General features: G+C 44.5%; 67 protein-coding genes, 1 pseudogene and 1 riboswitch (1 of these 69 only partly in view). Of the genes and pseudogenes, 17 read left to right on the top strand and 51 right to left on the bottom strand.

Features of this window, described 5'->3' with window-relative positions:
- From N667_RS18140 to N667_RS0100015, 3 genes and pseudogenes are all read right to left on the bottom strand, one after another.
- Positions 1-381: pseudogene (locus tag N667_RS18140) on the bottom strand (RNA-guided endonuclease TnpB family protein); the annotation flags it as partial.
- 91 nt (positions 382-472) lie between these two features.
- Positions 473-1,708, bottom strand: a complete 1,236-nt coding sequence (locus tag N667_RS18145) for a superoxide dismutase (RefSeq protein ID WP_232223866.1) — start codon at positions 1,706-1,708, stop codon at positions 473-475.
- Between the two features lie 294 nt (positions 1,709-2,002).
- Positions 2,003-3,511, bottom strand: a complete 1,509-nt coding sequence (locus tag N667_RS0100015) for a helix-turn-helix domain-containing protein (protein WP_027407643.1) — start codon at positions 3,509-3,511, stop codon at positions 2,003-2,005.
- A gap of 248 nt (positions 3,512-3,759) precedes the next feature.
- Between N667_RS0100015 and N667_RS0100020 the strand changes: the two genes are divergently transcribed.
- The 3 genes from N667_RS0100020 (at position 3,760) to N667_RS0100030 (ending at position 5,824) form a co-directional block, all read left to right on the top strand.
- Positions 3,760-4,341: a DUF6230 family protein gene (locus N667_RS0100020; RefSeq protein ID WP_027407644.1), complete on the top strand. Its 582-nt coding sequence runs from the start codon at positions 3,760-3,762 to the stop codon at positions 4,339-4,341.
- Positions 4,342-4,366: 25 nt separating this feature from the next.
- Positions 4,367-4,774, top strand: coding sequence for a DUF6114 domain-containing protein (locus N667_RS0100025; protein WP_027407645.1), 408 nt, complete (start codon positions 4,367-4,369; stop codon positions 4,772-4,774).
- Positions 4,775-4,891: 117 nt separating this feature from the next.
- Complete coding sequence (locus N667_RS0100030) at positions 4,892-5,824, top strand: hypothetical protein (protein ID WP_027407646.1); 933 nt, start codon at positions 4,892-4,894, stop codon at positions 5,822-5,824.
- Between the two features lie 211 nt (positions 5,825-6,035).
- Here N667_RS0100030 and N667_RS0100035 read toward each other — a convergent pair whose 3' ends face one another.
- The 4 genes from N667_RS0100035 to N667_RS0100050 form a co-directional block, all read right to left on the bottom strand.
- Entirely contained in the window at positions 6,036-6,527 is a 492-nt protein-coding gene (locus tag N667_RS0100035; protein WP_027407647.1) for a YpuI family protein, read from the bottom strand.
- A gap of 18 nt (positions 6,528-6,545) precedes the next feature.
- Positions 6,546-6,965 carry a hypothetical protein gene (locus N667_RS0100040; RefSeq protein ID WP_027407648.1) on the bottom strand — a complete coding sequence of 140 codons (420 nt, stop codon included), beginning with the start codon at positions 6,963-6,965 and terminating at the stop codon, positions 6,546-6,548.
- 63 nt (positions 6,966-7,028) lie between these two features.
- Positions 7,029-7,610: an SMC-Scp complex subunit ScpB gene (scpB, locus tag N667_RS0100045; protein WP_027407649.1), complete on the bottom strand. Its 582-nt coding sequence runs from the start codon at positions 7,608-7,610 to the stop codon at positions 7,029-7,031.
- On the bottom strand, positions 7,591-8,367 hold the full coding sequence (locus N667_RS0100050; protein ID WP_027407650.1) for a segregation/condensation protein A: 777 nt from the start codon (positions 8,365-8,367) through the stop codon (positions 7,591-7,593). The genes scpB and N667_RS0100050 overlap by 20 nt, the downstream gene beginning before the upstream one ends.
- Positions 8,368-8,486: 119 nt before the next feature.
- On the opposite strand from N667_RS0100050, the gene N667_RS0100055 reads away from it, so the two are divergent.
- A complete protein-coding gene (locus N667_RS0100055; protein WP_027407651.1) occupies positions 8,487-9,002 on the top strand; it encodes a DUF309 domain-containing protein in 516 nt (171 codons plus the stop codon).
- A gap of 9 nt (positions 9,003-9,011) precedes the next feature.
- Here the strand turns inward: N667_RS0100055 and N667_RS0100060 are convergent, their stop codons facing one another.
- From N667_RS0100060 to N667_RS0100090, 6 genes are all read right to left on the bottom strand, one after another.
- Positions 9,012-9,359 (bottom strand): GNAT family N-acetyltransferase, encoded by a 348-nt coding sequence (locus N667_RS0100060; protein ID WP_027407652.1) that lies wholly within the window; start codon positions 9,357-9,359, stop codon positions 9,012-9,014.
- Between the two features lie 104 nt (positions 9,360-9,463).
- Positions 9,464-9,928 carry a 6,7-dimethyl-8-ribityllumazine synthase gene (gene ribE / locus N667_RS0100065; protein ID WP_027407653.1) on the bottom strand — a complete coding sequence of 155 codons (465 nt, stop codon included), beginning with the start codon at positions 9,926-9,928 and terminating at the stop codon, positions 9,464-9,466.
- Positions 9,929-9,978: 50 nt separating this feature from the next.
- Positions 9,979-11,172, bottom strand: a complete 1,194-nt coding sequence (locus N667_RS0100070) for a bifunctional 3,4-dihydroxy-2-butanone-4-phosphate synthase/GTP cyclohydrolase II (protein ID WP_027407654.1) — start codon at positions 11,170-11,172, stop codon at positions 9,979-9,981.
- An 18-nt stretch (positions 11,173-11,190) separates the two neighbouring features.
- Positions 11,191-11,841, bottom strand: coding sequence for a riboflavin synthase (gene ribE, locus N667_RS0100075; RefSeq protein WP_027407655.1), 651 nt, complete (start codon positions 11,839-11,841; stop codon positions 11,191-11,193).
- A complete protein-coding gene (ribD, locus tag N667_RS0100080) occupies positions 11,841-12,941 on the bottom strand; it encodes a bifunctional diaminohydroxyphosphoribosylaminopyrimidine deaminase/5-amino-6-(5-phosphoribosylamino)uracil reductase RibD (protein ID WP_027407656.1) in 1,101 nt (366 codons plus the stop codon). The genes ribE (N667_RS0100075) and ribD overlap by 1 nt, the downstream gene beginning before the upstream one ends.
- A gap of 308 nt (positions 12,942-13,249) precedes the next feature.
- A riboswitch (FMN riboswitch) is annotated at positions 13,250-13,385 on the bottom strand.
- 206 nt (positions 13,386-13,591) lie between these two features.
- The gene (locus N667_RS0100090) at positions 13,592-14,029 is read right to left on the bottom strand and encodes a peptidylprolyl isomerase (protein ID WP_027407657.1); all 438 of its coding nucleotides are present in this window, start codon (positions 14,027-14,029) and stop codon (positions 13,592-13,594) included.
- Positions 14,030-14,196: 167 nt separating this feature from the next.
- On the opposite strand from N667_RS0100090, the gene N667_RS0100095 reads away from it, so the two are divergent.
- Positions 14,197-15,066 carry a DUF1002 domain-containing protein gene (locus tag N667_RS0100095; protein WP_409978164.1) on the top strand — a complete coding sequence of 290 codons (870 nt, stop codon included), beginning with the start codon at positions 14,197-14,199 and terminating at the stop codon, positions 15,064-15,066.
- Positions 15,067-15,234: 168 nt separating this feature from the next.
- On the opposite strand, the gene N667_RS0100100 is transcribed toward N667_RS0100095, so the two are convergent.
- From N667_RS0100100 to N667_RS0100205, 22 genes are all read right to left on the bottom strand, one after another.
- Complete coding sequence (locus N667_RS0100100; protein ID WP_027407659.1) at positions 15,235-16,176, bottom strand: helix-turn-helix domain-containing GNAT family N-acetyltransferase; 942 nt, start codon at positions 16,174-16,176, stop codon at positions 15,235-15,237.
- Positions 16,177-16,477: 301 nt separating this feature from the next.
- Positions 16,478-17,797 (bottom strand): diaminopimelate decarboxylase, encoded by a 1,320-nt coding sequence (lysA, locus tag N667_RS0100105; protein ID WP_027407660.1) that lies wholly within the window; start codon positions 17,795-17,797, stop codon positions 16,478-16,480.
- A 200-nt stretch (positions 17,798-17,997) separates the two neighbouring features.
- A complete protein-coding gene (locus tag N667_RS0100110; protein ID WP_409978165.1) occupies positions 17,998-19,452 on the bottom strand; it encodes a spore germination protein in 1,455 nt (484 codons plus the stop codon).
- Positions 19,436-20,029 (bottom strand): stage V sporulation protein AE, encoded by a 594-nt coding sequence (locus tag N667_RS0100115; protein WP_027407662.1) that lies wholly within the window; start codon positions 20,027-20,029, stop codon positions 19,436-19,438. The genes N667_RS0100110 and N667_RS0100115 overlap by 17 nt, the downstream gene beginning before the upstream one ends.
- Before the next feature lie 5 nt (positions 20,030-20,034).
- Positions 20,035-20,385, bottom strand: a complete 351-nt coding sequence (locus tag N667_RS0100120) for a SpoVA/SpoVAEb family sporulation membrane protein (protein WP_027407663.1) — start codon at positions 20,383-20,385, stop codon at positions 20,035-20,037.
- Positions 20,370-21,398, bottom strand: coding sequence for a stage V sporulation protein AD (spoVAD, locus tag N667_RS0100125; RefSeq protein ID WP_027407664.1), 1,029 nt, complete (start codon positions 21,396-21,398; stop codon positions 20,370-20,372). Before spoVAD ends, N667_RS0100120 begins: the two co-directional genes overlap by 16 nt.
- A gap of 18 nt (positions 21,399-21,416) precedes the next feature.
- A complete protein-coding gene (locus N667_RS0100130) occupies positions 21,417-21,851 on the bottom strand; it encodes a SpoVA/SpoVAEb family sporulation membrane protein (protein ID WP_027407665.1) in 435 nt (144 codons plus the stop codon).
- On the bottom strand, positions 21,848-22,279 hold the full coding sequence (locus tag N667_RS0100135) for a stage V sporulation protein AB (RefSeq protein ID WP_027407666.1): 432 nt from the start codon (positions 22,277-22,279) through the stop codon (positions 21,848-21,850). Before N667_RS0100135 ends, N667_RS0100130 begins: the two co-directional genes overlap by 4 nt.
- On the bottom strand, positions 22,269-22,895 hold the full coding sequence (locus N667_RS0100140; RefSeq protein WP_027407667.1) for a stage V sporulation protein AA: 627 nt from the start codon (positions 22,893-22,895) through the stop codon (positions 22,269-22,271). The genes N667_RS0100135 and N667_RS0100140 overlap by 11 nt, the downstream gene beginning before the upstream one ends.
- A gap of 117 nt (positions 22,896-23,012) precedes the next feature.
- Positions 23,013-23,765, bottom strand: coding sequence for an RNA polymerase sporulation sigma factor SigF (gene sigF / locus N667_RS0100145; RefSeq protein WP_027407668.1), 753 nt, complete (start codon positions 23,763-23,765; stop codon positions 23,013-23,015).
- Positions 23,766-23,778: 13 nt separating this feature from the next.
- The gene (gene spoIIAB, locus N667_RS0100150) at positions 23,779-24,219 is read right to left on the bottom strand and encodes an anti-sigma F factor (RefSeq protein ID WP_027407669.1); all 441 of its coding nucleotides are present in this window, start codon (positions 24,217-24,219) and stop codon (positions 23,779-23,781) included.
- Complete coding sequence (gene spoIIAA / locus N667_RS0100155) at positions 24,220-24,558, bottom strand: anti-sigma F factor antagonist (RefSeq protein ID WP_409978166.1); 339 nt, start codon at positions 24,556-24,558, stop codon at positions 24,220-24,222. It abuts the gene before it with no gap.
- 146 nt (positions 24,559-24,704) lie between these two features.
- Positions 24,705-25,880, bottom strand: a complete 1,176-nt coding sequence (locus tag N667_RS0100160; RefSeq protein ID WP_027407671.1) for a D-alanyl-D-alanine carboxypeptidase family protein — start codon at positions 25,878-25,880, stop codon at positions 24,705-24,707.
- 214 nt (positions 25,881-26,094) lie between these two features.
- Positions 26,095-27,396, bottom strand: a complete 1,302-nt coding sequence (locus N667_RS0100165; RefSeq protein WP_027407672.1) for a pyrimidine-nucleoside phosphorylase — start codon at positions 27,394-27,396, stop codon at positions 26,095-26,097.
- A 15-nt stretch (positions 27,397-27,411) separates the two neighbouring features.
- Entirely contained in the window at positions 27,412-28,236 is an 825-nt protein-coding gene (locus tag N667_RS0100170; RefSeq protein WP_027407673.1) for a purine-nucleoside phosphorylase, read from the bottom strand.
- 14 nt (positions 28,237-28,250) lie between these two features.
- Complete coding sequence (deoB, locus tag N667_RS0100175) at positions 28,251-29,432, bottom strand: phosphopentomutase (RefSeq protein ID WP_027407674.1); 1,182 nt, start codon at positions 29,430-29,432, stop codon at positions 28,251-28,253.
- A 176-nt stretch (positions 29,433-29,608) separates the two neighbouring features.
- Positions 29,609-30,505 carry a site-specific tyrosine recombinase XerD gene (gene xerD / locus N667_RS0100180; RefSeq protein WP_027407675.1) on the bottom strand — a complete coding sequence of 299 codons (897 nt, stop codon included), beginning with the start codon at positions 30,503-30,505 and terminating at the stop codon, positions 29,609-29,611.
- A 6-nt stretch (positions 30,506-30,511) separates the two neighbouring features.
- On the bottom strand, positions 30,512-30,724 hold the full coding sequence (locus tag N667_RS0100185; protein WP_027407676.1) for a YqzK family protein: 213 nt from the start codon (positions 30,722-30,724) through the stop codon (positions 30,512-30,514).
- 95 nt (positions 30,725-30,819) lie between these two features.
- Complete coding sequence (locus N667_RS0100190; protein WP_027407677.1) at positions 30,820-31,275, bottom strand: Fur family transcriptional regulator; 456 nt, start codon at positions 31,273-31,275, stop codon at positions 30,820-30,822.
- 112 nt (positions 31,276-31,387) lie between these two features.
- Positions 31,388-32,032, bottom strand: coding sequence for a stage II sporulation protein M (gene spoIIM / locus N667_RS0100195; protein WP_027407678.1), 645 nt, complete (start codon positions 32,030-32,032; stop codon positions 31,388-31,390).
- Positions 32,033-32,123: 91 nt separating this feature from the next.
- On the bottom strand, positions 32,124-33,287 hold the full coding sequence (locus N667_RS0100200; RefSeq protein ID WP_027407679.1) for an endonuclease Q family protein: 1,164 nt from the start codon (positions 33,285-33,287) through the stop codon (positions 32,124-32,126).
- On the bottom strand, positions 33,284-33,835 hold the full coding sequence (locus N667_RS0100205) for an NUDIX hydrolase (RefSeq protein WP_027407680.1): 552 nt from the start codon (positions 33,833-33,835) through the stop codon (positions 33,284-33,286). The genes N667_RS0100200 and N667_RS0100205 overlap by 4 nt, the downstream gene beginning before the upstream one ends.
- Positions 33,836-33,921: 86 nt before the next feature.
- Here N667_RS0100205 and N667_RS0100210 point away from each other — a divergent pair, with 86 nt between their 5' ends.
- On the top strand, positions 33,922-34,842 hold the full coding sequence (locus N667_RS0100210; RefSeq protein ID WP_027407681.1) for an aldo/keto reductase: 921 nt from the start codon (positions 33,922-33,924) through the stop codon (positions 34,840-34,842).
- A 34-nt stretch (positions 34,843-34,876) separates the two neighbouring features.
- Here the strand turns inward: N667_RS0100210 and N667_RS0100215 are convergent, their stop codons facing one another.
- The 3 genes from N667_RS0100215 to N667_RS0100230 all read right to left on the bottom strand — a co-directional run bounded on the left by N667_RS0100215 (position 34,877) and on the right by N667_RS0100230 (position 35,931).
- Positions 34,877-35,119, bottom strand: coding sequence for a YqkE family protein (locus N667_RS0100215; RefSeq protein WP_027407682.1), 243 nt, complete (start codon positions 35,117-35,119; stop codon positions 34,877-34,879).
- Between the two features lie 244 nt (positions 35,120-35,363).
- On the bottom strand, positions 35,364-35,603 hold the full coding sequence (locus N667_RS0100225; RefSeq protein WP_027407683.1) for a YqkC family protein: 240 nt from the start codon (positions 35,601-35,603) through the stop codon (positions 35,364-35,366).
- On the bottom strand, positions 35,596-35,931 hold the full coding sequence (locus N667_RS0100230) for an iron-sulfur cluster biosynthesis family protein (RefSeq protein ID WP_035097684.1): 336 nt from the start codon (positions 35,929-35,931) through the stop codon (positions 35,596-35,598). The genes N667_RS0100225 and N667_RS0100230 overlap by 8 nt, the downstream gene beginning before the upstream one ends.
- 81 nt (positions 35,932-36,012) lie before the next feature.
- Between N667_RS0100230 and N667_RS0100240 the strand changes: the two genes are divergently transcribed.
- A complete protein-coding gene (locus tag N667_RS0100240; protein ID WP_027407685.1) occupies positions 36,013-36,222 on the top strand; it encodes a CDGSH iron-sulfur domain-containing protein in 210 nt (69 codons plus the stop codon).
- Positions 36,223-36,234: 12 nt separating this feature from the next.
- Complete coding sequence (locus N667_RS0100245) at positions 36,235-36,429, top strand: YqzH family protein (protein ID WP_027407686.1); 195 nt, start codon at positions 36,235-36,237, stop codon at positions 36,427-36,429.
- A 24-nt stretch (positions 36,430-36,453) separates the two neighbouring features.
- Here N667_RS0100245 and N667_RS0100250 read toward each other — a convergent pair whose 3' ends face one another.
- From N667_RS0100250 to N667_RS0100260, 3 genes are all read right to left on the bottom strand, one after another.
- Positions 36,454-37,245 carry an SDR family NAD(P)-dependent oxidoreductase gene (locus N667_RS0100250; RefSeq protein WP_198020506.1) on the bottom strand — a complete coding sequence of 264 codons (792 nt, stop codon included), beginning with the start codon at positions 37,243-37,245 and terminating at the stop codon, positions 36,454-36,456.
- Positions 37,236-38,201: an MBL fold metallo-hydrolase gene (locus N667_RS0100255; RefSeq protein ID WP_027407688.1), complete on the bottom strand. Its 966-nt coding sequence runs from the start codon at positions 38,199-38,201 to the stop codon at positions 37,236-37,238. Before N667_RS0100255 ends, N667_RS0100250 begins: the two co-directional genes overlap by 10 nt.
- Before the next feature lie 90 nt (positions 38,202-38,291).
- Positions 38,292-38,546, bottom strand: a complete 255-nt coding sequence (locus N667_RS0100260) for a hypothetical protein (RefSeq protein ID WP_156936071.1) — start codon at positions 38,544-38,546, stop codon at positions 38,292-38,294.
- A 181-nt stretch (positions 38,547-38,727) separates the two neighbouring features.
- Here N667_RS0100260 and proI point away from each other — a divergent pair, with 181 nt between their 5' ends.
- A complete protein-coding gene (gene proI / locus N667_RS0100265) occupies positions 38,728-39,567 on the top strand; it encodes a pyrroline-5-carboxylate reductase ProI (protein WP_027407690.1) in 840 nt (279 codons plus the stop codon).
- A gap of 259 nt (positions 39,568-39,826) precedes the next feature.
- Positions 39,827-40,873, top strand: coding sequence for an NADPH dehydrogenase NamA (namA, locus tag N667_RS0100270; RefSeq protein ID WP_232223867.1), 1,047 nt, complete (start codon positions 39,827-39,829; stop codon positions 40,871-40,873).
- A gap of 183 nt (positions 40,874-41,056) precedes the next feature.
- Here namA and rnz read toward each other — a convergent pair whose 3' ends face one another.
- A complete protein-coding gene (gene rnz / locus N667_RS0100275; protein WP_027407692.1) occupies positions 41,057-41,983 on the bottom strand; it encodes a ribonuclease Z in 927 nt (308 codons plus the stop codon).
- 163 nt (positions 41,984-42,146) lie between these two features.
- Here rnz and zwf point away from each other — a divergent pair, with 163 nt between their 5' ends.
- Both zwf and N667_RS0100285 read left to right on the top strand, forming a co-directional pair.
- On the top strand, positions 42,147-43,637 hold the full coding sequence (gene zwf / locus N667_RS0100280; protein ID WP_027407693.1) for a glucose-6-phosphate dehydrogenase: 1,491 nt from the start codon (positions 42,147-42,149) through the stop codon (positions 43,635-43,637).
- A 24-nt stretch (positions 43,638-43,661) separates the two neighbouring features.
- Positions 43,662-44,279: a cyclase family protein gene (locus tag N667_RS0100285; protein ID WP_027407694.1), complete on the top strand. Its 618-nt coding sequence runs from the start codon at positions 43,662-43,664 to the stop codon at positions 44,277-44,279.
- A gap of 44 nt (positions 44,280-44,323) precedes the next feature.
- On the opposite strand, the gene gndA is transcribed toward N667_RS0100285, so the two are convergent.
- Positions 44,324-45,733, bottom strand: a complete 1,410-nt coding sequence (gene gndA / locus N667_RS0100290; RefSeq protein ID WP_027407695.1) for an NADP-dependent phosphogluconate dehydrogenase — start codon at positions 45,731-45,733, stop codon at positions 44,324-44,326.
- Positions 45,734-46,005: 272 nt separating this feature from the next.
- Positions 46,006-46,182: a hypothetical protein gene (locus tag N667_RS19910; protein ID WP_198020498.1), complete on the bottom strand. Its 177-nt coding sequence runs from the start codon at positions 46,180-46,182 to the stop codon at positions 46,006-46,008.
- Between the two features lie 329 nt (positions 46,183-46,511).
- Between N667_RS19910 and N667_RS0100305 the strand changes: the two genes are divergently transcribed.
- The gene (locus tag N667_RS0100305; RefSeq protein WP_027407697.1) at positions 46,512-47,852 is read left to right on the top strand and encodes an amino acid permease; all 1,341 of its coding nucleotides are present in this window, start codon (positions 46,512-46,514) and stop codon (positions 47,850-47,852) included.
- Between the two features lie 47 nt (positions 47,853-47,899).
- Here N667_RS0100305 and N667_RS0100310 read toward each other — a convergent pair whose 3' ends face one another.
- Complete coding sequence (locus N667_RS0100310) at positions 47,900-48,526, bottom strand: LysE family transporter (RefSeq protein WP_027407698.1); 627 nt, start codon at positions 48,524-48,526, stop codon at positions 47,900-47,902.
- Between the two features lie 192 nt (positions 48,527-48,718).
- Between N667_RS0100310 and N667_RS0100315 the strand changes: the two genes are divergently transcribed.
- The 4 genes from N667_RS0100315 to N667_RS0100330 all read left to right on the top strand — a co-directional run bounded on the left by N667_RS0100315 (position 48,719) and on the right by N667_RS0100330 (position 50,469).
- Complete coding sequence (locus tag N667_RS0100315) at positions 48,719-48,973, top strand: hypothetical protein (protein ID WP_027407699.1); 255 nt, start codon at positions 48,719-48,721, stop codon at positions 48,971-48,973.
- Positions 48,974-49,112: 139 nt separating this feature from the next.
- A complete protein-coding gene (gene tsaA, locus N667_RS0100320; protein ID WP_027407700.1) occupies positions 49,113-49,571 on the top strand; it encodes a tRNA (N6-threonylcarbamoyladenosine(37)-N6)-methyltransferase TrmO in 459 nt (152 codons plus the stop codon).
- A gap of 100 nt (positions 49,572-49,671) precedes the next feature.
- Positions 49,672-50,004: a hypothetical protein gene (locus N667_RS0100325; protein WP_027407701.1), complete on the top strand. Its 333-nt coding sequence runs from the start codon at positions 49,672-49,674 to the stop codon at positions 50,002-50,004.
- 78 nt (positions 50,005-50,082) lie between these two features.
- Positions 50,083-50,469, top strand: coding sequence for a hypothetical protein (locus N667_RS0100330; RefSeq protein WP_027407702.1), 387 nt, complete (start codon positions 50,083-50,085; stop codon positions 50,467-50,469).
- Between the two features lie 230 nt (positions 50,470-50,699).
- On the opposite strand, the gene dltD is transcribed toward N667_RS0100330, so the two are convergent.
- The 6 genes from dltD to N667_RS0100360 all read right to left on the bottom strand — a co-directional run.
- The gene (dltD, locus tag N667_RS0100335; RefSeq protein ID WP_027407703.1) at positions 50,700-51,878 is read right to left on the bottom strand and encodes a D-alanyl-lipoteichoic acid biosynthesis protein DltD; all 1,179 of its coding nucleotides are present in this window, start codon (positions 51,876-51,878) and stop codon (positions 50,700-50,702) included.
- Entirely contained in the window at positions 51,875-52,111 is a 237-nt protein-coding gene (gene dltC, locus N667_RS0100340) for a D-alanine--poly(phosphoribitol) ligase subunit 2 (protein WP_027407704.1), read from the bottom strand. Before dltC ends, dltD begins: the two co-directional genes overlap by 4 nt.
- A gap of 25 nt (positions 52,112-52,136) precedes the next feature.
- Complete coding sequence (dltB, locus tag N667_RS0100345) at positions 52,137-53,285, bottom strand: D-alanyl-lipoteichoic acid biosynthesis protein DltB (RefSeq protein WP_027407705.1); 1,149 nt, start codon at positions 53,283-53,285, stop codon at positions 52,137-52,139.
- Complete coding sequence (gene dltA, locus N667_RS0100350; RefSeq protein WP_027407706.1) at positions 53,282-54,805, bottom strand: D-alanine--poly(phosphoribitol) ligase subunit DltA; 1,524 nt, start codon at positions 54,803-54,805, stop codon at positions 53,282-53,284. Before dltA ends, dltB begins: the two co-directional genes overlap by 4 nt.
- A gap of 16 nt (positions 54,806-54,821) precedes the next feature.
- Positions 54,822-55,019, bottom strand: a complete 198-nt coding sequence (gene dltX / locus N667_RS20300) for a teichoic acid D-Ala incorporation-associated protein DltX (protein WP_332248952.1) — start codon at positions 55,017-55,019, stop codon at positions 54,822-54,824.
- A 340-nt stretch (positions 55,020-55,359) separates the two neighbouring features.
- Positions 55,360-55,746 carry the 3' portion of a chemotaxis protein CheW gene (locus N667_RS0100360; RefSeq protein ID WP_027407707.1) on the bottom strand. It continues 66 nt past the right edge of the window, so only the last 387 of its 453 coding nucleotides appear in the window; the start codon falls outside the window, past its right edge — the gene reads right to left on this strand; its stop codon occupies positions 55,360-55,362.

Raw genomic sequence — 55,746 nt, forward strand, 5'->3', positions numbered from 1 at the left:
ATGGATGCCCATCGATAAGGCAATGGTTCCATTTTCGTACACTTTGAACCCATCTTTCGCCCATTTCGTGTTGAAGAATTTCTTTTGTTTGTATGGGTAGCGAGCATGATGAAGTCCTTTTTGAATGGCGGCTTGTGCCGATTGTCGCGCGAAGAGATACTGGTGGCAGACGGCTTGAATCGACTGGCTGTGGAGATGAAAGCGGCCTTTCGTTCGCTTTTGCAGCTCGCTTTTCGAGATGCGGCGGCCGTGTTGAAGGAAGTATTCTTTCGCGAGCCGGAGGCACTCATTCCAGACGCGTGCCGACTCCCGATTGCAGGCCACCAGCCGTTTGAGATCCCTTTTCGATGCACGAAAGGCGATTTTTTGACCGCGGAGCATCGAGATTCCTTCCTTTCCCTACAGCTTGGTTAAGATGATTATAGCACATACGTTCTGTTTTAGAAAGAAAAACATCCGATTCATCCCCCACCTACACTTCGCTTAGAGGTGGGAGACTTCTCGGTGAATGTGTTAAAAAGACTTCCAGCGAAGTCTGCTTGCTTGCTTGCTCAAAGCGCCGTTCAACATCGCGCCAGTTGACGACATTCCAAAAACTGCGGATATAGGCCGTTCGATCGTTTTTATACTGCAAATAGTATGCGTGTTCCCAAACATCTAACACAAGCAAAGGAATCGTATCCCATTGCGTCATCAACTGATGTTTTTCTGTTTGCAAAATTTCTAATCGATTGGCGCGCGGCGACCAGACAAGAAGCGCCCAGCCGACCCCTTCAACGCTTTTCGCCGCTTCCGTGAAATGTTGTTGAAACTGCTCTACGCTGCCAAAATCGGTTCTTATTTGTTCCAACAATGCTCCTTGCGGCCGGCCGCCTCCATTGGGCGTCATGTTATTCCAAAAAATAGTATGCAAATAATGACCGGAACCATGAAACGCAGCCTCGCGTTCCCAATGCTTTAATAAACTGTAATCATTCGTTTGCCGCGCCCTTTGCATCATTTTTTCTGCCTGGTTCAACCCATCAACATAGCTTTTATGATGTTTTGTATGGTGCAAACGCATAATTTCTTCGGAAATATGCGGTTCAAGGGCATCATAGCGATACGGAAGCGGTGGAAGTGTATGACCGCCGACCGGAACACGGTTTTGTCTCTGTTCTTCCACTATCTCCTCTTGTTCCTGCTTTAATTGACGGTCAGCGGTTTGTACTGCTTTTTCGTAAATCGCTTCTACCATCGTTTGAATGTTCGTAATCTCTTCTTCAAGCCATTCTCCTTCGTGTTCTTCAAGACGCGCGAGCAGCATTTCAATATCATTTGCATCCTCTTCTAACCAACTCTCCTCTAATTGTTTCCCCCACTCGCGTACTTCCTGCACATATTGTTGAAATTGAGCTTGTTGTTCCGGATGATCGCCGACTGGAACACGATTTTGCTCTACCTCTTGTTCTTCCTGCACTTGTTCCTCGTTCGCTTCTTCCTGCTTCAATTGGCGATCAGCCGCCTGCACCGCTTTTTCGTAAATCGCTTCTACCATCATTTGAATGTTCGCAATCTCTTCTTCAAGCCATTCTCCTTCATGTTCTTCAAGACGCGCGAGCAGCATTTCAATATCGTTTGCATCCTCTTCCAACCAACTCTCCTCTAATTGTTTCCCCCACTCGCGTACTTCCTGTACATATTGTTGAAATTGGGCTTGCTGTTCCATAAGAAACCTCCTCATTTTTTATCCGTCATTATCGTATGATGTGCGCGGAAAAAGCGTTCTTATCACTGATGAACCTCTCCTGCCTGCACATCGCTTGGATGTAGGAGATTTCTCGGTCAATATGTTAAAGCATACGTTGATTCGAAGGCTATTCTAACTCGCTCCTTTAAGCGTTAATATATAAACCGAAATGTCCCGGGAGTATGTTCTCCCTTATGAACCTCCCCCACCTACACTCCGTTTAGAGGTGGGAGACTTCTCGGCGGATTATGTTAAACGGCAAAGTAGGTTATTTTATTGAATGATTCCCAAGCGGATCGCTTTCACAGCTACTTCCGTCCGATTTCTGGCGTTCAGTTTTTTCATAATGTTAGAAATGTAATCCCGCACTGTAAACTCACTAAGATATAACTGTACAGCCGCCTCAGATGTTGACGCACCATCTGCTAGAAGCTTTATAATTTCGATTTCTCGGGAAGAAAGAGAGATGTTATTTGGAAGCAAATCAGTTGGCTGAATATTAGCTTCAATAAATCTTAATAACAACTCCCCGGAGCTTTGTCCGAACTTCATCAGCGCCGGAAATAAGGTCCTATCGACTGTGAAATATTGCCCTGGTCCTTTATCAAGCACCACTCCTCCGATAATTTTTCCTTCCGTCGGCACATAAATGGGGACGATCATAAGGGAGGCAAGCTGAAATGTTTCTACATATTTCTTAGGAAACTCTTTATGAGCGAATGGCACATAAATAGGTTGGAAGTTTTTCATTTCATGATTTTGGGATTTAAGCTTAACAAGACTTTCATTCAAAATCGGGATGTTATCCATTTTCTCAGCAATGGCCTGAATTTCTTCCTTGTTCAAATGATACCCATACAAACCGACGCCGATGCTTTCCATGTTCGAAAACTTGAATAAAGCGCAGCGTTCGAAGGGAAGAAAATGGCCAAAGCCGAAACAAATGTTTTCAATTGCCTCTTGAAAGTTTTGCGATCGGATAATCCATTCGTTAAATAATATGACGGCGTCTTTCCAAAGATTTTCTTGGAGACAGCACAGTTGCCTCTCTTCCTCTAACTGAAACTTACGCAATATATGAAAAACAACATCTAAATCAATGTGATGATGAGTTGTTGTCCCAAATAACAGCAGCTCGTTTTTCCAAGGAATCGGAAGACGTGAACTTGATAACACGTTAGCAACTTCATTCCAAGTAGCAAAAAAGTTTTCCCCGTTAAGAGATGCCGCGTTCGGATGCGGTCCAATTATTTTTTTGATATAAAATCCTTCCTTTTTTTCTTCAATTCTCGCAATCCATTTCACCCGTATCCCCGGTGCTTCCAATATTTGCTCACATATCGCATCAATCCCTACTAATTCTTGATCGAATGAATATAGAATTCGTTCGCCTATTTTCGAAAATAAATAGTGGACAGAAGGGTGTAATTTAGAGGAGAAGGCAATTCGCGACTTCAAAATTTTATGAGATGCATTTTCCAACAAATTCAGGCTAAAAATAATAGCTTCCGGATCAGGCCGTTGTGAAAATCTTTCTACCCACTGCTGCTGCATATTCCATAGCATGCTGCCTGCTTCCACATTTCCTCTCCTCGCCGTTGCTAAACATTCGAGTAAAAAATCACTGATAAATGCGAATATAGCTTCCGATCTTTTATTCGCATGTCGCAACGAATCGAGAATTCGATTCCTCTCTTGCAGAAGCTCTTCTTTATAAACGCTTAGCAATTGGATAGCGCTGTTTAAAAGGCCATGTAAATGATGGTTTAATGCTTGTGACAACGCTTCCATCCTCCTTGTCCTTTATTGGATAGATTTGTATTCACTTAGATGGCACCACACTCCCCGATCGTTAAATATTTTTCGGTTTATTTCTACAAATATTTCTTATTCTCAAATAAAATTCCTACAAATGTAGGTATTAAAACTTCTGCAAACTTGACATAAAATTTTCACAAAATTAAGAAAGCGTTTACTTTATAGTGAACGCCTCCATTTTTTACCCTAAAAAGAATAAAGGAGGAGGATTTATGTCAGAAATTTTAATTGCGGGAGGGCATACCGTTCGGAAAAGATTTTGGATTGCGCTTTTAAGCGGATTTTTGTTTTTAGGTTCTCTTCTTGCCGTATTCGGAATGACAGGCGTAGCCTATGCGGTGCCGCTTAGCGGATTTGGCGAATTTACAGTTAAGTTTGAGAAGTTGGTGGGATCTGGCTTTAAACTATATGGAGGACTTGCTGATGGAGCCGAAACAAAAAATATCCCTGTTGCTGTTAACGAAATTAACCATGCAACGATTACTGGATTAGAGATTTCCAAAACTATTCCAGCGCTTGGAATCAGAGTCGTCATCACATCCGAAAATCCTGTTGAGATTGATGGGCTTATCCAAAAAGCTACTTTAATTAATGGCAACGCCCAGTTTAGTAACTTAGCAATGTCGGAAAATTATGTTGGCAATATTAATGATCCGGTGCAAAAAGTAGCCCGTGAATTTACACAAGGTGCTGACAATATCATGATTGAAAACGGAGACTTAAAAACGTTATATCTCTTTCAGCAAAAAGTCTCTCTTCCTGGGATGAAAGTTTCTTTTGAAAAAGTAAACTAATCATTTTGCACAAGGATGGTAGCAAATGAGCACAATTTCTTCTGGATGGAAAAAATTTAAAAATTGGAAAACGAAGCGACCTTTCTGGGGAGCCACTTTAACGCTTATATCAGGAGCAATGATTTTATGGGTTCCTATGCAGCTTTATGAAATGGCTCTGACCCCGGGAAGTATGGTATTTGTCGGCTTCTTTTTAGGAGGGCTCGTATTCCTTCTAGGATTCATGTCTTATATAATGCCTAGATTCTCTACTTTATTTGGGGTCATATCCATCTTTGCGTCTGTACTGTCGATTATGGGGGCGCTTGGCGGGCTTTTAATCGGCACTATTTTGGGGATTGTTGGCGGATCTTTATGCGTTGCCTGGAAGCCGCAATTTGCAACGGCAGAGCTGCAAAGCGGTTTTTCTGGTCAGAACCATTTCGACGCATAAAAATATTCCACGCAGCATGAATTTATCATCCATTCCTCTCTATTCGCAGCACGATGCCCCCTGCAGCGGGTGTTTTTGCAACTCGAGCCATCTCCCGGTTGAAATGGGAGAGGCTCTGTGCAAAAACGCGATTCGTGCACTATTGAATTTTGTTCAGAAAAGGTGATCGCATTGGCCCATCCATTCAATCGGCCCAAATTCGCAATCGCTATATTGTTTCTAATCATCGGACTGTCGTTTCCGGTCGCACATAGTTCGGCGGATTCTCCGTCTCCTGTCGGATTTGTCATTGAAGCGAGACAACTGGAAGGCACCATGTCCGCGCTTTCGATCGCGACAGGCGATACGGCGGAAAAGAAAAACATTCCTATGCTTTTATTCCGGTTTGACAATGCGACCGCAGAAGGGTTAACGATTCGAAAAATTATAGAAACCCCGGCTGGAATGGTCACCGTCCACATGTCGTCTTCCGATCCAGCCGTCTTTCGCGATCTTGTCTTGAAAGCTTCCAACGCCCAAATTGGCGAAATATATAAACCGAAAAACGGAAATATCGGCTTCAAAAATTTAAAAGTGCTTGCCCATTATGTCGCCGCAAACAACGCGTCACTCCCACAGCTTCAGGCTTATTTCGAAAATGGCGGCAAAACAGAGATGCAGCCGTCTACTGAAGGCGAACTCAAGCAAATGATCGACGCCATAACAAAAAACACGCTTGTTAACAGCATCATTAAAACACCTAAAGCTGATCCTTCCGGAAACGGCAACGATGAAACGAAACCATCTGGAAATCTCATAAACACCCCAGCTAGCGATATCATAAATAATCCGTTTAACAATCAAGCCCCCATTGACGATATAATAAAGCATCTGCCTAACAGCAACGACAAATCTGAACCTGTTGGCAATGTTGTAAACAGCTTGCCTGCTACGGATGACCATGCTGAAAACAGCAACCTAAACACAACGTCGCCTTCTAACGATAAAACGAATCTTCCGTTTCCTGTCCAGGAAATATTGCAAAAAATTGATCGGCTGAAAACGGAGTAACAATCCCTTTAACATATCTACCGAGAAGTCTCCCACCTCTTAACGGAGTGTAGGTGGGAGAGATTCATAAAGCGGCACATCAACAGCTTGACTGTCCTCTTTTTTATTTTTGTTCGTCCTCTCATCTGTCCTCTTGAGTTGAGAGCATAGAGACTTTTAGGCAAATATGCACAAACCGCCTCCCCAATTCAGGGAGGCGGCTGCAGCCGTATTATTTCGATTGCATCATTTTTGTCCGATAGTCAGTTTCGTAAAATTCCAGCTCTTCACGCATCGCCTGAAAGCTGCCCTCAACAGAAGCGATGAGCGCTTGGAGCGACGGAGGAGGCGTCTGCCGAAATTTGATCGAATTGCGTCCGGTATAAGCGGAACGGCTGTCTTCGTACCATGCGTCATTTTTCGGTGCAAAAAACTCCGCAATGCACGAGTGATAGACGCGATACAAAGCTTTTTCCGCAGCAGCTTTACGGAACGGCTCATCCCCGAGCACAATGCGGCACGCCTCTAGTCCTTCCTCGCAATACACAACAAGGCGGCGCAAGTTCGAAAGCAACTGTTCAGCATACGTTTGGTCGACGTCGTCTTGCTCGGCAAGCAGGCCCATAATCGTTGTTTCGTTTAAATATCCGGCAATCGCTTGTACCGTTTTTTGTAAAAATGCTTCAACCTGCTTTGTTTGATTCATGACGATGGAATTTCCCATATTACAGACCCCCGTATATTATAATGGTTGTTTAATGAACCGAAGCGGTGAAGTTAGTTCATATTCCCGCTTTATTTCTAAAGCCGAAAAAATTTCCGGAAGCTTCGCGTATTCAATTTGTTCAAAATAACTGCGAAACTCCTTCTCCTCACTAATATATATGCGCTTCCGATGGCGAAAGCTTGGGTTAGAGAGCAGGCAAACGAGCGCCACGATATCTTTGAAATAGACGTCGCGTCCCTGCACTTGAAAAATGGGATCTTGCTCATATGGGGTAAATGACGGAAATAATTGATCGAAATAACGCACATATAAAACGTGCAGCGTTTTTTCGTCGCCGTCGTCAACAAACGTGACCTCGGAACGGTTAAAAAAGTCTTCTGATGTGTTTGGTTGCGCCTTTTCTAGCTCATATCCGCGGCATTGGCGAATACGCATCCTAAAGCCTCCTTTACGTGCAATAACGGAAAATTCGTTACCTTTATCTTATCACAATTATCTTTATTGTTTAAAAGTTTCTTCAAATTTTTCAAAAAATAAGTCGGCTTCCCGTTCCGTTTCTTCTTCCTTCAATTCTGGAAGCGGCGGCAACTCCTCGATCGTTTTTAAACCAAAATAATCTAAAAACTCTTTTGTCGTCCCGTATAAAATAGGCCGTCCTGTCCCTTCCGCTCTCCCTACTTCCTTTATGAGCGCCCTCGCAATGAGCGTTTGCAGCGGTTTGTCGCTTTTAACGCCGCGAATCTCCTCAATTTCCGCCCGCGTAATCGGCTGGCGGTAAGCTACAATGGCTAACGTCTCAAGCGCAGCTTGCGATAAAGAGGAGGAGGAAGGCGATTCGACAAGCTTTTTTAAATATGGCGCGTGCTCTTTTTTCGTTGCCAGCTGATACACACCAGCAAGCTCGATCAGTTGAATGCCGCGGTCTTGCCCGCTGAAATCCGCTTTCAGTTCGGCAATAATGCTAAGTGCTTGTTCCTCCTCGATTTCAAGCACAGAAGCGATTTGTTTGAGCGACAATCCCTCGTCCCCCGCAGCAAACAATAATCCCTCAACAATCGCTTTATAGTGGTTCATCTCCATTACGTTCCATCCTTTCATTGCTCGCAATGAAAATATCAGCAAAATTTCGCTCTTGCTCAATCACAATTAAATTTTTTTTCAGCAGTTCTAAAATGGCCAAAAACGTAACCACAATATGTTCGCGGTCATAATACGGGAACAGATCGAAAAAGTTTTTCCGTATTTTCGCTTTCCGCAATTCATCTAAAATTTCTTCCATCCGCTGTTCAATCGGAATTTCCTGGCGCGCCACTTTTGTATGGAGCGGCTTTTGCAGTTTTTTGCGGCGCAAGAGCTTGGAAAGAGCGCCAAGCATATCATAGACAGTCACATCGAGCGGGCGTCTTTCTGTTTCAATTTTAGATGCATAAATGCTCATATCGCTCGGCGGCTTTGTAAATAAAAGGGCTCGCTCCTCTTCGCGTTTTTTCAGCTCATGTGCCGCTTCCTTATATTTCTTGTATTCAAGAAGGCGCTGCATTAATTCGTCGCGCGGATCTTCTTCTAAATGGCCGATTTCTTCATCGATCAATTCCTCTTCATGCTTCGGCAGCAGCATTTTGCTTTTAATCGCCAAGAGTGTCGCCGCCATGACTAAATACTCGCTTGCAATATCGAGCTCGAGCTCTTGCATCGCATGGATGTACGCCATATATTGCTCGGTAATCTCGGCAACCGGAATATTATAAATATCGATTTCATATCGGTTAATTAAATGCAATAACAGGTCGAGCGGACCTTCAAACGCTTCAATTTTCACATTGTACTGCACATTCATCCCACCATTTATAATGACACTACCGTTAAGTATAGATGATAATTGAACGTTGTCCAAGCAAATTTTTCCCAAGCGTATGATACAATGGAAATGAAATAGAGAAAGAAGGTGATGGAATATTGTATCCGAGCGCTTACATCGATTATTTGCTTCATTTCCATACAGACCGCGATTATTTTGAGTGCCATGAATTATTGGAAGAATATTGGAAAAAAGACGAAAAAAGACGTGTTTGGGTAGGGTTGATTCAAATAGCGGTCGCGCTTTATCATCATCGGCGTGGAAACCGAAACGGAGCGAAACGCATGATGCAAAAAGCGGCTTGGCTTCTCGCACAGGAGAGAGCAAGCCTTCAGCAACTCGGCCTCGATGACTCAAAGCTTTTGGAGCTATTGAAAAAATACATGGAACGAATTGAACAAGGAAAACCATATAGAAGCATCGAGTTGCCCATCAGCGATAAAGCGCTGCTTCAAACATGTCTTGAGCTTTGTGAAAAAAAGGGGCTTTTTTGGGGGAAGGAAAGCGATCTCCATAATGAATTTTTGCTTCATAAGCATGCGCGGCGCGACCGTTCCGATGTCATCGCAGCGCGCGAGCAAAGCAAGCAAAAAAAGCGGCTGCCTAATGACTAGGCAGCCTTTTTACAGTTCACATTTGTCAAGAAATGAAGCTGTAAACTCATTAGCCTTTAATTCGTAATTCGGGTACAGTTCCTTGAGCTCTTTCACCATTTGTTTTCCGATGCCTTGATGACGGTGCGAAGGATTGACGCTGATATGCTGGATTTCCGCTGTTTGCCCGTCGCCCAACAAAATGCCAATAATACCGATAATATCGTCCTCTTCTTTCCATAAAAACAGCTGCCAGTTTTCGTTCGTTTCATAGTGTTTGATCGTCTGCTGCAACTTTTTCAAATCTTTTTCTGTCGGCATAAACGACAGAAGGCCCATGGCAATTTTTTCATAGTTTTTCCGATAACGAATTAACATAAAAAACCCCTCATTACTGGCTATACTTTTCTTCGACAGAAAAGCACAAAAGTCGTTTTCTCATTACGTATTATAAACGCTATTGCTCCACTTGTGAACTCTTTCTACGAAAAAGAGCGAAGCAAGTTCGCCATTTCAATGGCACTAACAGCCGCCTCCCAGCCTTTGTTGCCCGCTTTCGTGCCTGCTCGTTCGATCGCTTGTTCAATCGTGTCGGTCGTTAAAACACCAAAGATGACGGGCGTTCCCGTTGATAATGCTGCATGCGAAACGCCTTTGGCTACCTCATTGCACACGTAGTCGTAATGGCTTGTGGCCCCGCGGATCACCGTTCCAAGGGCGATGACTGCATCGTACTCTTTTGATTCTGCCATTTTTTTCGCCACCAGCGGAATTTCAAACGCTCCCGGCACCCATGCCACAGCTACATCATTTTCGTCAACGCCATGGCGTTTGAGGCCATCCAAAGCCCCCGACAGCAATTTGCTTGTAATGAATTCGTTAAACCGCGAAATAACAATTCCCACTTTTAATCCTGTACCAACTAAATTTCCTTCCATCATTCGCATATGAATACCTCCTATTATTCCAAAAAAAGTAAAAAATATACTTCTTTTTATTAAAAACGAAGCATATGGCCTAGCTTTTCGTATTTTGTTTTTAAATACTTTTCGTTTTCTTTTTTGGCAGGCATTTGCAGCGGCACGCGCTCTACTACCTCCAAGTCATATCCTTTCAAGCCGGCAATTTTGCGCGGATTATTGGTAAGAAGACGCATTTTCGTTACGCCTAAATCTTTTAAAATTTGCGCGCCGATGCCATAGTCGCGCAAGTCAGCCGGAAAGCCGAGCTTTTCATTCGCTTCCACTGTATCGTATCCTTGTTCTTGCAGCTTGTAAGCGCGCAGTTTATTCAGCAAACCGATACCGCGGCCTTCTTGACGCATATACAGCAAAATCCCTCGCCCTTCTTCCTCAATTTGCGCTAAAGCCGCGTGCAGCTGCGGACCACAGTCGCAGCGGTACGAACCAAATACATCGCCTGTTAAGCATTCAGAATGGACGCGGACGAGAATCGGTTCGTCCGGAATCACTTCTCCTTTCACAAGCGCGATGTGCTCTTTTCCATCCACCGAGTTCGTATAGCCGATCGCCCTAAACTCGCCAAATTCTGTCGGCAGCGTAATTTCAACTTCCCGCTTCACCAATTTTTCTTTGCGATTGCGGTACTGAATTAAATCTTTAATCGTGATCATTTTCAAATCAAATTCATCGGCGATTTGCCGCAAATCCGGCACGCGCGCCATCGTTCCATCCTCTTTAATGATTTCACAAATGACGCCAGCCGGCTTTGCACCGCACAAACGGGCCAAATCAACAGCCGCTTCCGTATGACCAGCGCGGCGCAATACGCCTCCCTTTTTCGCCACAAGCGGAAACACATGACCGGGGCGCTTAAAATCGCTCGCTTTGGCGTTCGGGTTGAGGAGCTCTTGAATCGTTCGAGAACGCTCGTATGCGCTAATGCCCGTCGTCGTTGATTTATGATCGATGCTGACGGTAAAGGCAGTTCCGTGCGGATCGGTATTGTGATTGACCATCGGTGCCAATTCCAATTTATCCGCCAGCTCTTCCGTCACTGGCACACAAACGAGTCCGCGCCCATATTTAATCATAAAATTAATCACTTCTGGCGTCGCCTTTTCCGCTAGAGCGACGAAATCCCCTTCATTTTCTCGATCCTCGTCATCGCAAACGATAATGACATTTCCTTGCATCAGCTCATAAATTGCTTCTTCAATTGTGTTGAACATACTCCCACCACCTTTTCCTTATTTGTAGCCATGCCTTTCTAGAAACTCGAGCGTAATCGCCGATTTCACCTTTTCTTCCGTTTTCCCACGCGCGAATTGTTCTACATATTTTCCGATCATATCACACTCAATATTCACGATATCCCCCGCTTGCTTGTCGCCTAAAATCGTTTCCGAGCGCGTATGCGGAATTAAGGAGATCGTAAACGTGTCTTCCGTCAAACCGAAAATTGTGAGGCTCGTCCCGTCGACGGCGACCGATCCTTTCAAAATCATATACTTCCTAAGCGGTTTTGGCATTTTAATTTCATAATAGACGGCATTGGCAACTGGCTCTTTGCGAATGATTTCGCCGATGCCGTCGACGTGCCCAGACACAAAATGCCCGCCAAACCGACCGCCTGCGGCCATTGCCCGCTCTAAATTGACTTTTGAACCTCCTGTTAATGTGCTTAGTGATGTCGCGCGGACGGTCTCCGGCATCACATCCACAGTAAATGAACGGTTTGTAAATGACGTAACCGTCAAGCACACGCCATTAACGGCAATGCTGTCGCCAAGCTTCACATCCTCAAGCACTTTTTTCGCGCCGATCGTAATAACAATCGCTTCTCCCGATTGCCGCATTTGTTCAATTGTGCCGATTTCCTCAATAATCCCTGTAAACATTATGCCTCACCCTTTAGTTTTGGTACTGCAACCACTTTTATATCCGGTCCGATCGTTTCGACGCGCGTAATGATCAATTCCGCGACGTCTTTCATATGGGTAAACCCAATGCCGCCGACAGGGCTCGGCGCCTCGCTCCCTCCGATGAGCTTAGGTGCAAAATATGCAACGATTTCTTGGAAAGCATGCGCCCGCACAAAACTATCGTGCACGCGCGAACCGCCTTCAACAAAAAGAGAGGTAATGCCCCTTTCGCCCAATGAACGTAACAGTTCATGAATGTTGATCGTCGGTTCATTCATTTGTATCATGTGCACATGCGGTTTTTCATACAAAGCAATGCGCTCATCTGGCACTTGGCTGCCAACAATCAGCCACGTCTCGGCTTCCGCATCGTTTATGACATTAGCATCAAGCGGCGTACGTAAATGCGTGTCTAAAATAATGCGAATCGGGTTTTTCCCTCCTTCGGGGAGCCTCGTTGTCAATCGCGGATCATCGGCAATGACGGTGTTCACCCCGACTAAAATCGCATCGTTCATGGACCGGTACCGATGCACATCTTGTCGCGCTTCTTCTGATGTAATCCATTTGCTGTCACCTGTTGTCGTCGCAATTTTTCCGTCTAAACTGCTCGCATATTTCAATGTGACAAACGGCGTTTTCGTCTTTATATAGTGAAAAAAGACACGGTTCAGTTCATCAGCTTCCTCTTTTAAAATGCCGACAACTACCTCAATGCCCGCCCGCTTCAGCTTTTCAATCCCTTTTCCAGCCACAAGCGGATTCGGGTCGGTCGTTGCCACTACCACCCGCGCTACGCCTGTTTCCACTAATAAATCAGCACATGGCGGTGTTTTTCCGAAATGGCTGCACGGCTCAAGCGTAACGTAAACGGTCGCCCCTCTCGCTTTGTCGCCTGCCATGCGAACCGCATGAACTTCCGCATGCGGCTCTCCCGCTTTTAAATGCGCGCCGAAACCAACGATCTCTCCATTTTTCACAACGACCGCGCCGACAACCGGATTCGGCGATGTTTGACCGCTTGCTGTCTTGGCAAGCTCCAACGCCAATCGCATATACCGTTCATCATGCCGCATCATGTTTCCTCCTCTCTTCCGACATATAAAGAAAACCCTAGGTAAAAAGTCCTAGGGCAGAGATATGTAAGAACCACAATTGACATGTTTCGTTTTTCGCACGTCAAATAAGCGGCACATTCCACGCACGATCTCGTTTTTACGGGAAAAACGGCACGCCATCCCAAAACATTCGTTCCCGTACACAACTAAACTTCAGCCTACCATGCTCCTCCATCTGTTCGAACATACGACCAACGCTCAGTCATATGGACGGCATAGGCTAGCAGCTTTTCTTGCGCACCATTCATGGTCATGCGCCGCCTCATGTGATCCTTCTCCCATCCAGACTGTAACTGTCGGCTCCGGAATCGCACCGGATCGTGCCTGTTCGGCTCGCGGGCTGAGAAACGCATCAGTTTCAATACCGCCGGTCGGGAATTACACCCTGCCCCGAAGGATACAAACGACTATGTAATTTTTTATCATTATATCATAACAAAAGCGTTTGTCCATGCACGCGCATTTATTTGGCGATAAACAGCCAGTACATCGCTCCCCAGACGAAGCTTACGCCAAGTAATATAAAAAACAGCACCCAATTTTTCTTCATGATGCCCATCCTTTCAAAAAAGCTTAACAGAACGCGTCTGTTAAGCTCTCCTTTCGGTTTATTCTTCCCATACTTTAACTTCTTTCATAACGTCGCCGTTTTTCATCGCTTTAACAGCGTCCATTCCGGATGTCACTTGGCCGAAAACGGTATGTACGCCATCTAAATGCGGCTGCGGCTCATGCACGATAAAAAATTGGCAGCTTCCTGTATCGCGGCCGCGGTGCGCCATCGAAATCGCTCCTTCGACATGCTTATGCGGGTTGTTATCCGTTTCACACGGAATCGTGTATCCAGCATCGCCCGTCCCATTTCCGCGCGGACATCCACCTTGACTTACGAACCCCGGAATCACACGATGGAACGTTAAGCCATTATAAAATCCTTCGTTTGCTAGCTTTTCGAAATTTGCCACCGTCTTTGGCGCTTCATTCGGAAATAGTTCAAATTCAATCGTTGCTCCGTTTTCTAACAAAATATGCCCTTTTTTTGCCATGCTCTCGATCTCCTTTCTTTCATTCCCCCCTATCATACCATTGTTTGCAATGTAAAAAAAGTAGACGTCCATATCGTTTTGCTTCTATCTTGTCTCGTTTGTATGTAGAATAAGAATGGTGGCAATAAAGAAGTAATAAGGAGGTTGAACTAGTGAAACGCATATTGATGGGATGGATGATGGCCTCTTTGCTGCTTGCATATCCGATAATGGCGGCAGCCGATGCAGCGGAAGGCGATGTCATTATTACACTAGGCGAGAACTTAACTGAAGCACAAAAACAGCAAGTGTTGAATGAAATGAACGCGCCGCAAAATGCGCAAACGATCACCGTTTCTAACGCGGAAGAGCATAAATATCTCGACAATTTGATTCCAAAAGCGCAAATTGGCACACGGGCGATTTCGTCATCGATGATTACGATCGGTGCCGAAGGTTCTGGGCTTGATGTGGAAACACACAATATTACATGGGTGACAAAAGAAATGTATACGAATGCGCTCATTACTGCGGGCGTTAAAGATGCAAAAATTTATATTACCGCCCCGTTTCCTGTCTCCGGCACTGCGGCGTTAACGGGATTGATGAAAGCGTATGAAGTTTCCTCAGACAAGGTAATTCCAGAAGACGTCAAAAAAGTAGCCAACGAAGAGATGGTGAAAACGGCGCAGCTCGGCAAATCGATCGGCAACGATCAAGCAGTCGCTCTTTTAGCAAAAATTAAAGAAGAAATCGCTAAAAACCCGCCGAAAACGGATGCCGACTTGCGCGCGCTCATCGAAAAAGTCGCTAAAGATTTAGGCATTACTCTCACTCAAGATGAAATAAACAGCCTAGTTTCCTTATTCAACAAAATGAAAAACTTAAATATTGACTGGAATCAAGTCAATGACCAATTAAGCAAAGCCAAAAACAAGCTTTCGACCTTTTTGCAATCGGAAGAAGGAAAGACGTTTATTCAAAACATCGTCGACATTTTAAAAGAAATTTGGAATGCGATTAAATCAGTGTTTACTTCATCGGAAACGCAAAAATAATAAAAGGTGCCACAATGATATGATCCCCTACAAGTAGACAGCGAAAAAGAGGACATTTGATATGATGTTCTTAGGAGTTTGCTTGATAGGGGATTTTTTATGGCAAAGAAAAGACAAGCTTTAATGAAAGCTGAAAAATATTCCTAAACCTTTCTCAATATTTATATTTTATGAGATTGTTTTTTCGTCGGTCAGAGTTAAGTCCCAGCGTTCTTCAATCAATCTAGTTCCAGTCCATGTCTTGTTCGGTTTCTCCTCTGTTAATTTAAAATTGTACTTTTGATAAAGATGTCGAGCTGTGTCTAATATACTCACAGTCCACAAGAAAACATGCTGATAACCTCGTTTTCTACAGAAAGCAATCGCTGTGTCCATTAGTTTTTTCCCTAGACCTAAACCTTGGTAATTTTCATCAACGACAAACCATCGAAGTTGGGCGATTTGTTCACTAGATTGAGTAATCCCAATAGAACCTACGATTTCACCATTGACCTCCGCGACCCATAAATCCCCTCCTTCAGAATCCCCCAAAAATTCCGTTAACCCCTTCATAACATAATATTCAAAAGCTCGACCAAACCCATATGTTTTGTGATAGAGCTTTCCGTGAAGATAGGCAACATAGCCCACATCTCCGGGTTGAAACGATCGAATAGACACGTCTGAGTGTGATTGATGTTCTCCAGAAAGAATAGATTCGATGGTTTCCATGGATGTGACAAGCTTTAATTGATCACGTTTTGGCATTGCTTGAATCATTTTAGCTACTTCACGATTCGCATTTTCAACCAAGCCATTTAAAACTTCTCTACCATAATCAGTTAGATAGAGTAAGTATTGACGTTTATCGTCTGATGAACGTTTTTTAATAATAATTTTTTCTTCCTCAAATCGTTGGATAATCCGGCTCATATAACCTCGGTCAATTCCAAGGGTTTCTCTAATTTCAGTCGCCGTGCAACCATTTCTTGAATTAATTTCAGTTAATACACGGGCTTCTGTTAGTGTATATGGCCGATTATAAATTTCTTGATCGATTTTACCTAGAACGTTTGCATAAAATCTATTGAATTTCCGGATTTTTTCTACATTATTTCGAATTGAATCCATATAGGTACCTCCATAAAGTTCAGAAAATTTAAACTAAACATATTATAAGAAATATAGTTGTCTTGGTCAACTATATTTCTTAACTGAGGATCGTTTTAACATAGCTACCGAGAAGTCTCTCACCTCTTAACGGAGTGCAGGTGGGAGAGGCTCATGAAAAGTATTCCTAAATGCATTTGCCTTTGTCTTTTTTCGCCATAAAAAACCCCCTCCAAGTATCGTGTAACATTCCACATCTGAAATGTGGGCTTTTTACACTGTCTACTCAAAGGGGATAATATCAGTTAGAGTCTTTTTTGTTTTATTGGTTCACCTTCGCCCTTAGCGGCACGTCTAGACGCACTAAGTCTTCGTACGTTTCCCGACGAACGACGAGCTGCGCTTCGCCATTTTCGACAAAGACAACAGCCGGGCGAGGCAAGCGATTGTAATTGTTCGCCATCGAATAGCCGTATGCACCGGTGCAAAATACAGCCAAATAATCGCCTGCTTCTGCTTTCGGAAGCGGCAAGTCCCAGATGAGCATATCGCCTGATTCGCAGCATTTGCCCGCAATCGCCACTACTTCTTCTTTTTCATCGAGCACGCGGTTGGCGAGCACCGCCTCATATCTCGCCTCGTATAAAGCGGGACGAATGTTGTCGCTCATTCCTCCATCTACCGCCACATAATGCCGGACATTTGGCACTTCTTTACGTGAACCAATTGAGTAAATCGTCGTTCCAGCATCGCCGACAAGCGAACGGCCAGGCTCAATCCAAATTTCCGGCATCGCGATCCCCAGCTCGGCAGCTTGTTGTTTCACTTCTTCAATAATGTTTTCAACATATTTTGAAGCAGAAAGCGGAGTATCTTCACTCGTATAACGAATCCCGAATCCGCCGCCGAGATTGACAACTTCAGGCACAAACCCGTACGCTTCCTTCCAGTAAGCAATCTTTTGGAAAATTTTCTTCGCGGCTAGTATAAACCCAGTCGTCTCAAAAATTTGCGAACCGATATGACAATGAACTCCGAGCAAATGAAGCGAAGGAGAGTTTAGCGCCAATGTTAGTGCCTCGTCAGCCTGTCCGTTATTTAAATCAAAACCAAACTTAGAGTCTTCTTGGCCCGTTAAAATATAGTCATGCGTATGTGCCTCAATTCCAGGAGTCACTCGAATTAAAATCGCTGTCGTTCTCTCTTGCTTTCGGCTGATTTCTTCTAACAGCCGCAGCTCGTAAAAATTATCGACAACAATGCAGCCGATTCCGCATTCAAGCGCCATTTCCAGTTCTTCACGGCTTTTGTTATTGCCGTGGAAATGAATGCGTTCTGGAGGAAACCCCGCCTTTAGCGCTGTATACAATTCTCCTCCTGATACAACATCGAGCGACAGCCCTTCTTCCTCCGCTAATTGAACCATCGCAACCGTCGAAAACGCCTTGCTAGCATAAGCGACTTGCGCTTTGATCCCATGCTTTTCAAACGTTTCTTTAAACGCGCGGGCGCGGGCGCGAATTAACGCTACATCATAAATATACAGTGGTGTCCCATATTCTTTTGCAAGATCTACAACATCGACTCCGCCGATTTCTAAATGTCCTTTTTCGTTGACACGACTCGTTCCGTGAAAAAACATGCCGATCCCTCATTCCGAAAGATTAAATATTCAAAGAAGCTAATTTTTATGCGTTTCAAAAGCAAAAAAGACAGTTAACGAACGGAAATTAACTGCCTTTTTTGCGAAAAAAGATTACGTATAACTTACCACAATTTTATGAAAGTTGCAATACTAATCTTTTGATTCCATCATTTTCTATTATCCGTTGTAGCAATCGATCACGTTGGCTGTTTTCGCCGATTTTGCGGATGGACGATGCTCGGCCGCACTTTGCCGCCGGCGACGGAACGGCGAACGATAATTTGCATAAACGCCCCCGGATCAAAAGGAATAAAAGGCCATAAATACGGTGTATTAAGCGAACGAATGCGAGCTAATAAAATTAAATAAACCGTGGTTCCGATCACCAGCCCCGGCACTTTGAACAACGCAACGGCTAAAGCAAGCAATAGACGAGCAATTTTGTTAGCGATGCTTAACTCATAGCTTGGCGTTGCAAATGATCCAATCGCAGCGACTGATACATATAAAATGACCTCTGGAACGAATAACCCAACATTAATGGCAATTTCGCCGATTAAGACCGCCGCAATTAAGCCCATCGCCGTCGACAATGGCGTCGGCGTATGAATGGCGGCCATGCGCAAAAACTCAATCCCAAAATCGGCGAGGAAAATTTGGACAATGGTCGGAATGTGCGTATGCTTATTCGGCCCAATAAATGCAAGTTTTTCCGGCAGCAAGGACGGTTCAATTACAAATAAAATCCAAAGCGGCAGCAAAAATATCGACGCTAAAATTCCTAAAAATCGCACCCAGCGCACAAATGTTCCGACCGCAGGATTTTGCCGATACTCTTCCGCATGCTGCACATGGTGAAACAAGGTCGTCGGCGTAATGATCACACTTGGCGATGTATCGACTATAATAATCACATGCCCTTCAAGCAAATGGGTAGCCGCTACATCGGGACGTTCCGTATAGCGGACGAGCGGATATGGATTGTATCCTTGTTTTACTAAAAACTCTTCGATCGTTTTGTCCGCCATCGTCAGCCCGTCAATTTTAATTTGCTTAATTTCTTTTTTCACAAGCTCCACAAGCCCCGGGTCGGCCACGTCCTTAATGTATGCAATGCATACATCCGTTTTTGATCGCTCGCCAACTTGAATAATTTCGAATCGCAGCCGTTCGTCGCGAATGCGCCGCCGCGTGAGCGCGGTGTTGACAATAATGTTTTCTACATAACCGTCGCGGGCGCCGCGCACCACTTTTTCTGTGTCCGGCTCTTGCGGCTGCCGACCAGGATAACTGCGAACATCGACAATAAATCCGCTCGTTTCCCCTTCCATTAAAATGACAATAAGCCCTGATAGCAGCTTATCAATCGCTTCATTTAAATCTCTAACAGGACTTACCTGCTGATGTACAAGCCTGTTTTCAAGAATTTGTTTGGCCTGTACACTTTGTCGTTCGTCATCGTTAATTTGGACAATTTGCTTTAACAATTGAATTAAGTACTGTGTATCACAAAGACCGTTGCAGTAATAAAGGTGCACTTCCCTTTTTAGCACAAATATTTTCCGAATGCCTAAGTCAAAACTCGCTCCAATTCCGATTTTCTCTTTTAAATATGTTTCATTATCAACGAGCTTTTCAAATATCGGAACGATATCTGTTTTCGTCGCCACGATGCCCACTCCTTTCTAAAATCACTTCCACCGCTTTTTTCGTAATCGGCGAACCGTATTTGACGTGATCGCGGTATCCCATTTTTCCGATGTCGCCAATACCAACAATAATCGGAATATTTAACTGTTCCAAACAATAAACCGTATCGCCATTAATCCGCCCGATCTCCATTTCCGGTATGCCTTCCTTGTCAACGCCCCGTTCTGTTAAATTTCCGTCACGATCTACGCTAACATCGACTTTGGCCCATTCATGCTTATGCGTATTCGAAGCGACGGCAATGGCCCCGATGACTTCGATTTGTTCATGCGTTGCTACATATTTCAACGCTTGCTCACCGACACCCTCGCCGATCGCTCCACAATCATCGAACATCACGAATACTGGGTCGTGCGGCGCTTGCAAAATCAGTGATACGAGCTCTTCTCCTGATAGCGGCGTTGGATTTCCTTGAGAGCGGCTGATGCAGCGCCCTCCCACTTCTTTGGCGACATGCTGGATCGTGCGCCACGCAAACTCATCCCCATCCGTCACGACAATAATCCGTCTTTTTTTCATTGTCGTTACCCTCTCGGCTTCCAAATGATTGCCGCAAAAAATGAAAGAACGATTGTGAAAGAAAGCTCAAGCCCGACAAATTGAAAGATTCCAGCTCCGATATTGGTCCATCCTTGCTCAGTTCCATGTGACCATATTCCTTTAACGAGCAAATATCCGAATCCGCTCATCGGCAATAGCGCCCCGGCACCCGCAACCGAAACGAGCGAGTCGTATACACCTAACGCCCCTAAAATGGCCCCGAAGCTTACAAGCACTGCGACCATATGGATTTGTGCGACATTGGCTCGATCAATAATAAACTGGGCCAATCCACAAATTAGTCCACCGACAAAAAAAGCTATCCAATATTCCAACGTGATCCCCTCCCTGCCGCTTCGATCACAACTCCGTGAGCGATTGCTGGAATCGATTGTTTTTGCTGCATCATTGTTGGGCTTAATAATGCTCCCGTTGCCACAACCAACATGTTACGGAATGTTCCTTTCTCCATTTCCTTCAATAAATGACCATACGTAACAACAGCACAGCAAGCGCAGCCGCTTCCGCCGGCAAATGTCGCTTGATCCGGTCTGTATACCATCAAGCCGCAGTCATTATAGTTCACTGTTACATCATACCCTGCCTCCATCAGCAGTTCCTTGACGATCACGCTGCCGACTCGTGACAGGTCGCCGGTAACGATTAAATCATAATCAGCAGGGGAGCGCCCCAAGTCTAAAAAATGTTGTTCAATTGTATGAGCAGCAGCCGGTGCCATCGCTGATCCCATATCGAGCGGATTTTTCAACCCGGCATCAATCACTCGCCCAACTGTAGCTGACGTAATACGGAAGCGGCTTTTTTTCCTAGTGATTAATGCGGCCCCTGCTCCTGTCACTGTAAATGTGGCGCTTTTCGGCTTTTGCACCCCGAGTTCCGTCGGGTAGCGAAACTGCCGCTCCGCAGTGGCGTTATGGCTGCTCGTTGCCGTCAGCACTTGCCGCGCGAATCCCCCATCCACAAGGGCTGAACCGACCGCGAGCGTTTCCATTGATGTCGAACAAGCACCGAACATACATAAAAACGGAATCGGAAGATCGCGCGCCGTATAATTAGCAGTCACATTTTGATTCAACAAATCTCCCGCCAGAAAAAAATCAATGTCATTGGCTGTTACATTTCCTTTTTGTAGGCAAACATCAATAGCCTCTTTCATTAGACGGCGCTCTGCCAATTCCCATGTCTTTTCCCCGCAGTATAGATCGTGATGCACAACATCAAATTCCTCTCCGAGCGGTCCATTCGCTTCAAAAGGGCCTACTGCCGTTCCAGTTGCCTGAAGGTACACATCATCAAACACCCACGTTTGCTTTCCGGCAAGTCTCACAAAACCCCTCCTTTCAACTTACACGATGTAATGCACCACTCCTAACACAAAGGCGACGACCACTCCATAGACGATGACAGCACCGCCAACTTTAAACATTTGATTTGCCACGCCGCCTACCCAGCCTTCACTGCGGTGCTCTATGGCCGCACTCGCTAATGAATTGGCAAACCCGCTTAACAAGATGGTCGCTCCAGCGCCGGCGAATTGGCTGAACGTGTCATACACGCCGAGCGCTGTAAACAAAACCGCAAGCAAGATAATAGTCAACATCATTAAATGGTCCGCATTTACCGCTGAAACATTGAACCCGTTCATATACAGTTTGCGCAGCGCTTCGCCGCAGGCGCAAAGCAATCCACCGCTTATAAATGCTTTAAGGCTATTGGCTATATACGACGGTTTCGGCTGAAACTGTTTGACAGCATGCTGATAATTTTTCCGTAAACTCATGGTGAACCCGCCTCCACAAAATAAATCCAATAAAATAACGAACCAAACACTTTCCCTAATACAATCGCCATCATTAACAAAACAATTTTATTTGCCATCCTCATCCGTTTGGCTAAAATCGGCCATACATTCAACACCTCTGTTAATGCCGCTGCCAACATTCCAATAAAGATTCCGCTTAGAAGCCCTATCGGAACGAGCCAATATTTTGCGGCATATAACATTGAAGAACGCAAGCTGATCCACCCGCCGACCACCGCGCCAGACACTGCGCTCCACTCATATGCATGAATCCATTTTTCCGTTTTCGTTAATTGCGTCAATCTCGGAATGACACCAAGAACGACCAAAAAGGCAACAAACCCCGTTCCGACCGCCAGTCCTCCCGCAAAGCCGATGGCAATCATCGCGATCGTCTTAATCGCCATCATCAATCCGCTTCATACTTTCTTTGTTTTCATGTAAAATGACGTACTGGTCAATCGATTGCTGATAATTGAACATTTCGACTTCGAGAGGACTTGGTTCTTCATTGAGCCGCTTGCGGAACACATGGTTAAAAAAGACAATCATGCCGATCCCTAATCCGATAGAATAAGGAATTTGAAACAACAGCGGTTTATCCGCTTTTTCACCGGTAATCATCGTATATAAATGTTGCTGCGTTTCCTTCATGCTGACATCTTCGTGAAAATTGATGATTGCAATGGCGGAGCCGATGAAAAGAAGCAACCACACGAGCAAAAAGTAAATGAAGGAGACGTTTCGCTTTGGGTATACTACTTCTATAATCGTCTGCGCTGGCCCGACCGTTTGAATATCCAACGATTGATCAAAACGAATGAGCGCATCGACAACCTTCATCACATCAATAACGACCATATTTTTATCACTTGGCTCAATACGGTATATTGGAATTTGCTTAATCTTTTCAAGTGTCTCTTCATTATCGGCAATCATTTGCGCCACATCTCCAGCTAAGATGACATCCTTTGGCCTCACTTGAACGCGGTGGCGCAATTTAAGGAATACGGCTTTTTTCATTGGCCTCACACCTTCAGCATCATTTTTCTTATGTGAATAGTATGTTTGAACAAAAAAGGAATAATTCGGACAAATCACAATTACCATCAATTCTATAAAAAAGAAAAAGAATGGATGTTACTCATCCATTCTTTGTTTCATCTGCTGTAAAATTTTTTTCTCTAACCGCGATACTTGCACTTGAGAGATGCCTAACCTAGATGCCACTTCTGATTGTGTTTGATCTTTGTAATAGCGCAAATAGACGATGAGCCGTTCCCGCTCATCCAATTCTTCCATCGCCTTTTTTAAAGCGATTTTATCAAACCAAGAATCTTCATCTTGATCAGCGATTTGATCAAGCAGTGTAATCGGATCGCCGTCATTTTCATACACCGTTTCGTGAATCGATGTCGGGGAGCGGCTTGCTTCTTGCGCAAGCACCACTTCCTCCGGCGAAAGCTGCAAATAATCGGCGATTTCCGTTACCGTTGGCACCCTTCCATGCCGCTTAGACAATTCGTCTTTCGCCTTACGAATTTTATTTCCCATTTCTTTTAACGAACGGCTGACTTTGACCGTTCCATCATCGCGCAAAAAACGCTGAATCTCTCCGATAATCATCGGCACCGCATACGTGGAAAATTTGACGTCATACGATAAATCAAACTTATCGACCGATTTTAATAAGCCGATGCAGCCAATTTGAAATAAATCGTCCGGTTCATAGCCTCTGTTGAGAAAGCGCTGGACGACCGACCAAACGAGCCGCATATTTTTTTCGATGATTTCATCGCGTGCTTCCTGGTCTCCTTCCTGGCTGCGCCGGATCAGTTCTTTCATTTCGTGATCTTTGATTGGCGTCTGCTCTTGCTTGACATCGACATCCATAGGCATGTCTCCCTTAATTACATAGCGCTTTGCTCTTTGTGATATATTTCGTTAAATGAACAGTTGTCCCCTTGTTGATTTCAGAATGGATCGAAATTTCATCCGTAAAATTTTCCATAATGGTGAAACCCATTCCTGAACGCTCTAATTCCGGTTTCGTCGTGAACAACGGTTGCCGTGCCTCGTCAATGTCTGCAATTCCTACTCCTTCATCCTTAATCGTAATATGAACAACGCCATCATCAATTACAACCGAAATATACACGACGCCGTTCGGGTCATTATTGTAGCCGTGAATAATCGCATTTGTCACCGCTTCGGATACAACTGTTTTAATTTCCGTCAGTTCGTCCATTGTCGGATCAAGCTGCGCAACAAATGCGGCTACCGTTACACGGGCAAACGATTCGTTTTGGCTGAGCGCGGAAAATTGGAGGTGCATTTCGTTTCTCATTTACGCCACCCCCAATGTTTGTAGTGCAAATTGCTCGTCGTCTTCAAGGCGAATAATCTTAAATAATCCGGACATATCAAACAACCGCTTTACCGCTGGTGAAACAGCACAAACGATCATTTCTCCGCCCAAATTTTTAATTTGCTTATATCTCCCTAAAATGACCCCAAGACCCGAGCTATCCATAAACATTAACTGTTCTAAATTAAGCACAATATGGCGAATGCCCTCTTTTTCAAGAGTAGCAGTCACTTTTTCGCGGAGTTCTTCCGCTGTATGATGATCGAGCTCCCCTGAAAGCCGAACGAGCAACACATCTTGTCTTACTTCGAAGTCCATGGCTAGACTCACTGCTCTTTCCCCCTTGTCATTTCAGATACGCAATTATTTCTCTAAAATGGTGGGGAAGTCCTGCCATTTGACAAAACTAGTGGTATTTCGAAAAAAGTAGAACAAAGTCTACAAAAGCTGACAATTCCATTCTCCTAAGCTGGCTGAATCAGCGATTTTAACGTCCGCTTCCATAAATCCCACCAGCTCGCCTCCGCTACCGCTTGTTTCGCCACAAGCGGACGTTTTAATAACTCTTTTCCATCCTGCTTCAAAATCAGCGTTCCAAGCACTTCGCCTTTTTGGATCGGCGCCTCCACATTTTCCTTAAGCTTCACAACTTTTTTCATTTGGCTAACAGAAACGCCTTTTTTCGTGAGCACGGAAATTGGTTCCGCTGTCACAAGTTCAACGTCTTTCTTTTTCCCTTTGCTTATATTGACTTTCGTAATTACAGCATTTCGCTTGTAAACAGGATGCGTTTTATATTGACTAAAGGCGTAATCCAATAATTTCGTAATTTGTGTATTGCGGTCTTTTGGCGTTGGCGCTCCAAACACAACCGCGATGACGCGCATGCCATCTTTTTTCGCAGTCGCTGTTAAACAATATTTTGCTTCTGCTGTAAATCCTGTTTTTACTCCGTCGACTCCCGGATAAAACTTCACAAGGCGATTCGTGTTGACAAGCCAAAATTTTTTGTCGGTATTCGCCCGCAAGTAATCTTCGTATTTTCCTGTGTATTTTGTAATTTCATCGTATTTTAATAGTTCCTTTGCCATGATCGCCATATCGTAGGCACTGCTGTAATGGTCATCCGCTGGAAGCCCAGTAGCGTTCTTAAAGTGGGTATCTTGCAATCCAAGCTGCTTTGCCTTTTTGTTCATCATTTTCACAAACTCTTCTTCCGAGCCGGCAATTCGCTCCGCCATCGCAACTGCAGCGTCGTTGCCAGAGCCGATCGCAATGCCCCGCATCAGTTCGTCAACTGTCATTTCTTCACCCGGCTCTAAAAAAATTTGCGAGCCACCCATGGACGCAGCATATTCGCTCGCCCGTACTTTTTCATTCCATTTGATCTTTCCTTGATCAATCGCTTCCATAATGAGCAACATCGTCATAATTTTCGTCATACTCGCAGGCGGCAGTTTTTCATGAGCATTTTTTTGATACAAAATCGTTCCTGTATCGCGCTCAATCAAAATGGCCGATTTAGCATGGTTAACTAGGTCTACATTGGGTTTTACTGCTTTTTCCGCCGCTTGAACTCCTGTAGATATTGGCAACGTCCAAGCGATTATGAGTAACAAACAAATAAAGGCTTTCTTCATCTCCCAACCCTCCATTCTTTATACATGCCATCTTTTCCAACTTTTATTTTTTTATACATTAAAATGGGTGCTATGGTTGAATTTTCATCAAATAAATAGCCTCTTTCGACAGTGTCAGCCTTAACCGTTTTGCAGCCCAGCCAAAGGAAAAAAAATAGAGTTCAGACATTAAGTCTGAACCCTATTTTGCCTGCGGCCTAAAATATCTACTAGTTTACAAAATTTTATCATAAATCAACGTCGGCGCTTCCACAAACTCCGCGGAAATTTTAATATGATCATATAGCATTTGCTTGACTTCATCCACTTGTTCGCTGTTGCTATAAATAGTTACAAGCGATTCACCTTTTTTCACCGTATCACCGATTTTTTTCCGCAGCACAAGTCCAACAGACAAATCAATCTTTGATTCTTTCGTCGCCCGCCCTGCACCGAGAAGCATCGCCGCTGTCCCGACCGCATCAGCAACAATTTCCGCCACCCAACCATCCTGCTTAGCTTCGAGCTCAAACCGGTATTTCGCCTCGGGCAGCTTGGATGGATTGTCAACAACGGACGCATCCCCTCCTTGCGCTGCTAAAAACGTTTTAAACGTCTCAAGCGCCGTTCCGTCTTTCATCGCCTGCTCTAACATCGCTCTTGCTTCTTCTAAAGAAGATGCCTTTTCCGCCAAATAGACCATATGGCTTCCGAGCACGAGGCAAAGCTCCTGTAAATCTTCTGGCCCTTCTCCTTTTAACGTATCGATTGCCTCTTTCACTTCTAAAGCGTTACCGATCGCATAGCCAAGAGGCTGGCTCATATCTGAAATGATCGCCATCGTTTTCCGTCCAACGCGCTTGCCGATTTCCACCATCGCGCTTGCAAGCAACTTCGCATCAGCCAACTCTTTCATAAACGCTCCCGCGCCGGTTTTCACATCTAGCACGATCGCATCCGCCCCTGCGGCGATTTTTTTGCTCATGATTGAGGAAGCAATAAGCGGAATGCTGTTGACCGTTGCTGTTACATCGCGGAGCGCATACAGCTTTTTATCGGCCGGCGTTAAGTTGCCTGTTTGTCCGATCACCGCAATTTTGTTCTTGTTGACGAGTTCAATAAATTGTTCGTTGTCAATTTCTACATGGAACCCTGGAACCGATTCGAGCTTATCAATCGTTCCGCCCGTATGGCCCAGTCCGCGGCCTGACATTTTCGCCACCGGGACGCCGACGGATGCAACAAGCGGTCCTAAAACAAGCGTCGTCGTATCGCCCACGCCGCCTGTTGAATGCTTATCGACTTTAATACCTTCAATCTTCGATAAATCGATCGTATCGCCGGAATGAACCATCGCCATTGTCAATGCAGCCGTCTCTTCTTCCGTCATGCCGCGGAAAAACACTGCCATCGCCCACGCGCTCATTTGGTAGTCAGGAATATCGCCATTTGTATAGCCGTTAATAATAAACTCGATTTCTTCTTTTGTAAGAGCGTGCCCATCTCGCTTTTTCGCGATTAAATCTACCATTCTCATACGATCACCTTCGCCTTAATTTTTCGCCATTTCCGCCACAATCGCTTTGACCAATCGCAAGAAGTTCGCCTTCACTTTCTCTGTCGTTTCAATGACTTCATCATGCGTAAGCGGCTGATCTAAAATGCCGGCCGCCATATTGGAGATGCATGAAATGCCTAACACCTCCATGTTCGCGTGACGCGCGACAATCACTTCCGGCACTGTTGACATGCCGACCGCATCACCGCCTATCGTGCGAATCATGCGGATTTCTGCTGGCGTCTCATAAGAAGGACCCGTATTCCCAACATACACACCTTCTTGCACTCCGATTTGCAAGCGAGCAGCCACGTCTTTTGCCAACCGTCTTAGCCGTTTGCTGTAAGCTTCCGTCATATCCGGAAAGCGAACGCCGAACTCTGGATCGTTCGGTCCGATCAGCGGGTTCGTCCCCATATTATTAATATGATCAGAAATAATCATTAAGTCGCCCGGTTGGAACGATTCATTGACACCGCCCGCAGCATTTGTCACGATTAACTGCTGAACTCCAAGCGCTTTCATCACCCGAATCGGAAATGTCACTTTATCCAAACTGTATCCTTCATAGTAGTGAAAGCGGCCTTGCATCGCAACAACGGTCGCTCCCTCTAATTCACCATACACTAGTTGCCCCGCGTGGCCTTCTACCGTGGAGACCGGAAAACCGGGAATTTCGTGATACGGGATTTTAACAGCCCGCTCGATCTCCTCGGCTAAAACACCGAGCCCGGAGCCAAGAATAAGCCCGATTTTAGGCGGCGTTGCAAATTTTTCTTTTAAAAATTGTGCAGCTTGTTCAATTGCTGTGCGATCCATAGATGTGCCCCTCCTTATTTTAATTCCGTTAAAAAGCTCGTTCCGTATTTCGGCATGTTGACCTGAAAGTTTTCCGCAATCGTCGCGCCGACATCAGCAAATGTTTGGCGAAGCGGCAATTCTTTTCCGCCGCTTGTGCTCGGGCTATAGACAAGAAGCGGCACATACTCGCGCGTATGGTCCGTTCCATGATGAACAGGGTCATTGCCGTGATCGGCGGTAATAATTAATAAGTCGTCGCTTTCTAAAAGCGGGAATACTTCCGACAGGCGCGCATCAAACTCCTCGAGCGCATCGCCATATCCTTTCGGGTCGCGGCGGTGACCGTATAAAGCATCAAAATCGACAAGATTTACAAAGCTTAACCCTGTGAAGTCCATCTTTAACGTATCGATCAGCTTATCCATTCCGTCCATGTTCGATTTGGTGCGGAGTGCTTTCGTCACCCCTTCATTGTCGTAAATATCGGAAATTTTGCCGATCGCAATCACATCATAGCCAGCATCTTTCAATTCGTTCATTACCGTGCGGCCGAACGGCTTGAGCGCATAGTCATGGCGATTGGCTGTTCGTTGAAATTGTCCCGGCGTTCCAACAAACGGCCGGGCAATGACGCGGCCGACCATATATTTTTCATCTAGCGTTAATTCACGTGCAATTTGGCAAATGCGATACAACTCGTCAAGCGGTACGATCTCTTCATGGGCGGCAATTTGCAACACCGAATCGGCAGATGTATAAACGATCATCGCCCCTGTTTCCATATGTTCTTTGCCAAGTTCTTCAATAATCGCTGTGCCGCTTGCTGGTTTGTTGCCAATCACTTTACGCCCCGTCCGCTTTTCAAGTTCAGCGATCAGCTCTTGCGGAAATCCGTTCGGGAATACCTGAAACGGTTTATCGATGCGAAGCCCCATCAATTCCCAATGACCAGTCATCGTATCTTTTCCGGCAGATGCTTCCTGCATTTTTGTATAATAGGCAAGCGGCTCGTTCGCTTTTGGAATTCCTTTAATTTCCCGAATGTTGCTTAGGCCGAGCTTTGCCATATTGGGCATATTTAAGCCGCCGCGATGTTCGGCGATATGCCCAAGCGTATCGGCGCCTTTGTCGTTATATTTTTCTGCATCGGGCGCTTCACCGATGCCAACTGAATCCATCACTATTAAAAAAATGCGTTTGTATGTATAGTTCATGTGAATTCCTCCTATTCGCCACAACATGATGCTCCCCGTATATCATGCCCTTATCTATTTTAAAGCAAGCAAACGATAGATTGGTCAGAAGTCTGACAACTACATTATAAAACGTTTTCATAAATACGTGCAATAAATAAGTATGAACGTTTTTTTACAATAAGAACCCGCGCACGTTAAGCGCGCGGGTGGTATTGCTTGTACACATCTTTTAACCTAGTTTTCGTCACATGCGTATAAATTTGCGTTGTGGAGATATCGGCATGGCCTAACAACTCCTGCACTGCCCGCAAATCGGCCCCATTTTCAAGCAAATGAGTCGCAAACGAATGTCTCAATGTATGCGGAGTTAATTCCTTTTGAATATTCGCCTCCTTGGCAAGCTTTTTTAAAATTTTCCAAAATCCTTGCCGTGTGAGCCGTTGTCCGTGATGATTCAAAAATAAAGCATCGGTTGTTCGCTTTTTCGGATCAAGAAGCTTTGGCCTTGCCTTTTCAATATAGACCTTTAGCGCCTCGAGCGCCAGACGGCCAATTGGCACGATCCGTTCTTTATTCCCCTTTCCATAGCAACGGACAAAACCCATCGTCAAGTGGACATCCGCAAGGTTTAAGCCGACAAGTTCACTGACACGCATGCCAGTTGCATATAACAGTTCAAGCATCGCCTTATCGCGAATACCAAATGGAGTATTCGCTTTCGGAGTATCTAAAAGCGCCTCCACCTCCCCCATCGACAACACTTTCGGCAACGTTCGTTCCATCTGCGGCGTCTCAATATGAACGGAAGGATCTTGTTCCGTCGCTTTTTCACGCAGCAGAAATTGGTGAAATGAACGAATGGAAGCGATATGGCGCGCAATCGTTTTCGCCGAACTCCCCTTTTCTTTTAAAAACTTTAAAAATTGTAAAATGTGCAATCGCGATACATCATTCCAGGAACCGATTTGTTCGACGTGCTTCAAATAATGAACATATTTTCGCAAATCGCGTTCATATGAAACAATTGTATTTTTGGCTAAGTTTCGTTCCACTGTCAAATAATGAAGAAAATCTTGCAATTCGTATTCCAACGCTCTCTACTCCCCATCGCGATAAAAAAGTATAAACCTCTCCAGCCAGTCCGTTGATGGTTTTTCTATCGTTGACACTTTCACCGCGGAACCTTGTGGCTCGTCATAACGGTGATAATTCTCATATTCTTGGTGAAACCATATAAGACTATAGTAAAATAAAAGCGTGCATCCCGTAAATAAAATAAACACTTTTACCATTTGCCAAACTGTTTTCATGGGCTATCCTCCTCGCTATATGACACTTACTAAGAGGATATGCCACCATTTTTTCTATTTATACATAAAAAACCTTTCCTATCGGAAAAGGTTTTTTACTCCTCATGTTTATCTTTTTCTTGGCAACGGTAACAAATGCCGTGAAACGTGAGCCGATGATCTTTAATTTTGAACTTCCAATCTCGTTCCACAATCGCTTCTACTTCCTCTAATAAATCTTCTTGAATCTCCGCTACCGATCCGCATTCAATACATACTAAATGGTGATGAAAATGCGTCGCCCCTTCTTGCCGAAGATCATACCGCGATACACCATCGCCAAAGTTAATTTTATCGACAATTTTTAATTCTGTTAACAACTCCAACGTTCGATAGACTGTCGCCAAACCGATTTCGGGAGATTTTTCTTTAACGAGGAGGTAGACATCTTCCGCACTTAAATGATCTTCTTCATGCTCTAAGAGGACGCGCACGGTTGCTTCGCGTTGCGGCGTTAATTTATATCCAGCGGTATGCAGGAGTTTTTTGATTCGTTCAACCCGTTCTTCCATTTGATTCCCTCCCTCGTCATTCAACTATCATTATAACAAAAGAGGGAGGGAAGTATCAAAGTAAAATTATTATCAACAAATAAATAAAATGTTTACTTATTGATAATAATTATTAGTTTTTCATTAATTCAATCACTTGCTTCATGACTACAGGCGAAACATACGCCTCTAAAGAAGCAGATGCAAGTAAAAACACGCTAATGATCACCATCACAAATGTGTAACGGATAATCATCGGAAAAATCGGTTCATGCATTCGCTTTATAAATTGATTTCGCACCATTTTCAACGAAAAAGAAACAGAAACGACCCCCATCACAATAAAAGCAGGAATCACAATAAAATTTTGCGGCATAACGGAAACAAACGACAGCAAAAATCCTTGCCAGCCCATTTGATTGACGAGAAATCCGACCGTAAAGCCGACAACAACTCCCTTTAAAAATAGCAAAATTAAAATAATTGGTAGCCCGATAATAGAAATTCCGAGCACCCACATGAATCCGACATATTTTAAATTGTGAAAATAGCTTTGTTGAAACATGTCATTTGCGCTTGCAAATTCTCCCTTCGATACTTGTCCGAAAAATTGGGTTAAATAGTAATATAAATCTTGTTTTTGACTGAAATTTAAACTATTAACGACAATAGCACCAAAAATGACGCCCATCAGAAACAAGACAATAATAAACAAATAAATTGACGCATGCTCTCGCATATGCATGGCAACGGTTGATTTCAGCGGTGGTCTTCTCATTTCTCTCTCGTCCTCCTATTTCGCTCTTACTAGATTGTATGAAAAAAGAGCGTATCTATGACAGATTTGAGAGAAAAGAGAAAAACCGCTTCTATCTTGAAGCGATTTTTCCGTATTTCCCCGCGCCTCCCGCTTCAATCGAAAGCTGGCCGGAACGGGCGAGCACAATCAACTTGGCGAGCTTTTCCCCCGCTACATCGGCTATTTCTGCTTCCGTCGCCTCGTGCAAAATGCGCATTTCCGTTCCAAAATGCCGAAGCAACTTTTCATACGTTTTTTTGCCAATGCCGGGAATGAACTCAAGCGGCACTTGATAAATGTATGGAGGACGCGGTGGCCCGTTGTTTGCGGTTTTCAGTTCTTCCAGCCGGTCAAACACCCCTTTCACAAACCGATGGTGTCCGCACGATGCGCAGCGCTCATCGGACGTCTCCATCGGCGCCGCACATTGTTCACACGCTGTTTGATGGTATTTGCCAAGCCTTGGATTAAAGCCATAATTGGCGACAATCGAACAATTTTCTTCTTGGTATAGCGCTTTTTTCAACTCGGCAAATGTCGGGGCGTTCATGCGAATGATTTGATATTCGCGCGCGATTTTCGGTAATGAATGGGCATCTGAATTCGATACATACGGATAGCGATGCAGTTCAGCGATTTGGTCGGCCATCGCTGAGTCAGCGCTCAGCCCAAGCTCAATCGCATCGATCAAGTCTGGGTCAAACACTTCGGTTAAGCTGCGGCGAACCCCTTTGCCGTATAAACTTTTAAACGGCGTAAACGCATGCGCCGGGATAAAAAGCCCGCCTAGTTCTTTTACAAATTGCTGCAGCTCTCGCCCTGTTCCGTACATGCGCTGCGAGCTGAGAGAGATGTTTTTGACGCGCGTTTTAAGCCACTGGGAAAACTCACGCATCGCCACCACCGTCGGCAAAAACACGAGCACATGAATCGGGCCTTGGCAATGCGCGTCATAAATTTCGATTTCGCTTCCTAATAAAACTGTCACATCGCCAGCCCCTACGCCGCCTTCTGCATGCTCCGTCCAGCCATTCTGTTCCGCCATTCGCTCAAGTTCATTGAGCACGTCCGGAACGTGGCTGTCAATGACGCCCACCATTTGCAAGCCTTTGACGCGCGCCGCTTCGTCGACAATGTTGGGAAGCGTCAACGTTCGCGCCCCCGTAATTTTCACCGGTTTGCCGGAAGCGGTGCGGCCGATGTGAATATGTAGATCGACGTAATAATTTTTCATCGTTTCAACGCCTGCTGCAGTTGTAGATATTGCAATGCATATGCCGTTTTGGCATCGTAAATTTCTTTGTTTTCAAGCATGGTTAACGCCTCCTCTAACGTGACTTCCAACAGATCGACAAACTCGTCTTCATCAAGCCCAGCCGCATCGTCAAGCTTTTGCAACCCTTCAGCCACATACAAATGAATCAACTCATCGGCAAATCCCGGCGATGTGTAAAACGAAATGAGATGGCGCATCTCCCGCGCTGCGTATCCGGTTTCCTCTTCTAACTCGCGGCGAGCAGTCACAACCGGCTCTTCCCCTTTTTCCAATTTTCCGGCCGGAATTTCGACCAATGCACGTTCGAGCGCTTTTCGATATTGGCGGACGAGCACTAATTTTCCTTCATTTGTGACCGGAATGATCGCCACCGCTCCTGGATGCTTCACGATTTCCCGCTTGCTTGTTTTGCCGTTTGGCAGCTCGACATCCTCTACATATACATCGATCACCTTGCCGCTAAAAATGGGTTCTTTTCGAATCGTCTTTTCCACTAAATGTTCCATTATATTCGCTCCCGTCTTTTTATCATTTCCCATTTGAATTGTACTATAATGGAATGGAGAAAATCACCTATTGAGGAGGTCCAATGATGAACAAACGGCGCATCGGGACATCGGATTTATATGTGAGTGAAATCGGGCTCGGCTGCATGTCGCTTGGAACAGATGAACAAAAAGCGATCCGCCTGATTCATGAAGCGTTAGAGCGCGGCATTAATTATTTAGACACGGCCGATTTGTATGATCGCGGGTTGAACGAGGAGTTTGTCGGAAAAGCGCTCAAGGGGAAACGCGACCAAGTCGTGCTTGCGACGAAAGTGGGGAATCGCTGGAACAATGATGGCAACGGCTGGTTTTGGGATCCTTCGAAAGCGCATATTAAAACGGCAGTAAAAGAAAGCTTGCGCCGTCTGCAAACCGATTATATTGACTTATACCAGCTGCACGGCGGCACGATTGACGATCCGATCGATGAGACAATCGAAGCGTTTGAAGAGCTGAAACAAGAAGGGGTGATCCGCCACTATGGCATCTCTTCCATCCGCCCAAACGTCATTCGCGAATATGTCAAGCGTTCCAATATCGTCAGCGTCATGATGCAATACAGTTTGCTCGACCGCCGGCCAGAGGAATTGTTTCCGCTTTTAAAAGAACATAAAATTAGCGTCATCGCCCGCGGGCCGGTCGCAAAAGGCTTGTTGACGGAAAGACCGCTTGAAGCGGCAAGCGAGAGCGTAAAGCAGCATGGATATCTTGATTATACATACGAAGAGCTGCAATTATTGCTGCCGACGTTAAAAGAGCGAACGGCTCCGAACCGTTCCTTGACCGCAGCCGCTTTGCAGTTTTGCCTTTATGACTCTGTGGTTGCTGCCGCCATTCCAGGTGCGAGCAGTCTTGAGCAGCTCGCAGAAAATATCGCCGCCGCGTCCGCCCACAAGTTGACGCAAGACGAATACGAATGGCTGCGCCAGCAGACGAAAGCGTCCGTGTACGAGGCGCATCGATAAACAAAAAGAGCTAACAGCGTTTGTTAGCTCTTTTTTACTTAAACTTCCGCCAATCTAAGTTGCTTTCATTCAACAATTCTTCAAACGTCTTCTGCTTTTCGCGCCGCTTCATTTCTTCGCGTTTGCGCGCTTCTTCTTCCTCTTTTTTCCGCTTTTCCTCCGCTTCTAATTCGCTCTTTTTCGCGCGCAGCTTTGCATACAAATCAGAAGTAAGGCGATCTTTTAGCATCATTTTTTCATCGTCTTGGTTCATGGAAACCCGCTGTCTTTTTTTCACCGCAAATCCCCCCTAGCGAATAAAAACGTCATCATTTTTTCATGATAAGAAAGCACATCATTTAAGGAAAGGAGACTCGTTTGATGGCTAACAACCGCGGACAAAAAGGCAAACCGTCGGCAGATACAGTCAAACCGATGATCGCCAAAGAAGAACTTGAAAAAGCGATCCATCCGACCAAGCGGCAAAACACGCCGCAATAACCAAACGATTGGAGGCGGTCAAACGACTCGCCTTCAATCGCTTATAAAATTTCTGTAATATGCGGCATATGTTCATTCATCCAAGCGATCGCTTCATCGAGCGTGGCAAACTCCGTTGTTTCAAACGTCATCTCGTCTTGCAATAGCCACACATCTTTCTTTTCTTGATAAACGCCAGCAACCGACCAATGCAGCAAACTGTACGGGTCGTTTTCATGGGTAAACGACACCCATGTTTTTTGCTTGGCGATATTTTCGATTTGTTTTAGTTTGTCATTCATGTTGTTCACTCACTTCCATAAGCGACATGCGCGGATTCAAAATTTGATTGGGGCTTTTGAGCTGAAAACATCCTGCCCCGTCGACCACATCGATCGTCATTGTATCGTCGTAAAACACAAGACGGGATTTCTCAAGCAAAATAGGAATATAGTTCGTCGCAACGGCTACATCGTCTTCATCCGCATGATCGACAAGCCATAACGTCGGCACGCCGTTGACAACGCAACCGCAGCCATCCGTATCATACTTCAGCTTTAGCTGCTTATTTTTCTGTGACAAAATCAGCTCAAGTTGTTGCATTGCTTTCTCGGTAAATGTAATATTCATAGTGATCGCCCTTTTGCGTTTGAATTTTACATACCTTATTATACTAACAAAAACGGAAAGACAAATAAAGGAGGATGCAGTATGGAAAAGGTGCAAATTAAAGTGAACGACAACGGATCGTTGCGCGTTACGGGAGATGTCGAGTTAATCGACGCGGAAGGAAACAAATTCGAAACAAAACAAACGTTTTCTCTTTGCCGCTGTGGCATGTCGCAAAAAATGCCGTTTTGCGATGGATCGCATAAAGGAAAATTCGAGTCCGTCGTCCGTGCGACGCCAGCACAATCGTAAGGATTGAAGCGCTTGAATGAAAAATGGCTGAAAAAATTCGTCCGCAACTGCCTTCTTCAATACGGACGCGATGTCGACGAATTTCCGTTCACCGAGTCGGAATGGGCCGATCTTTCTCATAAAATTATATTAGAAAAACAAAAACAACCAAATAGCGACTTATATGAAATCGTTCATGACATCCTGTATGAATACCTAACAAAATAAGTCTCCTCGCTTGGCGAAGGAGACTTATTTTTTAAAAAAGGCGTTTTTCCCTATTCTTTCAACGAGAGCTGGAAACAGTTGATACAAACGGCTTCCGGCGTTCATCCAGCGCGGCATGTTCACTTCCCTCGTTGGTGTCATCATGACATCAACAACGCGACGGGCGACATCGTCAGGGCGAAGCATCCATTTTTCCACGTTTTTTACATACTCTCCTGATGCATCGGCAACCGCAAAAAAGTTGGTGGCAATCGGTCCTGGATTAACGGCCGTCACAAACACGCCAAAGCGTGATGCTTCCATGCGCAGGCTGTTCGTAAACCCGAGCACCGCATGCTTTGTCGCCGCATAGACGCTCGATTTAGGCGTGGCGATTTTCCCCGCCTGCGAAGCGATATTAATAATATGTCCGCTCCGCCGTCTCATCATCTGTGGATACACCATTTTGACGCAGGCGATCAATCCAAGCACATTGACGCGAAACATATCTTCCACTTCTTCCAAATCGATATCTTCCGCATAACGAAATACGCCGAACCCCGCATTGTTAACGAGCACATCAACTTCAATATTTTGAAGCAGCTTGTAAAACGTATCCTCCACTGCCGCCACATCGCCGACATCCAAACGTTCATAGCGGCACGAAACTCCGTATGTTTGCTCGATCCGATCGGCGATATCCGCCAGCTTTTCCTCGCTGCGCGCCAACAAAATCGGGATCCCTTTTTGTTTCGCAACTTCGTAAGCGATCCGTTCACCGATTCCGCTTGAAGCCCCCGTAATCACAACATGTTTTCCTTCAAGCCTCAAAGCGATCCCACCGCCTCATAAATATACTCCTCTCCTTCTTTCCGTTTTACAGCCGCCCCGACATGTTCTAAATAATCAAGCTGCCCAATCGTTTCCGACATCGTCAGCAAAAACTCTTTTTCATAGACAGAAGAAAAGAGCTGACGGCATACATCGAACACGGTCATCGGGCGTTCTCGCAACATTTCAAGCACATGGCCGGCACGCTCTTTTTGCTTTTCCAGCCTTTTTTCTACTAATGCCGGGACGTCCGTGACATCAGCGCCGTGTCCGGTGACGACTTTAGAAATCTCGTAATGAAGTAGTTTACGTAACGAATCGTTATATTGTAAAAGCGGTTTCGGCCGCTCTGCTCCCTCTTCTATTGGGGGTTCCAACAAAGGATTGGACGAAATGGTCGCCAGCAAATGATCGCCGCCGATCATGAATCCATCTTTTTCACGGTATAAGACGATATGGCTTTGGGCATGACCCGGCGTTTCAATCACGGTCCAATCCGGAAGACCAGCAATCTGATCCCCTTCACCAACAGCAACATCGAGCGAGCGCTCGCAAGAATAGCGAAGCGAACTACGAACGTTAGGCAATTTCGCAAAAAATGCGCGACTAACACCGCATTCAATTAAAAATTGATCAAAATAACGCCCATCCCAAGCAAAAAATTGTGGATCTTTGCTAATCCACGGCTTTGCTTTCGGGTGACCGATGACCGGAATCGATTTAGGCAAATAATCTAGCAAGCCTACATGATCAGGGTGATGGTGGGTAATGACGACTTGCTCAATATCAGTAGGTTCATAACCGATCTCCGCCAACTGCTTCGTAAACGCCTGCCATGCCTCCTCCGTTTTCACTCCAGCATCAACGAGCGTTAGGCGTTCCCCTTTAATTACATACATATTGACATCCCCAACAGCAAACGGCGTCGGCACCGTAATTCGATAAATTTCATCTTTCTCCATCGTAAAATCCCCTTTATTGTTATAGCGTCATAACTTTTTGGTAATCACGTTATTTAAAAGTTTACACATATTTCGACTATTTGTCATTTTTTAATTGCTGTTCGCAAAAAATTCAAACAAAAAAACTTTTGCTTTGCTATTGACAACGGGCTTGGTTTCAGTGCATAATTGCAAACAAATCAAACGCGTTGATGTTTTGGCAAGCTGGCTTGCAGAAAAATGAAGATCATTTTGCTTTTTTGCATCAATCATAGAAGATAAGCGATGAACGGGGCCAGTAAATGATGAACGGTTACAAGAGAGTGGGACCCATAGGCTGAAAGGTTTCATAACCCTCTTCATCATTGAACCTACCCCATGAGCTGTTAGGAAAACCTAACCGTCGGGCCGACGATACCGGCTAACGAGGTGGGCGCTGTTTGCGCCAACAAAGGTGGTACCGCGGAGAAGCAAGACCTTTTCCGTCCTTTATAGGGCGGAAAAGGTCTTTTTTATTGGATATACGATAATACAAGGAGGGACTACAATGAAAAAAGCACCGACAATTGCTTTTATGGGGGCAGGATCGATGGCGGAGGCGCTGATTGCTGGAATGACGAAAACGCTGTATCAGCCTGAACAAATTGTGGTCACGAATCGCTGCAACATCGAACGTCTTTCTTATATACAAGAAACGTATCAAGTGCGGATTGAAATAGATAAAGAAAAAGCCATCAAAGAAGCAGAGATCATTGTGCTTGCGATGAAACCGAAAGATGCAGCCGAAGCGATCACATCAGTAGCAGAGGCGATCAACGAACAACAATTGATTATTTCTGTATTAGCGGGAGTAACTACAGAAACAATCGTGTCGCTCATCGGCAAACGCGTCGCCGTTGTGCGTGCCATGCCTAACACGTCGGCCGCAGTGGGTCAATCGGCCACCGCTATTTCGGGCGGGCAATATGCCAACGCCGCTCACCTAGCCGTGGCTAAAGAGCTATTTGAAACGGTCGGAACGGTCGCCGTCGTCGAAGAACAACATTTACATGCAGTGACAGGGCTTTCCGGAAGCGGTCCTGCGTACGTCTATTATTTAGTCGAGGCGATGGAACAGGCGGCTGATGAAATCGGACTGGACCGCGCGATCGCCAAAGATTTGATTTTACAAACGCTCATCGGTTCCGCCCACATGCTCAAGGCGACGAAAAAACATCCGGCCTCGCTGCGAAAAGAAGTAACGAGCCCAGGAGGCACGACGGAAGCTGGCATCGGAGTGCTTGAGCGCTACCGCTATCAAGAAGCGGTTGTCGCTTGTATCAAACGGGCGACCGAACGCTCTCAAGAGCTCGGAAAAGCGCTGATGCCGTTCCCTTCGGCAAAATAAACGTTTCATCCGATAGACCTGCAATCATAAAAACTTTCCCGCCAATAAAAACAAATGAGAAACACATCTTAAGCACATAAAAGAGCGAGGGGCAAGCGGGCCCCTCTCCTTATAATACCTCCCTCCATCTACTATGCAGAAAATTACACGCTCAAAAGCAAATACGAAAAATGTAGCTATCCGCTGCGAAATGAACATGGCATATATACAGAGCGAAACGTCTAAAGCACATTGTTTTTCTTTTCCAACGAAAAGTGCTATGATTCTACTGAAACCGATACACTTGGAGGGAACGACGATGCTTTTTTCACCATATGACGTAAGAGGAGTGACGTTGAAAAACCGAATTGTCATGTCGCCGATGTGCATGTACGCTTGCGATGCCGAGGACGGAACGGTTCACAATTGGCACCTCGTTCACTATCCGGCGCGAGCCGTTGGTCAAGTCGGACTGATTATCGTTGAAGCGACAGCCGTTACGCCGCAAGGAAGAATTTCTGCGCGCGATTTAGGCATCTGGAGCGATACGCATGTTGATGGATTAAAGAAACTCGTATCGCTCGTTCAAGAGCACGGCGCAAAAATCGGCATTCAGCTTGCCCATGCTGGCAGAAAAGCGATGATAGAAGGCGAGATTATTGCTCCTTCGCCGCTTCCGTTTGACGAAAAAATGGCAACGCCAAAGGAAATGACAAAAGCGGATATTGAAGATACGATTCAGGCGTTCCAGCACGCAGCACGCCGGGCTAAAGAAGCCGGCTTTGATGTGATTGAAATTCACGCCGCCCACGGCTATTTGATTAATGAATTTTTATCGCCGCTTACAAACCAACGAACCGATGAATATGGAGGCACAGCCGAAAATCGCTACCGCTTCTTAAGTGAAGTGATTACCGCTGTCAGAGAAGTATGGGACGGACCGCTCTTTGTGCGCGTATCTGCAAACGACTATCATCCAGATGGACTCACAGTGCAAGACTACGTGGAATACGCAAAGCAAATGAAAGAGCAAGGCGTCGATTTAGTAGACGTGAGTTCCGGTGCCGTTGTTCCGGCGTCCATTGACCCATATCCTGGCTATCAAGTGCCGTTTGCTGAAGCGATTCGCCATGGCGCCGGCATCGCCACAGGCGCAGTGGGACTGATCACTTCCGGCCTTCAAGCGGAAGAAATTTTACGCAACGGCCGTGCGGATCTCATTTTTATCGGCCGCGAACTATTGCGCGATCCATATTGGCCAAGAACCGCAGCCAAAGAACTCGGCGTGCCGCTTGAAGCGCCGAAGCCGTACAAACGGGGATGGTAAAAAACAGACCGCAAGAAAGCGCCTTATAACAAAATACTATTTGTTTTGTAGAATGAAGCCGGAACACATTCCAAACCCAACTCCTACTAGAGAGAGAAAAAAGGGGCAAACTCTCCGAAACCTGGAGAGATTTGCCCCCTTTTTTTCACTATCGGCAAATGCGTTTTATTTTCTCTTTCATTTCTATTTCTTTTTAGGAACTGAAAACGACATGAAATCTGAAGCGATAGCGACATTGGCGAAAACCGCCTGCGCTTCTGCCAACAGCCCATCGCACATATCTCCTTGATAGCGCGAGCTAATATGCGTCAATATGAGTTGTTTCGCTCCTGCTCGCTTTGCCACTTCCGCCGCCTGCGTCGTCGTTGAATGGAAATACTCGTGCGCAAGCTGCGCTTCGTCCGCTCCAAATGTCGCTTCATGCACAAGCACATCCGCTTCCCTAGCAAGTTCAATGCTTGCCTCACAGTAACGCGTATCCCCTATAATGGCTACAACTCTTCCCTTTTGCGGCGGGCCGACAAATTCGCGCCCATCGATCACCGTTCCATCTTCTAGCGTCACTGTATGTCCTAGTTTAATTTGTTGATAAATTGGGCCGGGGCGAATGCCAAGCGCCTGCAATTTATCTACTAACAGCGTGCCCGGCAAATCTTTCTCTACAATTCGAAACCCGTACGATGGCATGCCGTGATCAAGCTGCTTTGCTGTTACAATAAATTGTTCGTCTTCAAATACAACTCCTTCTTCAAATTCGGTTATGTGAAGATCATATTTCACCCGCGTTCCGCTCACAGAAAGCGCAGTGTCAATAAACGCGTGAATTCCTTTAGGCCCGTAGACGACAAGCGGCGTGTCTCCTCCTTGAAACGAACGGCTTCCTAACAACCCCGGCAAACCAAAAATATGGTCGCCGTGAAGATGGGTAATAAAAATTTTTTCGATTCGTCTCGGACGCACCGGTGTATGTAAAATTTGATGCTGCGTGGCTTCACCGCAGTCAAACAACCAAGTTGCTCCTCTCTCTTCTAGAAGCTGAAGCGCTAGTGCCGATACATTCCGCCCTTTAGAAGGAACACCAGATCCTGTTCCTAAAAACAACAATTCCAATGAGCCCACCTCTTCTTTTTTTGTCTGTTGCTAGAGTACCAATGTTTCTAGCACAATTCAACATCGTTTTCCGACTCGATGCAAAAATGTTTGCGTTCCCTGAAAGAAATCTCTACAATTAGATACTTGAAGAGACAATTTTAGCTAAAGCGAGGTACATATAGTGAACAACGTGAGTCCAAAGTCACTGATCGTTATCTTCGGCGCCACGGGGGATTTGGCGAAGCGCAAACTTTTTCCTTCTATTTACAGACTTTATCAAAAAGGAAAGCTATCAGAAAACTTCGCCGTAATTGGCGTCGCCCGACGTTCTCTATCTAACGACGAATTCCGCCATTATGTCAGCCAATCCATTCAAGAGTCCATGAAACAAGAACTGAATAACGAATCGTTCGCGTCTCATTTTTACTACCATTCCCTTGACGTAACAAGCACCGCTTCCTACCAGGAACTGAAACGGCTGCTTGAGAGTTTAGATGAGACATATCACACTGAAGGGAACCGCATTTTTTATTTAGCGATGGCTCCCGAATTTTTTGGCACGATTACGGCCCATTTAAAATCAGAAGGATTGACTGCCACGCACGGTTGGAAGAGACTCGTTATTGAGAAACCGTTCGGCCACGACTTAAAAAGCGCTCAAAAACTCAACAAGCAAATTCGCCAAGCGTTTTCTGAAAGAGAGATTTTCCGCATCGACCATTATCTTGGCAAAGAAATGGTACAAAACATTGAAGTGATTCGCTTTGCGAATGCGATTTTCGAGCCGCTTTGGAACAACCGCTTTATCGCCAATATTCAAATTACATCAAGCGAAACGCTCGGCGTCGAAGACCGTGGACGCTATTACGACCACTCAGGAGCGTTAAAAGATATGGTGCAAAACCATATGCTGCAAATGGTCGCTCTCTTAGCAATGGAACCGCCAATTAAACTAACGACCGATGACATTCGCAGCGAAAAAGTGAAAGTGCTCCGCGCGCTCCGTCCGATCTCTCATGAAGAAGTTGACCAGTACTTCGTTCGCGGACAATACGGACGTGGAATGGTTCAAGGAAAAGAAGTGGTCGGATACCGCGAAGAAAATAACGTTGATCCACACTCCAATACGGAGACATTTGTCGCAGGAAAGCTGATGATTGATAACTTCCGCTGGGCGGGCGTACCGTTTTACATTCGTACAGGAAAACGCATGACGGAAAAATCGACAAAGATTGTCGTTCAATTTAAAGACGTGCCAATGAATTTATACTATCGCACGAGCGAAAACGTTCATCCAAACTTGCTTGTTATTCACATTCAGCCAGATGAAGGCATTACGCTTCATCTCAACGCGAAAAAAAGCGGGGAAAGCATGAAAACGACACCGATTAAACTCGATTACTGCAACAACTGCATCGATGGCATCAACACCCCTGAAGCGTACGAGAAGCTGCTTTATGACTGCATGCGCGGGGATGCGACAAACTTTACACATTGGGACGAAGTGGCTGCTTCGTGGAGCTTTATCGATCCGATTTCTGAAGTATGGGCGAATACAAAAGCCATTGATTTCCCGAACTATGAAGCTGGTTCAATGGGGCCGAAAGCGGCGGATGAACTGCTGCAAAAAGACGGCTTCCATTGGTGGCCGATCCATTATAACGAACAATAAATATAGGCAGAAAGGAGAAGGCTTATGAAAATGTACGACGTAACCGCTCCGATTTTTGAAGGGATGCCCGTCTATAAAAACAAGCCGGAAAAACAACCAAAACTTGCAACCACAACGAATGATTACGTCACTGAATCGCGCATCGACATGGACGTACATACAGGCACACATATCGATGCGCCGCTTCATATGGTGAAAAACGGGGAAACATTTGAAACGATCCCGCTTGAAAAACTAGTTGGTCCATGCAAACTGTTCGATCTTACAGAAGTAAATGATAAAATTACAAAAGAAGACTTAGTGAATCTTAATATTCAAGAAAATGATTTCGTTTTATTGAAAACAAAAAATTCGTTCGATGAAGCGTTTAATTTTGAGTTTATTTATGTTGCTGAAGATGCGGCGCAATATTTGGCCGAAAAACGCATTCGCGGCGTTGGCATTGACGCCCTTGGCATCGAACGCAGCCAGCCGGGGCATCCGACACATAAAACGTTATTTGGCCATGGCATTATCGTCATTGAAGGACTCCGCTTGAAAGACGTGGCAGCGGGCGAATATTGGATGGTCGCCGCTCCGTTAAAACTTGTCGGCACCGATGCGGCTCCAGCGCGCGTCCTTTTGTTTGAACAACATCAATAAACAATAACCCCCTTATTGCGTGATGGCAATAAGGGGGTTTGTCATTATTTCAACCATTCTGTATGGAATACGCCTTCTTTATCAACACGTTCATATGTGTGGGCGCCGAAGTAGTCGCGCTGCGCCTGAATAAGGTTTGCCGGCAACGTTTCCATCCGGTAGCTGTCGTAATACGCAAGGGCGCTGGCAAACGCCGGAACTGGAATGCCGCGCATCACTGCTGTTGCGACAATTTCGCGAAGCGCTTCTTGATAGTTTTCCACAATTTCTTTGAAATATGGGTCTAGCAGTAAGTTAGAGAGCGCTGGATCGCGGTCATACGCTTCTTTAATTTTCTGCAAAAATTGGGCGCGGATAATGCAACCGCCGCGGAAAATCATCGCGATGTTGCCGTATTGCAAATTCCAATTATATTCATCTGATGCAGCTTTCATTTGCGCGAAGCCTTGCGCATACGAACAAATTTTGCTCATGTAAAGCGCACGGCGCACCGCTTCGATGAAATGCGCGCGATCTCCTTCATACGGCTTGACATCAGGTCCCGCCAATAGCTTGCTTGCTTTGACGCGCTCGTCTTTCATTGCGGAAATAAAGCGGGCAAATACCGATTCAGTAATAATCGGAAGCGGCACACCTAAGTCAAGCGCGTTTTGGCTCGTCCATTTCCCTGTTCCTTTTTGCCCTGCTTTGTCTAAAATGACGTCGACAAGCGGTTTGCCTGTTTCTTCATCGATTTTCGTAAAAATATCCGCTGTAATTTCGATTAAATAGCTGTCCAATTCGCCGCGGTTCCACTCGGCGAACACTTCATGCAGCTCTTGCGCGTTTAAGCCGAGCACATGCTTTAATAAAAAGTACGCCTCTGCAATCAACTGCATATCGCCGTACTCGATGCCGTTATGCACCATTTTCACATAGTGCCCTGCCCCGTCTGGACCGATGTACGTTGTGCACGGTTCACCGTCCACTTTCGCAGCAATCGCTTCAAAAATCGGACGCACGAGCTCATGCGCTTCTTCTTGTCCGCCCGGCATGATCGAAGGCCCCTTTAGCGCCCCTTCTTCTCCGCCAGATACGCCTGTGCCGATAAAATGAATGCCGAGTTCGGCTAACTCCTGATTGCGGCGCTGCGTATCTTTAAAATACGTATTGCCCCCGTCAATTAAAATATCGCCTTTTTCCAAATACGGCTTTAACTGTTCAATCGTCGCATCCGTCGCCGCGCCAGCTTTCACCATTAATAAAATTTTGCGCGGTTTTTCAAGCGCGTTGACGAACTCTTCGATGCTGTATGTACCGACAACATTTTTGCCTTCCGCTTCTTTTAAAAACTCGTCCGTTTTTTCACGAGAACGATTGTACACGGCCACCGAATACCCGCGGCTTTCAATATTGAGCGCCAGGTTTTTCCCCATGACCGCTAGACCAATGACACCAATTTGCTGCTTTGCCATCGCGAAACGTTCCTTTCTATTTTTAATTGTTCATGAAAGAACATACCACAGTCCATTTGCCCATTCAAGTTTTGTGAAGACATTTTTATTATATTTTCAATATGAAAGGGGTTTCACGATGCGAGCTCACGAAACGACAGCGTATGATTTCCATATAATCACATTTTCCCAAATCATGTTTGTCGCTTTATTTGCTATATTTTAGGCAAAAAAGAAGAAATAAAAACAAAGAGAAAGAGCCTTGAAACATAGGCTCTTTTCCAATAACGTTTTTAATATCCCCCGTACGGGTAACCGCCGTACCCAAATGGCGAATAGTAAGGGTAGTGATGGTGATGGTAATACGGGTAATGCGGATAGTAAGGGTAAGGGTAATGATGATGGTGATGGTAATACGGATAATAACCTCCGAACATCGATTGAGGGCCGTATGGCCATTGTCTATCCATAAAAATTCCTCCTTATATCTTTCCGTTTTCGCTATACAGGATATGTGCGGAGGAAAAAAGTGTATGGGCAAAAGCCTAAATTTCCTTATATTTAACATATCTATCGAAAAGTCTCCCACCTAGAAACGACGTATAGGCGAAAGAAGTTCATATGCCTTAAAACTTCATATATGCACAACGTTCAAACTTTCAAAGAATCATCAATAGTGATGCTGTATCCGTTTTCGCCAAAAATGAGCAACGGCGCCTCTCCACCGCCATAAAGCGGCACATACATAACAGCGACCCCTCATTGACACAATAAGAAAGATGCAAGGAGGGAGTTTACAATGAGCTGTGCCGAAAACAAAACAGGGAAAGGAAATATGAAGTGGTGGCAATTATCGTTATTTGGCGTTGGATGCACGATCGGAACAGGCTTTTTTCTTGGATCAAGCATCGCCATTAAAACCGGAGGACCTTCTGTTCTACTCGCTTTTATACTCGCGGCGCTGGGAACTTATTTCGTGTTTGACGTTCTCGCCAAAATGACCGCCCAAGACCCGCAGGAAGGGGCATTCCGCACGTATGCGAAAAAAGCTTACGGAAGATGGGCAGGGTTTAGCAGCGGTTGGACATACTGGTGCTCCGAAATGCTGATCATGGGAAGTCAAATGACCGCATTATCGATTTTTTCCCGCTTTTGCTTTCCCCATATTCCGCTCTGGGTGTTTGCGACAGGGTATGCGATCCTCGGTTTAGCTGTCCTGCTCATTGGCGTAAAATGGCTGAACCGTTTGGAAAATACGTTTGCGATTTTAAAAATTGCAGCAATACTCATGTTCATTGTTATTGCCGCCTCTTCATTGTTTGGCTTTCTTGGCGGAAACCGCCGGATCGTCTTTCCTGACACTACAAATGCCTTTTTCCCAAACGGGGTAAAAGGGCTTTGGTCTTCCCTTATTTATGCGTTTTATGGATTTGGCGGAATCGAAGTGCTTGCTTTAATGGCAACCCGCTTGCGCGATCCGAAAGAAGCGCCAAAATCCGGAAAAGTGATGTTATCTGTGCTCACCACTATTTATGTTCTTTCCATCGGCCTCGCTGTCATGATGGTTTCTTGGCGGCAATTTAATGCAAAAGAAAGCCCTTTTGTCGTTGCATTGAGCCGATACGATTTGCCATTCATCCCCCATCTTTTTAATGCCATTTTAATCATTGCCGGCTTTTCTACAATGGCCGCTTCGTTGTTTGCGGTGACAAGCATATTAGTTACGCTGGCCGAAGATGGAGATGCTCCCAAAGTTTTTACAAAACGCGGCAAATTAAAAGTTCCCCTCCCCGCTCTCGGACTAACAGTAGGAGGGCTTGCGCTATCGATTGTAATGGCTTTGATTATGCCTAGCCGCATTTATGAATATATTACAACAGCTGCGGGACTTATGCTCCTTTATAACTGGTTATTTATCGTTGTCTTTTCTCCTCGTTTGATTGAACTCAGCACGTTTGGCCAATGGAAACGTATCAGCGCGATTGCTCTTATTATGCTAGCTGTCAGCGGAACTTTGCTAACGAAAGAGTTGCGTCCTGGGTTTTTCGTCAGTCTATCCTTTGTCGCTATTATTGCGTTGGTTACCTTCGTCATCATGCGCCCTATTTGGATTCGAAGACGCGCGATAAACCCGCAATAACGCATAAATGAACCGCTTCGCTACAAGCAAAGCGGTTTTATGTATTCTTACAAGAATATCGTTTTGATTCCTTGAAAGCCAAAATAAACGCCAAATACGACAAGCGACAAACCTGAAAGAAGAGAAATGACCGAAAGAACCCGGGCGGTCAAATATCGACGGAACGTGCTTGCAATAGCGGCCATTGTCACATCCCATAGCAATAAGCCGGTAAAAATGGCGGAACTGTATACGATTAACTGCCGCTCGTCATAGGCGGCCGCCGCCTCCGCTAACACCGACCCGTATATGCCGAGCCAAAATAAAATCGATAAAGGATTTAATAATGACATAAAAAAACCGGACACAAAAGATTTCAGCATCGATTCTTTGCTTCTAGCGTTGTTAATAACGATGTTTCCCGCGTTTAAAAGGCTCTCTACCCCTGTATAGATCAGCACAAAACTGCCAAACAGCCATAAAAAGGTTTTGACAAGCGGCGTATTGATAAAACGCACAACTCCTAAATAAACAATGAACATATAAATCGCATCGGCCACGACCGCCCCGACTCCAACGAGCCATGCATAAAAAAATCCCGATTTAATCCCCTTATCGAGCTGGGCGGCATTAATTGGTCCAATAGGTGCTGCTAGCGATAACCCTAAAAAGACATAACTTAAAAACGCACTCATTTCAATCCCCCGCCAAATCATAATTCATAAAGCTTGTCATGACATTGTATTCATCTGAGCGCGCTTGTACAACCGAACTTAAAAATTTATAATCGTTTTTCGGTAAACAACACCGACAACGCAGCGGTGAATAATAAACGATATATTAATGCATTTTATAAGTAATGACGATGCAAGGAGGCAAATAAATAAATGACTCATCACAATCAATTGCAAGAGGCTTTAGAAACAGTGCGGCAAGCTCGTGAGGCGGTCGAATATGCGCAGACGAACATGAACTCGCAAAATTTCCAAAAAGCCGAGCAGCGGCTGCAACTGGCTGAGGCGCGCGTGCTAAATGCCCGCGCTTATTTGGAAGAGTTTAGCGAAGAACAAAGCTTGCAGTTACATCGGGCAGAAGAATTGCTTGTGCATTTGCGCAACGCTCAGCAATCGATTCAACAATAAGTTCGTACAGAGGGGCCCATTGCTTTTCGCATCCGGCAGCCTGCCGTCTAGCGGCTGCCATTTGTATTTTTTCACCTTTTTTATACATACCTAGTTTATAATGGATTTTAGATTCATAATAAAACGAGGAGGAATGACGATGTTTACAGTTCGGCCAATCGCCTATGTTTCCAATCAGCGGCAAACTATCGAGGATGACTATTGGGGAAATGTTCAATCAGTGATTGAACTTACAAACGAATTCGATGAGGAATGTCTTGCAGGAATTGAAGAATTTTCTCATCTCGAAGTGATTTTTTATTTTGATAGAGTAAAAGACGACGCTATTCAATATAAAGCAAGACATCCCCGCAATAACCCTCATTACCCGAAAGTGGGCATATTCGCCCAACGCGCCAAAAACCGGCCGAATAAACTAGGATTGACAACAGTCAAGCTTATAAAGCGGCAAGGAAAAAAATTATACGTGCAAGGATTGGATGCCATTGACGGTACGCCGGTTCTCGACATTAAGCCGACCATGAAAGAATTTTTACCCCCTGAAGAAGTGAAACAGCCGGCTTGGACGACAGATATAATGAAACATTATTGGAAGTGATCGTTCCTACTCTCGCAACTATTCATGAAAAAATGAGTCTAATATTCTAGCATCATGTCTATAATAATACTAAAACAAAAATAGGGGGCTCTATGCGGACATGATGCTTTATGATATCCGTAATCGCTTATACTACAAAGTGATGAATACGGCAAAGCCAAAAATGACCGTGTCACAACAAGGAAGATCGTGGGGATATGTCATTAAAACATTAAATGGAGAGGCAACGAAATTTTGGATTGATTTTATGCGGGGACGCTATATGTACTTTCAGTACGGCGGAAAATGGTACCGTGTTCAATATTTGCAGTCCAACTATAAGAGAAACAATCACGATGCATGCCAAGAGTTAATGATCGATTTAACCGTCGATGGTCAAGAGCTCAAACTTGTAAAAGGAAATATTGAAAAAATGCCGCTTTTGGCAATGTAGCTTGCAAAAAGCTCTAATCCATCCATAAACGCTCAATGTGAAAAATGGACATAATAAAAACAGAAAGGAGCGTTTTTTATGGATGACAATATTATTGAATTGAAGCACCCTTCATTAGAGCAGGAAATCAAACAGGTGGTGGAGGGAATACGCTTTACGAAAAATTTTCGTTCGGCTACAGCCGAAGAGTGGTATGTGTTTATTCCGAACTTCCAAGATCCTCGCACAAAAGGAGCGGCGGGAAAAGCGATCATCCATTATGACTTGTACGGAAACCGAGATGTATTTATCAATACCACCATTATTTATGATGATCCGGCGCTGCATGAACGGAATATGAGCCCATTTGTATACGCCATATCAGATGAAGTGGTGAATCGGCTCGTTGGCTATGCCGATACATTGCTTTCGGTTCATGCCGGAGAAAATTCTTACGATGCCGAATACGTTCAGCCCCAGCCTTGATGCTGATCGAGCACCATCTTATCAAGCAGATTGCGGCTATCATTTTCAATCGGTTGAAGTACGTATCATCTAGACCCCCCAGATACATAACAAAAAACCGAACAACCATAGGCGGGGATACCAATGAGCCCACCTATGGTTGTTTGGTTTCTGAAATGAATAGCGACATCCATCGCCGTCTGCGCCAAAAACGCAAAGGTGCTTTGTCAAATGTCGTTCGCTTTCAGCAATCATTCCTGTTTTACAAATTCGATAATCGCCTTATCAATCGGCAGCCAGCCTTTATAACCTAAATGCATCGAGTCTTTTAAAAAGTACGGGTCATATTCATGGTTGCTTAAATCAAGCACCGGAAATCCCTCTTTTTCAATTTGCTTTTTGATCTTTTGATAGTAGCCGTTGCGCTCGCTTTTGCTTAATCCCATGTAGTCGTACCAATAGCCGTTGACAGGTACAGAGACAAACAACGGCTTCGCTTTCGCCTCTTTTAATACATCGAGCACCATTTGAAAATCATGATATTCAGGGGACACAAGCAGCCCGGAATTTTTGCGAAATCCTTTCAATTCAGCAATTTTTGGCTTAATTCTTTTGTTGTAATAAAAATCGTCAATGTAAAAACGATTATTCGTGCTTCTTGACTTTGCCATTTCCTCCGCATTTTTCTCCAGCTCGTCCCACGTTTTATTTTTAATCAAGGACGGCTTCGGATGCAGTCTAGTTAGCGGAATATCTAAAATCGAATGCAGCAAGTCGCGCTTTTCTAATACTTTCATAAAGAGAAAGGCGAATGGCTTGACGATATTGGCCTTCATTTGTGTTTTCTCGTCATGATGAATCTTCGCTTCTAACAATGTTTTTAACATGGCATCATTTCTTACAACGTCGAATGTTAATAGACGTTTCGCGCCTTCTAGTTGCAGTTTTTCGCTCACCTTCGGCTGGAGCGCAAACCGGTACGCCTGCAATGTTGAAAAATTGGCGCCGAACGATGCTTGCGTCGCCCCTTCCCGATAAAACCATTGCGGGGAGAGGATAAATAAAAGCTTTTTATTTTTCAATCCGTCCTTTTGGTCGGCAAAATTTAAAAAATGAACAAAAGATTGCGTTCCCCCTCTTCCGACGAGAAAAGGGGTGACGCCGATCGAGTTGACTTTAAAGTAGTTGGACGGATGAAACGTATCAAGCCGCGACAATTCCGATGAACCATAGATCGGCAAATATTTAGGGCTCTCGAGCATTTTCTTTTGGATCATTTCTCCTTGAAACATTTCAAAATCCAGGTCTACTGCCGCCTCTTCCACCTTTTTATCTCCGACCATCGGCAACAGATATCGGTTCGGTATGAGAATGATGAAACAAAAAAGTAAAACAGCCGCTACGAGCGGGCTGAATGACGGTCGTTTCATGCCCAATTCTCCAATATGGAAATAATTTTATTCGGAGTAGACCACTGCTCCCGATCAAATTCGGAGATGCCTACATGAATCCCTAGCTTTTCTTCAATCCCGACTAATAAGGATACGGTTCCAAACGAATCGAGCAACCCTTCCTCGAACAGCTCGATGTCTAAATTCTCTTTTACTACATCTGTTTGGCAAATCTCTTCTAATAATTCAAGAACGGTATTTTTTACATTCATTGTCTGTTCCTCCATCACGTTTTTTCTAGAATAATCGGCCTGAGAAAATTAAAAAGCCGAAACATACCGCATGAAAAGTAATGATTATAGAAATGATAGCAGTAATCTTATTTTTCTTCCAAAATTGCAGCTGTTTATTCTTTCTTTCAAAATAATCAAAGGAAATAATGAGCGCCGCATGATAGAGTCCGTAGACAATATAATGAAGCGCGATTCCATGCCAAATTCCCATTAGCAAAAATAATAAAAAATATCCCATATAAGAGACAGCGTAGCGGTTTTTGATCCATTTTTTCTTTGTCATAAATAAGACAAACCGCATATACACATAATCTCTAAACCAAAACGACAGCGACATATGCCATCGGTTCCAGAAATCTTTTATGTTTCTGCTGATAAACGGAAGATTAAAGTTTTCCGGGGTTTTAATTCCCATCATGTAGCTTACCCCAATGGCGAATGCGCTATATCCGGCGAAATCGAAAAATAAATACAAACTGTAGGCATACATATAAATAAATGTGGCAAGAGGCGTATGGCCTTGAATAAACGGCGTTTCTATCACTCGATCATTGATCACATAAGCGATGATGAACTTATATAAAAAGCCTAAAAAGATTTTATTTATACCTTGATATAAAAGAAGGCGATACTCTTCCTTTGTCGGAATCGTCTCCATATCTTTTTTAAATCGCTTAAAGCGGTCAATCGGTCCAGATGAAATGGTTGGAAAAAATAATAGAAACGCTAATTGTTCCTTAAGCGCCAACGTTTTGAGCGCCCCATCGCGAAGATCGATCAGCATTTGCACCGATTTAAAGGTCAAATACGAAATGCCTAAAAATCCGATCAAATTGGTCAGCTCAAACAACGGCAGCATTTTCGTAACAAACAAAGGCATAATCGAAAGCAAAATAGCAATGTAAAACACATAACTTTCGTTTTTTTCTTTCCGATAAGACACGTACCATTGAACTAGTATGCTTTGCCAGACAATATACACAATGAACGAAAGCAATTGATGGATGTCAGATACAAAGACTAAAAGGAGGATCACCAAATGAACAAATGAATAATAGATGATGCTCCTTTTTTCTTTATATCCGAGCACAATAATAGGAATCAATAAAATGCCTAGAATAAAGAAAAAGTAAAACGACGAATACGGTATCATACTCCGACCTCATTTGCGATTTGTTTTCTGTCTGCTTTTCCGTTGTTGGTCATCGGCAACGAGGAGACATAGACAAATTTTTTCGGAATCATATACGCCGGCAATAGTTGTTGCAGCTCTTTCTTTAAATGCGCCGTCAATTGGTATTCTTTTTCAAACGAATGCGCCTTTGGCACCACGACCGCCATTAAATATTGGCATTTGTTATCTTTATAAATTGGAACAATAACGGCGCTTTCCACTAAAGAAAGCTTTCTTAACTGCACTTCGATTTCTTCTATTTCCATGCGATAGCCATTCAACTTAATTTGGAAATCGAGCCTTCCGGCGCAAAAGAGCCACCCGTTTTTGATATAACCAACATCCCCTGTTTTATACGCAGGCTGATTACGGTAAAAGAAAAACGATTTTTGCGTTAACTCCTCGTTATTGAAATATCCTTTACTTACGCTTTTGCCCGCGATTACAATTTCTCCTTTTTCTCCTTCATTGAGTTCATTCCCCTTCTCATCAATGATAAAAATCTCAACATCTTTTTTCGGGATTCCCACCGGCAATGAAGGATACTCATTTAAAATCTCGTCATTGATTTCTACGCTTGTTACTGCCACTGTCGCTTCCGTCGGGCCGTATGTGTTATAAATGACCGCGTTCGGAAATCGCGTTTTTAATTTACGTGCTGTTTCGTTCGGCAGCATTTCTCCGCAAAATAAAAACGTTTCCATGTATGGCAGCATTTCCGCAGAAAATTGGGGATCCATTAAACACATTTCAACGAATGAAGGAGTTGAAGTCCAAACATGAATGTTCGATTTTCTTAAAGATTCAAATAGCTGCTTCGGATTAACAATTAAATCTTTCGAAATTGTCCATAGCGTTCCGCCTAAATACAGACAAGGGTACAAATCCATGACAGACAAATCAAACGAAAAAGGCGCTTGGTTTAAAAATCGTTGATTTTCCCTTAAACCAAAATCGGAAACCATCCAATCAATGAAACTTGTCAAATTGTTATAAGTAATTTGTACGCCCTTTGGATTCCCGGTGCTGCCGGATGTATAAATAATATAGAAATTTTCATCATCTTTCACAAACTGCTCGCTAGACGGTTCTGCCCCTTTATATAAAGCAATCGCCTCATTGATATCATGATGGTCCATCACTATGAAACGACCATCCGATAACAAGCTCGTCGGAACGCTGCCCGGCGATAAAAATACCGTCGCACCCGAATCGTTAATAATTTTTTTAACTCTTTCTTCCGGAATGCTTGCATCAATAGGAATATACGCTCTTCCTGATTTCACCGCCGCCAAAAAACATACGAGCATTAGTGGCTCCATGTGCCCATATACAATAATAGGCGCCTTATTCTCGTTCATTTTTTCTGATATAAAAGCAGACAATGAATTTGAATATTGTTCAAGCTCGCTATATGTCAATTGAGCTCCGTTGGAAATAACAGCGATAGCGTCTGGTTTAGATTGCGACCATTTTCTTATCTTGGCATATAGTTCCATATCGATCCCCCCCTCTTTAAAACTCGTTGTAAATATAAGCGCTCGAATTCGTCATTTTAAATCCATAAATCATCAACAAGCCTAACAAAATAAGCAAATAATACATCATTCTAGCTATCCAATGCACATAGGGTAAGCCAAAAAATGCTTTAACCTTTTTAATGAAAACCCCCATCTTACTCCTCCTATCGCAAAAAAAATAATATATTAACATGAAAAATAAATTAAAATTGAAATAGAAGTTTATTCATTTCCTTATTTTTACATAAAATAGTGTTGAAATCACCATATTTGAATATACCATGACTTTATCGAACTCAAAATACCCGATTTTTTTACAATTTTATCCGTCTAGATTCATCAAAAAAACAGCCTCGCTCTTTTTTGCGGAAGCGAGACTATTACCTTTTAATCTTTTTTCGCCTTATAATTCAGATGATAATTTGCAATGAACCTTTCCCGCCCCTAATCCGTTTAGAAGTGGGAGATTTCTTGGTAAATATAAAAAAAGGATCAGCCGCTACAGAAGGCCGATCCTTTTCGCTACTCAATTATTAATTGCTTATATGCTCCTGAACCTCTTTGATTCCTTCTAAACGCTCAAACAACACGTTCGGATCAATGAGCGTAATCAACCGCTCTGGCAAATTGGCTACACCGATAAAATAAGGCGTTTGCTGATAGGCGAGCATATTCACTTGCTTAATCATTTCCTCAGGAATATCAAGAATTTCTTTTGCCTCGCCTACAATAAAAGCCGCCGACAAGCTTGCCGTGCTGACAACAATGAGTCTCGTTTGATCGCTCTCGACATATGGGCGACGATATAAAATTTTCATCATATCTAGCGCCGGTACTAATTCGCCGCGAATGCGGACCACTCCAACCATATAGTCGGGCATTTGCGGAATAACAGTTGGCGTCATCATTTTTTCAATAGA

The sequence above is a fragment of the Anoxybacillus tepidamans PS2 genome (assembly GCF_000620165.1).
Lineage (GTDB): Bacteria > Bacillota > Bacilli > Bacillales > Anoxybacillaceae > Anoxybacteroides > Anoxybacteroides tepidamans_A.

Excerpts from the sequence above, each read along its gene's own strand:
- N667_RS18145 (WP_232223866.1), bottom strand. The coding sequence starts at position 1,708 with ATGGAACAGCAAGCCCAATTTCAACAATATGTACAGGAAGTACGCGAG.
- N667_RS0100020 (WP_027407644.1), top strand. The coding sequence starts at position 3,760 with ATGTCAGAAATTTTAATTGCGGGAGGGCATACCGTTCGGAAAAGATTT.
- N667_RS0100025 (WP_027407645.1), top strand. The coding sequence starts at position 4,367 with ATGAGCACAATTTCTTCTGGATGGAAAAAATTTAAAAATTGGAAAACG.
- N667_RS0100035 (WP_027407647.1), bottom strand. The coding sequence starts at position 6,527 with ATGGGAAATTCCATCGTCATGAATCAAACAAAGCAGGTTGAAGCATTT.
- N667_RS0100040 (WP_027407648.1), bottom strand. The coding sequence starts at position 6,965 with ATGCGTATTCGCCAATGCCGCGGATATGAGCTAGAAAAGGCGCAACCA.
- scpB (WP_027407649.1), bottom strand. The coding sequence starts at position 7,610 with ATGGAGATGAACCACTATAAAGCGATTGTTGAGGGATTATTGTTTGCT.
- N667_RS0100050 (WP_027407650.1), bottom strand. The coding sequence starts at position 8,367 with ATGAATGTGCAGTACAATGTGAAAATTGAAGCGTTTGAAGGTCCGCTC.
- N667_RS0100060 (WP_027407652.1), bottom strand. The coding sequence starts at position 9,359 with ATGTTAATTCGTTATCGGAAAAACTATGAAAAAATTGCCATGGGCCTT.
- ribE (WP_027407653.1), bottom strand. The coding sequence starts at position 9,928 with ATGCGAATGATGGAAGGAAATTTAGTTGGTACAGGATTAAAAGTGGGA.
- N667_RS0100070 (WP_027407654.1), bottom strand. The coding sequence starts at position 11,172 with ATGTTCAACACAATTGAAGAAGCAATTTATGAGCTGATGCAAGGAAAT.
- ribE (WP_027407655.1), bottom strand. The coding sequence starts at position 11,841 with ATGTTTACAGGGATTATTGAGGAAATCGGCACAATTGAACAAATGCGG.
- ribD (WP_027407656.1), bottom strand. The coding sequence starts at position 12,941 with ATGCGGCATGATGAACGGTATATGCGATTGGCGTTGGAGCTTGCCAAG.
- N667_RS0100090 (WP_027407657.1), bottom strand. The coding sequence starts at position 14,029 with ATGGCAAAAAAAGGGCATATTTTGTTAGAAAACGGAGCAACGATTGAA.
- N667_RS0100095 (WP_409978164.1), top strand. The coding sequence starts at position 14,197 with ATGGGATGGATGATGGCCTCTTTGCTGCTTGCATATCCGATAATGGCG.
- N667_RS0100100 (WP_027407659.1), bottom strand. The coding sequence starts at position 16,176 with ATGGATTCAATTCGAAATAATGTAGAAAAAATCCGGAAATTCAATAGA.
- lysA (WP_027407660.1), bottom strand. The coding sequence starts at position 17,797 with ATGTTTTTTCACGGAACGAGTCGTGTCAACGAAAAAGGACATTTAGAA.
- N667_RS0100115 (WP_027407662.1), bottom strand. The coding sequence starts at position 20,029 with ATGAAAAAAAGACGGATTATTGTCGTGACGGATGGGGATGAGTTTGCG.
- N667_RS0100130 (WP_027407665.1), bottom strand. The coding sequence starts at position 21,851 with ATGAGTTTACGGAAAAATTATCAGCATGCTGTCAAACAGTTTCAGCCG.
- N667_RS0100135 (WP_027407666.1), bottom strand. The coding sequence starts at position 22,279 with ATGGCGATTAAGACGATCGCGATGATTGCCATCGGCTTTGCGGGAGGA.
- N667_RS0100140 (WP_027407667.1), bottom strand. The coding sequence starts at position 22,895 with ATGAAAAAAGCCGTATTCCTTAAATTGCGCCACCGCGTTCAAGTGAGG.
- sigF (WP_027407668.1), bottom strand. The coding sequence starts at position 23,765 with ATGGATGTCGATGTCAAGCAAGAGCAGACGCCAATCAAAGATCACGAA.
- spoIIAB (WP_027407669.1), bottom strand. The coding sequence starts at position 24,219 with ATGAGAAACGAAATGCACCTCCAATTTTCCGCGCTCAGCCAAAACGAA.
- spoIIAA (WP_409978166.1), bottom strand. The coding sequence starts at position 24,558 with ATGGACTTCGAAGTAAGACAAGATGTGTTGCTCGTTCGGCTTTCAGGG.
- N667_RS0100160 (WP_027407671.1), bottom strand. The coding sequence starts at position 25,880 with ATGAAGAAAGCCTTTATTTGTTTGTTACTCATAATCGCTTGGACGTTG.
- N667_RS0100165 (WP_027407672.1), bottom strand. The coding sequence starts at position 27,396 with ATGAGAATGGTAGATTTAATCGCGAAAAAGCGAGATGGGCACGCTCTT.
- N667_RS0100170 (WP_027407673.1), bottom strand. The coding sequence starts at position 28,236 with ATGGATCGCACAGCAATTGAACAAGCTGCACAATTTTTAAAAGAAAAA.
- deoB (WP_027407674.1), bottom strand. The coding sequence starts at position 29,432 with ATGAACTATACATACAAACGCATTTTTTTAATAGTGATGGATTCAGTT.
- N667_RS0100185 (WP_027407676.1), bottom strand. The coding sequence starts at position 30,724 with ATGAAAACAGTTTGGCAAATGGTAAAAGTGTTTATTTTATTTACGGGA.
- N667_RS0100190 (WP_027407677.1), bottom strand. The coding sequence starts at position 31,275 with ATGGAAGAACGGGTTGAACGAATCAAAAAACTCCTGCATACCGCTGGA.
- spoIIM (WP_027407678.1), bottom strand. The coding sequence starts at position 32,032 with ATGAGAAGACCACCGCTGAAATCAACCGTTGCCATGCATATGCGAGAG.
- N667_RS0100200 (WP_027407679.1), bottom strand. The coding sequence starts at position 33,287 with ATGAAAAATTATTACGTCGATCTACATATTCACATCGGCCGCACCGCT.
- N667_RS0100205 (WP_027407680.1), bottom strand. The coding sequence starts at position 33,835 with ATGGAACATTTAGTGGAAAAGACGATTCGAAAAGAACCCATTTTTAGC.
- N667_RS0100210 (WP_027407681.1), top strand. The coding sequence starts at position 33,922 with ATGAACAAACGGCGCATCGGGACATCGGATTTATATGTGAGTGAAATC.
- N667_RS0100225 (WP_027407683.1), bottom strand. The coding sequence starts at position 35,603 with ATGAATGACAAACTAAAACAAATCGAAAATATCGCCAAGCAAAAAACA.
- N667_RS0100230 (WP_035097684.1), bottom strand. The coding sequence starts at position 35,931 with ATGAATATTACATTTACCGAGAAAGCAATGCAACAACTTGAGCTGATT.
- N667_RS0100240 (WP_027407685.1), top strand. The coding sequence starts at position 36,013 with ATGGAAAAGGTGCAAATTAAAGTGAACGACAACGGATCGTTGCGCGTT.
- N667_RS0100255 (WP_027407688.1), bottom strand. The coding sequence starts at position 38,201 with ATGGAGAAAGATGAAATTTATCGAATTACGGTGCCGACGCCGTTTGCT.
- N667_RS0100260 (WP_156936071.1), bottom strand. The coding sequence starts at position 38,546 with ATGATGAAGAGGGTTATGAAACCTTTCAGCCTATGGGTCCCACTCTCT.
- proI (WP_027407690.1), top strand. The coding sequence starts at position 38,728 with ATGAAAAAAGCACCGACAATTGCTTTTATGGGGGCAGGATCGATGGCG.
- namA (WP_232223867.1), top strand. The coding sequence starts at position 39,827 with ATGATTCTACTGAAACCGATACACTTGGAGGGAACGACGATGCTTTTT.
- N667_RS0100285 (WP_027407694.1), top strand. The coding sequence starts at position 43,662 with ATGAAAATGTACGACGTAACCGCTCCGATTTTTGAAGGGATGCCCGTC.
- gndA (WP_027407695.1), bottom strand. The coding sequence starts at position 45,733 with ATGGCAAAGCAGCAAATTGGTGTCATTGGTCTAGCGGTCATGGGGAAA.
- N667_RS19910 (WP_198020498.1), bottom strand. The coding sequence starts at position 46,182 with ATGGATAGACAATGGCCATACGGCCCTCAATCGATGTTCGGAGGTTAT.
- N667_RS0100305 (WP_027407697.1), top strand. The coding sequence starts at position 46,512 with ATGAGCTGTGCCGAAAACAAAACAGGGAAAGGAAATATGAAGTGGTGG.
- N667_RS0100310 (WP_027407698.1), bottom strand. The coding sequence starts at position 48,526 with ATGAGTGCGTTTTTAAGTTATGTCTTTTTAGGGTTATCGCTAGCAGCA.
- N667_RS0100315 (WP_027407699.1), top strand. The coding sequence starts at position 48,719 with ATGACTCATCACAATCAATTGCAAGAGGCTTTAGAAACAGTGCGGCAA.
- tsaA (WP_027407700.1), top strand. The coding sequence starts at position 49,113 with ATGTTTACAGTTCGGCCAATCGCCTATGTTTCCAATCAGCGGCAAACT.
- N667_RS0100325 (WP_027407701.1), top strand. The coding sequence starts at position 49,672 with ATGATGCTTTATGATATCCGTAATCGCTTATACTACAAAGTGATGAAT.
- N667_RS0100330 (WP_027407702.1), top strand. The coding sequence starts at position 50,083 with ATGGATGACAATATTATTGAATTGAAGCACCCTTCATTAGAGCAGGAA.
- dltD (WP_027407703.1), bottom strand. The coding sequence starts at position 51,878 with ATGAAACGACCGTCATTCAGCCCGCTCGTAGCGGCTGTTTTACTTTTT.
- dltC (WP_027407704.1), bottom strand. The coding sequence starts at position 52,111 with ATGAATGTAAAAAATACCGTTCTTGAATTATTAGAAGAGATTTGCCAA.
- dltB (WP_027407705.1), bottom strand. The coding sequence starts at position 53,285 with ATGATACCGTATTCGTCGTTTTACTTTTTCTTTATTCTAGGCATTTTA.
- dltA (WP_027407706.1), bottom strand. The coding sequence starts at position 54,805 with ATGGAACTATATGCCAAGATAAGAAAATGGTCGCAATCTAAACCAGAC.
- dltX (WP_332248952.1), bottom strand. The coding sequence starts at position 55,019 with ATGTTAATATATTATTTTTTTTGCGATAGGAGGAGTAAGATGGGGGTT.